This window comes from Bradyrhizobium genosp. P (assembly GCF_049949265.1).
In the GTDB taxonomy this organism is placed as follows: domain Bacteria; phylum Pseudomonadota; class Alphaproteobacteria; order Rhizobiales; family Xanthobacteraceae; genus Bradyrhizobium.
The window spans coordinates 9,007,605-9,062,534 of the sequence record NZ_CP188195.1; the positions used below are offsets into that span (position 1 = coordinate 9,007,605).

General features: G+C 60.6%; 57 protein-coding genes and 4 pseudogenes (2 of these 61 running past the window's edge). 31 read left to right on the plus strand and 30 right to left on the minus strand.

The window, feature by feature from the left end:
* Positions 1-868: the end of an ATP-binding protein gene (locus ACP2YO_RS43200; RefSeq protein ID WP_426437253.1), read on the plus strand. Its footprint begins 2,009 nt before the window's first position; 868 of the gene's 2,877 nt are visible here — the last part of the coding sequence; its start codon lies off the left edge, out of view; its stop codon occupies positions 866-868.
* 77 nt (positions 869-945) lie between these two features.
* Here ACP2YO_RS43200 and ACP2YO_RS43205 read toward each other — a convergent pair whose 3' ends face one another.
* The 3 genes from ACP2YO_RS43205 to ACP2YO_RS43215 all read right to left on the minus strand — a co-directional run bounded on the left by ACP2YO_RS43205 (position 946) and on the right by ACP2YO_RS43215 (position 4,686).
* Complete coding sequence (locus ACP2YO_RS43205) at positions 946-1,947, minus strand: alpha/beta fold hydrolase (protein ID WP_426437254.1); 1,002 nt, start codon at positions 1,945-1,947, stop codon at positions 946-948.
* A 31-nt stretch (positions 1,948-1,978) separates the two neighbouring features.
* Entirely contained in the window at positions 1,979-4,315 is a 2,337-nt protein-coding gene (locus ACP2YO_RS43210) for a membrane-bound PQQ-dependent dehydrogenase, glucose/quinate/shikimate family (RefSeq protein WP_426443463.1), read from the minus strand.
* 182 nt (positions 4,316-4,497) lie between these two features.
* A complete protein-coding gene (locus ACP2YO_RS43215) occupies positions 4,498-4,686 on the minus strand; it encodes a hypothetical protein (RefSeq protein WP_426437255.1) in 189 nt (62 codons plus the stop codon).
* A 686-nt stretch (positions 4,687-5,372) separates the two neighbouring features.
* Between ACP2YO_RS43215 and ACP2YO_RS43220 the strand changes: the two genes are divergently transcribed.
* Positions 5,373-6,197: an alpha/beta fold hydrolase gene (locus tag ACP2YO_RS43220; RefSeq protein ID WP_426443464.1), complete on the plus strand. Its 825-nt coding sequence runs from the start codon at positions 5,373-5,375 to the stop codon at positions 6,195-6,197.
* Between the two features lie 248 nt (positions 6,198-6,445).
* Here the strand turns inward: ACP2YO_RS43220 and ACP2YO_RS43225 are convergent, their stop codons facing one another.
* Positions 6,446-6,838 carry a hypothetical protein gene (locus ACP2YO_RS43225; protein WP_426437256.1) on the minus strand — a complete coding sequence of 131 codons (393 nt, stop codon included), beginning with the start codon at positions 6,836-6,838 and terminating at the stop codon, positions 6,446-6,448.
* A gap of 75 nt (positions 6,839-6,913) precedes the next feature.
* Between ACP2YO_RS43225 and ACP2YO_RS43230 the strand changes: the two genes are divergently transcribed.
* The 3 genes from ACP2YO_RS43230 to tnpC all read left to right on the plus strand — a co-directional run bounded on the left by ACP2YO_RS43230 (position 6,914) and on the right by tnpC (position 9,319).
* A complete protein-coding gene (locus ACP2YO_RS43230; protein WP_426433795.1) occupies positions 6,914-7,300 on the plus strand; it encodes a transposase in 387 nt (128 codons plus the stop codon).
* Complete coding sequence (gene tnpB / locus ACP2YO_RS43235; protein ID WP_426433797.1) at positions 7,297-7,641, plus strand: IS66 family insertion sequence element accessory protein TnpB; 345 nt, start codon at positions 7,297-7,299, stop codon at positions 7,639-7,641. The genes ACP2YO_RS43230 and tnpB overlap by 4 nt, the downstream gene beginning before the upstream one ends.
* Before the next feature lie 73 nt (positions 7,642-7,714).
* Positions 7,715-9,319, plus strand: a complete 1,605-nt coding sequence (gene tnpC, locus ACP2YO_RS43240; RefSeq protein ID WP_426443210.1) for an IS66 family transposase — start codon at positions 7,715-7,717, stop codon at positions 9,317-9,319.
* On the opposite strand, the gene ACP2YO_RS43245 is transcribed toward tnpC, so the two are convergent.
* Together ACP2YO_RS43245 and ACP2YO_RS43250 are read right to left on the minus strand one after the other, a co-directional pair.
* Positions 9,280-10,302, minus strand: coding sequence for a transposase (locus tag ACP2YO_RS43245; protein ID WP_426437257.1), 1,023 nt, complete (start codon positions 10,300-10,302; stop codon positions 9,280-9,282). The genes tnpC and ACP2YO_RS43245 overlap by 40 nt on opposite strands.
* A complete protein-coding gene (locus tag ACP2YO_RS43250) occupies positions 10,275-10,475 on the minus strand; it encodes an ATP-binding cassette domain-containing protein (protein WP_426437258.1) in 201 nt (66 codons plus the stop codon). The genes ACP2YO_RS43245 and ACP2YO_RS43250 overlap by 28 nt, the downstream gene beginning before the upstream one ends.
* A gap of 660 nt (positions 10,476-11,135) precedes the next feature.
* On the opposite strand from ACP2YO_RS43250, the pseudogene ACP2YO_RS43255 reads away from it, so the two are divergent.
* From ACP2YO_RS43255 to ACP2YO_RS43270, 4 genes and pseudogenes are all read left to right on the plus strand, one after another.
* Positions 11,136-11,373, plus strand: a pseudogene (locus ACP2YO_RS43255) (DUF3606 domain-containing protein).
* Between the two features lie 340 nt (positions 11,374-11,713).
* Positions 11,714-12,142 (plus strand): annotated as a pseudogene (locus ACP2YO_RS43260) (hypothetical protein).
* Complete coding sequence (locus ACP2YO_RS43265) at positions 12,139-12,327, plus strand: hypothetical protein (protein WP_426437259.1); 189 nt, start codon at positions 12,139-12,141, stop codon at positions 12,325-12,327. Before ACP2YO_RS43260 ends, ACP2YO_RS43265 begins: the two are co-directional and overlap by 4 nt.
* A 474-nt stretch (positions 12,328-12,801) precedes the next feature.
* Positions 12,802-13,086: a hypothetical protein gene (locus ACP2YO_RS43270; RefSeq protein WP_426437260.1), complete on the plus strand. Its 285-nt coding sequence runs from the start codon at positions 12,802-12,804 to the stop codon at positions 13,084-13,086.
* 149 nt (positions 13,087-13,235) lie between these two features.
* Here ACP2YO_RS43270 and ACP2YO_RS43275 read toward each other — a convergent pair whose 3' ends face one another.
* Complete coding sequence (locus tag ACP2YO_RS43275) at positions 13,236-13,451, minus strand: hypothetical protein (protein ID WP_426437261.1); 216 nt, start codon at positions 13,449-13,451, stop codon at positions 13,236-13,238.
* A gap of 228 nt (positions 13,452-13,679) precedes the next feature.
* On the opposite strand from ACP2YO_RS43275, the gene ACP2YO_RS43280 reads away from it, so the two are divergent.
* Together ACP2YO_RS43280 and ACP2YO_RS43285 are read left to right on the plus strand one after the other, a co-directional pair.
* Positions 13,680-13,967 (plus strand): response regulator transcription factor, encoded by a 288-nt coding sequence (locus tag ACP2YO_RS43280; protein ID WP_426437262.1) that lies wholly within the window; start codon positions 13,680-13,682, stop codon positions 13,965-13,967.
* 322 nt (positions 13,968-14,289) lie between these two features.
* Entirely contained in the window at positions 14,290-15,846 is a 1,557-nt protein-coding gene (locus ACP2YO_RS43285; protein WP_426437263.1) for an ISL3 family transposase, read from the plus strand.
* Positions 15,847-16,157: 311 nt separating this feature from the next.
* On the opposite strand, the gene ACP2YO_RS43290 is transcribed toward ACP2YO_RS43285, so the two are convergent.
* A complete protein-coding gene (locus ACP2YO_RS43290; RefSeq protein ID WP_426437264.1) occupies positions 16,158-16,454 on the minus strand; it encodes a DUF1127 domain-containing protein in 297 nt (98 codons plus the stop codon).
* Between the two features lie 162 nt (positions 16,455-16,616).
* On the opposite strand from ACP2YO_RS43290, the gene ACP2YO_RS43295 reads away from it, so the two are divergent.
* The 6 genes from ACP2YO_RS43295 (at position 16,617) to ACP2YO_RS43320 (ending at position 22,249) form a co-directional block, all read left to right on the plus strand.
* Entirely contained in the window at positions 16,617-18,161 is a 1,545-nt protein-coding gene (locus ACP2YO_RS43295) for a winged helix-turn-helix domain-containing tetratricopeptide repeat protein (RefSeq protein WP_426437265.1), read from the plus strand.
* 369 nt (positions 18,162-18,530) lie between these two features.
* A complete protein-coding gene (locus tag ACP2YO_RS43300; RefSeq protein ID WP_426437266.1) occupies positions 18,531-18,899 on the plus strand; it encodes a hypothetical protein in 369 nt (122 codons plus the stop codon).
* The gene (locus ACP2YO_RS43305; RefSeq protein WP_426437267.1) at positions 18,859-19,641 is read left to right on the plus strand and encodes a tetratricopeptide repeat protein; all 783 of its coding nucleotides are present in this window, start codon (positions 18,859-18,861) and stop codon (positions 19,639-19,641) included. The genes ACP2YO_RS43300 and ACP2YO_RS43305 overlap by 41 nt, the downstream gene beginning before the upstream one ends.
* Before the next feature lie 249 nt (positions 19,642-19,890).
* Positions 19,891-20,139, plus strand: coding sequence for a hypothetical protein (locus tag ACP2YO_RS43310; protein ID WP_426437268.1), 249 nt, complete (start codon positions 19,891-19,893; stop codon positions 20,137-20,139).
* A 69-nt stretch (positions 20,140-20,208) separates the two neighbouring features.
* On the plus strand, positions 20,209-20,433 hold the full coding sequence (locus ACP2YO_RS43315) for a hypothetical protein (RefSeq protein WP_426437269.1): 225 nt from the start codon (positions 20,209-20,211) through the stop codon (positions 20,431-20,433).
* 361 nt (positions 20,434-20,794) lie between these two features.
* Positions 20,795-22,249: an IS1182 family transposase gene (locus ACP2YO_RS43320; RefSeq protein WP_426435524.1), complete on the plus strand. Its 1,455-nt coding sequence runs from the start codon at positions 20,795-20,797 to the stop codon at positions 22,247-22,249.
* Positions 22,250-22,703: 454 nt separating this feature from the next.
* On the opposite strand, the gene ACP2YO_RS43325 is transcribed toward ACP2YO_RS43320, so the two are convergent.
* Entirely contained in the window at positions 22,704-22,997 is a 294-nt protein-coding gene (locus ACP2YO_RS43325) for a hypothetical protein (protein ID WP_426437270.1), read from the minus strand.
* Between the two features lie 468 nt (positions 22,998-23,465).
* Positions 23,466-24,704: a group II intron reverse transcriptase/maturase gene (ltrA, locus tag ACP2YO_RS43330; RefSeq protein WP_426434049.1), complete on the minus strand. Its 1,239-nt coding sequence runs from the start codon at positions 24,702-24,704 to the stop codon at positions 23,466-23,468.
* 1,261 nt (positions 24,705-25,965) lie between these two features.
* Here ltrA (ACP2YO_RS43330) and ACP2YO_RS43335 point away from each other — a divergent pair.
* The 4 genes from ACP2YO_RS43335 to copD are packed head-to-tail and all read left to right on the plus strand — an operon-like array spanning position 25,966 to position 28,588.
* Positions 25,966-26,250, plus strand: a complete 285-nt coding sequence (locus ACP2YO_RS43335) for a DUF2946 family protein (RefSeq protein WP_426443465.1) — start codon at positions 25,966-25,968, stop codon at positions 26,248-26,250.
* Positions 26,251-26,309: 59 nt separating this feature from the next.
* Positions 26,310-27,269 (plus strand): hypothetical protein, encoded by a 960-nt coding sequence (locus ACP2YO_RS43340; RefSeq protein WP_426437271.1) that lies wholly within the window; start codon positions 26,310-26,312, stop codon positions 27,267-27,269.
* A gap of 9 nt (positions 27,270-27,278) precedes the next feature.
* Positions 27,279-27,635: a copper resistance CopC family protein gene (locus ACP2YO_RS43345; RefSeq protein WP_426437272.1), complete on the plus strand. Its 357-nt coding sequence runs from the start codon at positions 27,279-27,281 to the stop codon at positions 27,633-27,635.
* Positions 27,635-28,588 (plus strand): copper homeostasis membrane protein CopD, encoded by a 954-nt coding sequence (gene copD, locus ACP2YO_RS43350; protein WP_426437273.1) that lies wholly within the window; start codon positions 27,635-27,637, stop codon positions 28,586-28,588. The genes ACP2YO_RS43345 and copD overlap by 1 nt, the downstream gene beginning before the upstream one ends.
* Before the next feature lie 324 nt (positions 28,589-28,912).
* On the opposite strand, the gene ltrA (ACP2YO_RS43355) is transcribed toward copD, so the two are convergent.
* A complete protein-coding gene (gene ltrA / locus ACP2YO_RS43355) occupies positions 28,913-30,151 on the minus strand; it encodes a group II intron reverse transcriptase/maturase (RefSeq protein WP_426434049.1) in 1,239 nt (412 codons plus the stop codon).
* A gap of 651 nt (positions 30,152-30,802) precedes the next feature.
* Here ltrA (ACP2YO_RS43355) and ACP2YO_RS43360 point away from each other — a divergent pair.
* Positions 30,803-31,315 (plus strand): lipocalin-like domain-containing protein, encoded by a 513-nt coding sequence (locus ACP2YO_RS43360; protein ID WP_426437274.1) that lies wholly within the window; start codon positions 30,803-30,805, stop codon positions 31,313-31,315.
* Between the two features lie 761 nt (positions 31,316-32,076).
* Here ACP2YO_RS43360 and ACP2YO_RS43365 read toward each other — a convergent pair.
* From ACP2YO_RS43365 to ACP2YO_RS43380, 4 genes are all read right to left on the minus strand, one after another.
* Positions 32,077-32,541, minus strand: a complete 465-nt coding sequence (locus ACP2YO_RS43365; RefSeq protein WP_426437275.1) for a group II intron maturase-specific domain-containing protein — start codon at positions 32,539-32,541, stop codon at positions 32,077-32,079.
* A 285-nt stretch (positions 32,542-32,826) separates the two neighbouring features.
* Positions 32,827-33,570: an IS21-like element helper ATPase IstB gene (gene istB, locus ACP2YO_RS43370; RefSeq protein WP_426433809.1), complete on the minus strand. Its 744-nt coding sequence runs from the start codon at positions 33,568-33,570 to the stop codon at positions 32,827-32,829.
* 11 nt (positions 33,571-33,581) lie between these two features.
* The gene (gene istA / locus ACP2YO_RS43375; RefSeq protein WP_426443134.1) at positions 33,582-35,120 is read right to left on the minus strand and encodes an IS21 family transposase; all 1,539 of its coding nucleotides are present in this window, start codon (positions 35,118-35,120) and stop codon (positions 33,582-33,584) included.
* Between the two features lie 216 nt (positions 35,121-35,336).
* Positions 35,337-35,618 carry a LexA family protein gene (locus ACP2YO_RS43380; protein ID WP_283039996.1) on the minus strand — a complete coding sequence of 94 codons (282 nt, stop codon included), beginning with the start codon at positions 35,616-35,618 and terminating at the stop codon, positions 35,337-35,339.
* Between the two features lie 38 nt (positions 35,619-35,656).
* Between ACP2YO_RS43380 and ACP2YO_RS43385 the strand changes: the two genes are divergently transcribed.
* Positions 35,657-36,790, plus strand: a complete 1,134-nt coding sequence (locus tag ACP2YO_RS43385; protein WP_426434275.1) for an IS630 family transposase — start codon at positions 35,657-35,659, stop codon at positions 36,788-36,790.
* Here ACP2YO_RS43385 and ACP2YO_RS43390 read toward each other — a convergent pair.
* From ACP2YO_RS43390 to ACP2YO_RS43400, 3 genes and pseudogenes are all read right to left on the minus strand, one after another.
* A complete protein-coding gene (locus ACP2YO_RS43390; protein WP_426437276.1) occupies positions 36,751-37,635 on the minus strand; it encodes a reverse transcriptase domain-containing protein in 885 nt (294 codons plus the stop codon). The genes ACP2YO_RS43385 and ACP2YO_RS43390 overlap by 40 nt on opposite strands.
* Before the next feature lie 633 nt (positions 37,636-38,268).
* A pseudogene (locus ACP2YO_RS43395) lies at positions 38,269-38,361 on the minus strand (transporter); the annotation flags it as partial.
* A gap of 60 nt (positions 38,362-38,421) precedes the next feature.
* The gene (locus ACP2YO_RS43400) at positions 38,422-38,802 is read right to left on the minus strand and encodes a hypothetical protein (protein ID WP_426437277.1); all 381 of its coding nucleotides are present in this window, start codon (positions 38,800-38,802) and stop codon (positions 38,422-38,424) included.
* A gap of 149 nt (positions 38,803-38,951) precedes the next feature.
* Here ACP2YO_RS43400 and ACP2YO_RS43405 point away from each other — a divergent pair, with 149 nt between their 5' ends.
* Both ACP2YO_RS43405 and ACP2YO_RS43410 read left to right on the plus strand, forming a co-directional pair.
* A complete protein-coding gene (locus ACP2YO_RS43405; RefSeq protein ID WP_426443466.1) occupies positions 38,952-39,146 on the plus strand; it encodes a hypothetical protein in 195 nt (64 codons plus the stop codon).
* On the plus strand, positions 39,143-39,352 hold the full coding sequence (locus ACP2YO_RS43410; protein ID WP_426437278.1) for a hypothetical protein: 210 nt from the start codon (positions 39,143-39,145) through the stop codon (positions 39,350-39,352). The genes ACP2YO_RS43405 and ACP2YO_RS43410 overlap by 4 nt, the downstream gene beginning before the upstream one ends.
* 647 nt (positions 39,353-39,999) lie before the next feature.
* On the opposite strand, the gene ACP2YO_RS43415 is transcribed toward ACP2YO_RS43410, so the two are convergent.
* Complete coding sequence (locus tag ACP2YO_RS43415) at positions 40,000-42,918, minus strand: EAL domain-containing protein (protein ID WP_426437279.1); 2,919 nt, start codon at positions 42,916-42,918, stop codon at positions 40,000-40,002.
* A 207-nt stretch (positions 42,919-43,125) separates the two neighbouring features.
* Between ACP2YO_RS43415 and ACP2YO_RS43420 the strand changes: the two genes are divergently transcribed.
* Positions 43,126-43,491 (plus strand): methylamine utilization protein, encoded by a 366-nt coding sequence (locus tag ACP2YO_RS43420; RefSeq protein WP_426437280.1) that lies wholly within the window; start codon positions 43,126-43,128, stop codon positions 43,489-43,491.
* Positions 43,492-43,520: 29 nt separating this feature from the next.
* Here the strand turns inward: ACP2YO_RS43420 and ACP2YO_RS43425 are convergent, their stop codons facing one another.
* Positions 43,521-44,582, minus strand: coding sequence for a hypothetical protein (locus ACP2YO_RS43425; RefSeq protein WP_426437281.1), 1,062 nt, complete (start codon positions 44,580-44,582; stop codon positions 43,521-43,523).
* Positions 44,583-44,802: 220 nt separating this feature from the next.
* Between ACP2YO_RS43425 and ACP2YO_RS43430 the strand changes: the two genes are divergently transcribed.
* Positions 44,803-44,964 (plus strand): hypothetical protein, encoded by a 162-nt coding sequence (locus ACP2YO_RS43430; RefSeq protein ID WP_426437282.1) that lies wholly within the window; start codon positions 44,803-44,805, stop codon positions 44,962-44,964.
* A gap of 36 nt (positions 44,965-45,000) precedes the next feature.
* Here ACP2YO_RS43430 and ACP2YO_RS43435 read toward each other — a convergent pair whose 3' ends face one another.
* Entirely contained in the window at positions 45,001-46,026 is a 1,026-nt protein-coding gene (locus ACP2YO_RS43435) for a cytochrome-c peroxidase (protein WP_426437283.1), read from the minus strand.
* Between the two features lie 353 nt (positions 46,027-46,379).
* Here ACP2YO_RS43435 and ACP2YO_RS43440 point away from each other — a divergent pair, with 353 nt between their 5' ends.
* The gene (locus ACP2YO_RS43440; RefSeq protein WP_426437284.1) at positions 46,380-46,697 is read left to right on the plus strand and encodes a co-chaperone GroES; all 318 of its coding nucleotides are present in this window, start codon (positions 46,380-46,382) and stop codon (positions 46,695-46,697) included.
* Between the two features lie 40 nt (positions 46,698-46,737).
* The gene (gene groL, locus ACP2YO_RS43445; protein WP_426437285.1) at positions 46,738-48,381 is read left to right on the plus strand and encodes a chaperonin GroEL; all 1,644 of its coding nucleotides are present in this window, start codon (positions 46,738-46,740) and stop codon (positions 48,379-48,381) included.
* 115 nt (positions 48,382-48,496) lie between these two features.
* Here the strand turns inward: groL and ACP2YO_RS43450 are convergent, their stop codons facing one another.
* Positions 48,497-48,736, minus strand: a complete 240-nt coding sequence (locus ACP2YO_RS43450) for a hypothetical protein (RefSeq protein ID WP_426437286.1) — start codon at positions 48,734-48,736, stop codon at positions 48,497-48,499.
* Positions 48,737-48,824: 88 nt separating this feature from the next.
* Positions 48,825-49,957, minus strand: a protein-coding gene (locus ACP2YO_RS43455) for an IS630 family transposase (protein ID WP_426437287.1) whose coding sequence is annotated in 2 segments (ribosomal slippage) — positions 48,825-49,399 and positions 49,399-49,957 — 1,134 coding nt in all. Because the reading frame shifts where the segments join, the coding sequence is not laid out codon by codon here.
* 38 nt (positions 49,958-49,995) lie between these two features.
* On the opposite strand from ACP2YO_RS43455, the gene ACP2YO_RS43460 reads away from it, so the two are divergent.
* On the plus strand, positions 49,996-50,277 hold the full coding sequence (locus tag ACP2YO_RS43460) for a LexA family protein (protein WP_283039996.1): 282 nt from the start codon (positions 49,996-49,998) through the stop codon (positions 50,275-50,277).
* Between the two features lie 221 nt (positions 50,278-50,498).
* Here ACP2YO_RS43460 and ACP2YO_RS43465 read toward each other — a convergent pair whose 3' ends face one another.
* From ACP2YO_RS43465 to ACP2YO_RS43480, 4 genes are read right to left on the minus strand one after another with little or no spacing between them, the layout of a single operon-like run.
* Positions 50,499-50,690: a tautomerase family protein gene (locus tag ACP2YO_RS43465; protein WP_426437288.1), complete on the minus strand. Its 192-nt coding sequence runs from the start codon at positions 50,688-50,690 to the stop codon at positions 50,499-50,501.
* Positions 50,678-50,893, minus strand: a complete 216-nt coding sequence (locus tag ACP2YO_RS43470) for a hypothetical protein (protein ID WP_426437289.1) — start codon at positions 50,891-50,893, stop codon at positions 50,678-50,680. Before ACP2YO_RS43470 ends, ACP2YO_RS43465 begins: the two co-directional genes overlap by 13 nt.
* A 1-nt stretch (position 50,894) precedes the next feature.
* Positions 50,895-51,581 carry an organomercurial lyase gene (gene merB, locus ACP2YO_RS43475; protein WP_426437290.1) on the minus strand — a complete coding sequence of 229 codons (687 nt, stop codon included), beginning with the start codon at positions 51,579-51,581 and terminating at the stop codon, positions 50,895-50,897.
* Positions 51,582-51,591: 10 nt separating this feature from the next.
* Positions 51,592-52,233, minus strand: coding sequence for a cysteine hydrolase family protein (locus ACP2YO_RS43480; RefSeq protein WP_426437291.1), 642 nt, complete (start codon positions 52,231-52,233; stop codon positions 51,592-51,594).
* 169 nt (positions 52,234-52,402) lie between these two features.
* Between ACP2YO_RS43480 and ACP2YO_RS43485 the strand changes: the two genes are divergently transcribed.
* Positions 52,403-53,002: a TetR/AcrR family transcriptional regulator gene (locus ACP2YO_RS43485; protein ID WP_426437292.1), complete on the plus strand. Its 600-nt coding sequence runs from the start codon at positions 52,403-52,405 to the stop codon at positions 53,000-53,002.
* Between the two features lie 118 nt (positions 53,003-53,120).
* Here ACP2YO_RS43485 and ACP2YO_RS43490 read toward each other — a convergent pair.
* From ACP2YO_RS43490 to ruvB, 3 genes and pseudogenes are all read right to left on the minus strand, one after another.
* A pseudogene (locus ACP2YO_RS43490) lies at positions 53,121-53,219 on the minus strand (acyl-CoA thioester hydrolase); the annotation flags it as partial.
* A 67-nt stretch (positions 53,220-53,286) separates the two neighbouring features.
* The gene (locus ACP2YO_RS43495) at positions 53,287-54,204 is read right to left on the minus strand and encodes a metallophosphoesterase (protein ID WP_426437293.1); all 918 of its coding nucleotides are present in this window, start codon (positions 54,202-54,204) and stop codon (positions 53,287-53,289) included.
* 172 nt (positions 54,205-54,376) lie between these two features.
* A protein-coding gene (gene ruvB, locus ACP2YO_RS43500) for a Holliday junction branch migration DNA helicase RuvB (RefSeq protein ID WP_426437294.1) crosses the window boundary here: on the minus strand, positions 54,377-54,930 show its 3' portion. It continues 496 nt past the right edge of the window; only the last 554 of its 1,050 coding nucleotides appear in the window; the start codon falls outside the window, past its right edge; its stop codon occupies positions 54,377-54,379.

Genomic DNA, 54,930 nt, shown 5'->3' on the forward strand with positions numbered 1-54,930 from the left:
CAGAGCGTTGACGCATTCCCAGCAGGCCTACGACCAAAATACGCCCACCATTCGGCGCGCGCAAATTGTCCGCTATGGAATGGCATATTCATTTGTGGTGGCCCGCATCGTACTGGCGCAGGCGCAATGGCTCCTGGGCACGCTCGATCGATCGGTACAAACCATGCGCGGTGTCGTGACCGATACAGGCAGCGGGGACCATCCCCTCTCCCTTAATTTTGCGCTGACCTGGTGCCTCAACACCCTTTCGTACGGGCAACTCGAGACCGCCGAACCCTGGATTACCTGGCTCAAAGATCATGCCGGGAAGCATGCCATGAGCAGCTACTATGCTTGTGCGCTTGGATTCGACGGTTTGTTGCATACCCGACGGGGGGATATTGCGGCTGGAGAGCAGTTGCTGCGAGCCTGTCTCAACGGCCTGCGACAAGCTCAATTTGAAGTCCTTTATCGCCGATTCCTCGGCGGCCTCGCGGAGGTCCTGCTGGCGGCCGGCCGCCTTGAGGAAAGCCTTGCTGCAATCGATGAGGCCCTGGAGCTCGACCAGGTTCCGCTTTCAAACTGGACACCCGAAGCGCTGCGTATCAAAGGCGACGTGCTCGTGTTGTTGAACAGTGCAGACACAAAACCGGCGGAGGATCTTTTCCACCAGTCCTTGGTTGTGGCGCGCCGCCATGGCGCCTTGTTCTGGGAGCTGCGTACCACCATGAGCCTCGGACGGCTGCACCATTCGCAAGGTCGCGTTCACGAAGCACGCGATCTGCTTCAATCCGTATACGCACGATTTACGGAAGGACTTGCGACACCCGAGCTTCAATCCGCGAGGCGGCTTCTCGACGAATGGGATAGGGGCGAGGCCTGCAACTGAGATTCCTGATGCAGTGCCGAAATTCAACCAAACGGCACTGCCATTGGGTCACGTTGCCGTAGAGCTTCGCCCTGCTCTCAAAGGCCCCGAAGAAACTCGATCAGCAGATCGCTCACCTTCGAAGGTTGCTCCTCGGCTGGGGCATGGCCGACACCCGGCAGCATCACCTTGTTCCGAAGATTGATCATGTGCGTTTCGAGTTTTTCATAGGCAGCCTTGACGGCCGGAAAGGCCGGATCGTTGCCCCCCACGATGCAAATGCCGGGCTGCCGTAGGACCGCTCCATCGAGAAATGACGTAACTTCCCAGCTCATATCTCGGCAGCGATAATGGTTCAGGGCACCGGTGAAGCCCGTGCGGGTGAATTCGCTAACGTAGTAATCTTGAGCCTGTTGACTCAGCCACGAAGGAAAATGTTCGGGCAATGTCGCGGTGTCGAGAATGGTTTCACCCTTCTCGACGAACAGACGCCAGCGATCGGCGCCAGCCACGCTGCCGGAAACCGAATACATCGCGCCAAGCAAAAATTTGCGGATGTCGCCGGCCATTTCACGATCAGCTTTGCTGTCCTGAAAATAATGCTGGTAAAAAAGGTTGTCTTTTTCCATCGCCTTCCAGGTGACACTCGGCTTGACCGGGCCCCGCGTTCCCGGGGCAGTGCACAGCACGCCGACAGCCCGGAACAAATCGGGTCGCAGAAGGGCGGCGGCGTTGACGATGCCGGCGCCTACGTCATGGCCCACGATTGCCGCAGAAGTCTCGCCCAGGGTTTTCATGAGGCCGACCAAATCGCCGGCGACATGCGTGTGGTCATAGGCGTCAACAGATGCCGGCTTTTCGGTCTGGCCATAGCCACGCAAATCGAGGGCTACGGCCCTGTAGCCGGCAGCAGCCAAAGCGCGGATCTGGGACCGCCACGCGTACCATAGATAGGGGAAGCCGTGGACCAGAATGACCAGCGGGCCCTGCCCTTCGTCCACGTAATGCAGACGGATACCGTTGACGTCAGCGAATTTGTGGTTGAACCCCTGTGGATCGTCGGTGTTCACGGGCGCATCCTGAACTCTCGGGTCAGCCATTTTAGTTCTCCTGAATCGTTGCGCTGAAATCTCAGTGAGCGGCCTTGGCAGGCAATGCGAAGGCGATGACCAAATCCGCCGTGTCGTTCGAATGAGAGGCTCCGCCAACCGACAGCACGATATATTGCCGCCCTGTCTTCGGGGAGACGTAGCTCATCGGAGTGGCGCTCGATCCTACCGGCAGTGTATACTTCCAGACTTCCTTGCCGGTTTGCGCGTCGTAGGCGCGGATGTAGTAATCCTGGAAGCCGGCAAAGAACACCAGGCCGCCCGCGGTCGTCATCGTTCCTGCGTAGGTCGGCATTCCGATGGGCATCGGCATGTGTGAAGCGATGCCGAATGGGCCCAGTTTCTCCGCGGTCCCCGCCGGCACTTGCCAGGCGATCTTGTGCGTATCGAGGTCTATCGCCGTGATCGTTCCGAATGGAGGCTCAGTACATGGCACGCCAATCGGTGACATCCAGAAGTACGTGGCTTCGCCGTAAGGCAGTCCTGCCATCGCGGCGGGGCCGTGGCCGTCATGGGGAGACGGATGAGCTTTGGCCCATGCCACATACTCGTCCCTCGGTATCAGCCAGAACTCGCTCGGCACGCGGATGTCGTTGATGAACGCGAGGTGGTTCGCCGGGTCGTAGGAGACGCTGCCCCAGTTCATGCCACCGCCGTTGCCAGGCTGCTGAATGGTCGGCTTCAGTCCGGGCGGGCTGAAGTCGCCATCATAGTTGTGCTGGAGAAAGGAGATGCGACAGTAGAGCTGGTCCAGCATGGTGGCACCCCACATCTTCTTTTCGCTGAGCCTCTCAGCACCGATGGTGGGCATGCCGACCGAATAGGGCTGGGTCGGCGACAGCCGTTCTCCCGGCGCCGCGTCTTTCTGGGTCACCGGCTTCTCGGCGATCTCGGCGAGCGCCGCGCCGGTTTCCCGGTTGACCAGGAAGATCTGGCCGCGCTTGGTGGTCTGCATCAGGGCCGGCACCGTGCCGCCCTTGTTGTCGGGCAGATCGACCAGGGCCGGCTGCGATGGAAGGTCATAGTCCCAGATGTCGTGATGGACGGTCTGGACCTTCCAGCGCTCTCGTCCCGTCAGCACGTCGACCGCGACAATCGACGAGTTGTAGTCGTCGGAGGTTTTCATGCGCGACCCGCCAAAATAGTCCGGGGTTTCGTTGCCCAGCGGGAGGTAGACCAGGCCGAGGCGGTCGTCGTATGCCGCGGTCGTCCACATGTTGGGGGTTCCGCGCGTATAGGTTTGTCCCGGAGGCGGCTCGCGGGTGATCGCGGGATTGCCGAGGTCCCACGCCCAGACCAGCACGCCCGTGCGGGCGTCGAACGCGCGGACGACACCCGACGGCTCGCCTACTTTCTGATTGTCGAGGACATATCCTCCGACCACGATATTGTTGCGCGCCACCAGCGGCGCAGAGGTCTCGAACGCAAAGCCTGGATCCACCGTCCCCATGCCTTGCTTGAGATCGACCTGGCCATGATCGCCAAAATCGGGACAAAGCTCTCCGGTCTTTGCGTCCAATGCAATCAGGCGCGCATCCGTCGTCCCGTTGATGATTCGTTGCGCGCAAATGCCCGATGCCGAGGCGCCTGCCGTAGCCGGCATCGCGTAATAGCCCAATCCGCGGCAGCGCTGCCAGGTCGGCCCTGTCGCATGCGGGTCATGTCGCCAGCGCAGCGCGCCGGTGTCAGCATCGACCGCCGCCACGATGTCGTTCGGGGAACAGGTGTAGAGCGTATCGCCAATCAACAGCGGTATGTTCTGGTCGACACCGGGTCCGGTGTCGCCGTGGTGAAACTGCCACGCGACTTCAAGCTGCGCGACGTTGCTGCGGTTGATCTGATCGAACGGCGCGTAGCGCGTGCCGGCCGTCGTTCGTCCATAAGCGGTCCAGTCCGAAGGAGCGTTGTCCACTTTCGCATGGTTGAAGGGCGCGCCGGGGACAGCCTGAATGGTCCCGTGCACAGTGAAAGCCAATGCGACTTGGCCGACGGCGAAAAGCAAAGCGAGCGTGCCTGCAGCCGACATCGCAAGCCGCTTTTCCTTGGCCAACAGCGGCGCGGTCAGCAGCAATGCCGCCGCCGCCAGGCCGAGAGGCATCAGCAGCCGGGGAAACAGCGCCCAGTAATTTATCCCGCATTCCCATATTGCCCACGCCAGCGTCACAAGGGCAACGCCTGCAACCAACCATGCTCCCTGCGGTCGCAACCGCCATAGCTGTATGCCGGCAAACAGATAGGCGGCACCGGCCAAAAGGTAGTAGAGCGATCCCCCCAACGTCACCAACCAGGCTCCGCCGCACGACAGCGCCAAACCGATCAGGCCGATCAAGCCGCCGAGCGCCCGGCTCAGAAATCGCAGGCTGCGCGATGGGCCGGTCTCGATTTCAACGATTGTTGTTCTGTTGTGCATGATCAATCCAATCGATTTGAGTCATGGGTACCAGTTTGATTCATGGGTACCAGTAGCTCGCCTCGGGACTCGGGCCCAATAAAACGCGGCAAATCGCTGCTAATTTCGCGAAAAGGCGTATCTGGTTTGCTTTAGTCGGCTTGTTCAGAGCGGAGCTGTTTCGGAGCGGGGCCGGCGCCGGTAACGAAAGCAATGCTTGCCTGAAGGAGTGCGGCATAATTTCGATTTGAAATCAGCAGCCCAAGCTCGATCAGTTGAAAACGCAAGCATCCAGGAGTTTGTCCCCAGACCGGTTGTCCTGCGGCCTCGATCGCAACCATCGGAAGCGATCGCCGAGCCTCTTCGCCATCGCTTTTGGACGAAGCATGTTCGAACGAGAGATCAATGGCGGACGCGGCAGGGGCATGTGCGCCTCCGATTTTTCGGATCGATTCGCGATCTGGCGTGATCGCACATCGTTTGACAATAACGACTGAGATCGGCTTCGATTGCCGTCGCCTGAATCGCTACAATGTATGGGGAGCCATGCCAGTGAAGCGTTCCAAATCGCCCCAAATGGTCGTTAACCGTGAGATTGGTGTTCACGGTGCTCCGAAAGCCGTTCGCCAAAATTAGCTGTAATTTGTCACGCTTTGCTGGGCTCGCGTGTTGAGGAGCGTTAGACAGGCAACAAATGACTTGGCAGCAATGCATGGGTTCGCAAGGTCCAAAAGCCTCAGCGAGGCGCCACATGCCATTTCCAATGGCGATATCAGAAGCATGTCCATTTCAATGGACGGTGGCTGAACTGATCTCTCCGATAACTGGACCCGTGGCAAAAAGTGGGACGCCGGTGACCAAGCTACCTAAGCCCGATTTAGACGCGACAACCACCAGAAGAAACGTCCTGTTGGGTGCCGCAGCACTCGGCAGTTCCTTGGTCAGCAGCCAACTGGCTTGCTCCGCGACGGCTTTGGCCTCGGATGCTCCAACCCAGCGAACCATTGAAACCCATGGAGTCGAAACGATGAGCTTCATCAAAACAAAGGACGGCACAGACATTTTCTTCAAGGATTGGGGCAAGGGTCAGCCGATTGTGTTCAGCCATGGCTGGCCGCTATCGGCCGACGACTGGGACACCCAGATGCTGTTCTTCCTCAATAACGGCTACCGGGTGATCGCCCATGACCGCCGTGGCCACGGACGTTCCGGCCAGACGGCGGACGGTCATGATATGGATCACTACGCGGATGACCTTGCGGCTTTGACGGCGCATCTCGATCTGAAAAACGTCATTCACGTCGGTCATTCCACCGGTGGCGGCGAGGTGGTGCACTATCTGGCGCGGCACGGCGAGAGCCGCGTGGCGAAGGCGGTTCTCATCAGCGCAGTACCACCGCTCATGGTAAAGACGCTGGCCAATCCCCGCGGCCTGCCCAAGGAAGTCTTCGATGGACTGCAGGCGCAGGTTGCGACCAATCGGACCCAGTTTTACCGCGACCTTCCGGCTGGTCCCTTCTATGGCTACAACCGGTCGGGCGCCAAGGTTTCCGAGGGCATTATCCAGAATTGGTGGCGCCAGGGCATGATGGGCGGCGCCAAGGCGCATTACGACGGCATCGTCGCGTTCTCACAGACTGACTTCACGGCCGACCTCAAGAAGATAACGGTGCCCGTCCTGGTCATGCATGGGGATGATGACCAAATCGTCCCTTATGCGGATTCCGGGCCGCTGTCGGCCAAGCTGCTGAGGAATTCGACCTTGAAGACCTACCCTGGATTTCCGCACGGCATGCCGACCTCCAACGCCGACGTCATCAACGCCGACCTACTGGCCTTCTTTAAAGCGTAAGCGAAGGCTGAGAGCAGCACCATTGGAAGGTTAGTCTAGTTTCTGTCGCGAAACGGCTGTTTTTGGTGTCGAGGCATGCCATTTCGCCAATAAAACCGGAGTGAACTGACGTCGGATGCCGGCATTTTCCAGGGTAATTTGACGTCGATTTTTGTCGCGGTGCCATCAAGCGCCCATTGGGGGCGGGTCGGTTGCAAGAGAGTACGGCGGATGTCGTGCCGCACAAACGATGGACTTGAGGGATGTTGTCAGGCGGCTTTTCGTCTGCGCGACGATCGTTCGGCCAACAGAGCTGCGATCTTCATGAGGTTGTTGGTGAGCACGGCGGCTGCGACCCACAGCTCAAAGCGCTCGCGACCTTCGGCGAGACAACGCTTCATGCCACGGCCGCGGAACAACACCGAGATGCGCCCCTCGATGCCGGCGCGAAAGCGCTGGCCGTCCTTGAACTCCCGGCTCTTCTCATAGGCTTCGCGCTCGGGCGCTTTGATGCCGCCCCGTTGTGGGATGCAGACCACCTTGACGCCTTGCTGCTTGCACGACATCACGTTCTTCTCGCTGAAGAAGCCGCGATCCGATCCATATAATTTGGGGACGTCGCCGAAGGTCTGTCTGTGACGTTCCGTAAGCGTGTAGGTCATCCCACGTAGCGGATGATGTTCGATTGTCAGAGAATCTCCTGGTGATTTGTCCCAGGAGTTCATGAGAGCGAACATATGTCTGATACGAAGAATTTCGAAGTTATCACAGCGGCGGCCGAGCGGCTTTCGGTGAGTCCCGGGCGGAGCTACCGCACCTGGTCGCGGGAGGAGAAGGATCGCATCGTCGGGGAAACGTTTGCGCCGGGGGCGAACGTGTCGGCGATAGCGCGCTGTCATGGGATCGATCCATCGCAGTTGTTTGCGTGGCGACGCAAGGCGCTGGCCTCGGGAATGGTGGCGCCGCTCTCTGGGGCGCGAGACCGAGCGGTTAAGTTCGCGCGCTTTGAGACCATGGCGGGGGAGATGGTGGAAATCGTCATCGGCGATGTCGTGGTGCGCGTTGGTGGAGATGTGGAGGCGGGGCGGCTTGCTGCTGTGATCCGGGCGGTTCGGCAGGCATGATCCCGGCGGGTGTTCAGGTTTACGTGGCCAGCACGCCGGTCGACTTCCGCAAGGGAGCCACGGGTTTGATGGCGCTGGTTCGAGATGGTGGGGCCGACCCCTTCAGCGGAGCACTGTACGTGTTCCGTTCGAAAAGGGCGGATCGGATCAAGGCGGTTTGGTGGGACGGCAGCGGGGTATGCCTGTTTGCCAAGACTCTCGAGGAGTCAAAGTTCTGCTGGCCGAGGATTGCGCCGACCCGGGTGCAGCTGAACCATGCGCAGTTGCTCGCGCTGATTGACGGGCTGGACTGGACGAAGGTGCGTCCGGTGGTTGTGAAGCGCCCAGAAACGGTAGGCTGACAAGCTGCGGCGAATTGAATCAGGGTGCTGAAAAGTTTGGAAGAGTGGCGGCGACTCTGCTGTGATGGCGACGATGACGACGCCCGTTACAGAGCTCCCGACGACGCTTGCCGAAGCCCACGCGCTGATCGTCGCCTTGGCGGAAGAGCGGGCGGCGATCGAGGCCGAGAACAGCCGCATTGCCGCTGCAAACACCGATCTTACGGCGATCAACAAGGCCGCCGATGCGCGGATCGTGGAGCTGACGGCGATCGTCAAAATGCTGGAGCGCACGCTTTACGGCACGCGCTCGGAACGCTTGCGCAGCGACAAGCTGAGCACGGAGCAGATCGCCTTCGTGTTCGAGGAGATTGAGACCGGCGTGTCGGCGGTTGAAGCCGAACTGGCCAAGGCTGGCGGCAAGGACATGCCGAAACGCGTGCCGCGGCCGCGCAAGGAGTTCGGGGCGCATCTGGAGCGGGTGGAGATCGTCATCGAGCCGGAGGTTCCTGCCGGGTGCGAGGGGCTGGAGAAGGTGCTGATCGGCGAGGACGTGTCGAAGCGGCTGGATGTGACGCCGGCGAAGTTCCGCGTGATCGTCACGCGCCGCCCGAAATACGCCTATCGCAACCGCGACGGCGTGGTACAGGCGCCAGCGCCTGCCCATTTGATCGAGAGCGGCCTTCCGACTGAAGCGCTTCTGGCCCAGATTGCCGTCTCCAAATATGCGGACGGGCTGCCGCTTTACCGGCAGGAAGCGATCTACGCCCGCGATCGGGTCGAGCTGGACCGCTCGTTGATGGCGCAGTGGATGGGCAAGGTCGGCTTCGAATTGCAGCCGCTGGCCGACTATGTGCTGGAAAAGGTCAAGCAAGGCGAACGGATCTTCGCCGATGAGACGACCCTGCCAACGCTCGCTCCCGGATCCGGCAAGACGCAAAAGGCCTGGCTGTGGGCTTATGCCCGTGACGACCGGCCGTTTGGCGGCATCGGTCCACCGATGGTCGCTTATCGCTTCGAGGACAGCCGTGGCGGCGAATGCGTCGAGCGCCATCTGGCAGGCTTTGCTGGCATCCTCCAGGTCGATGGCTATGCCGCCTATAATCGGCTCGCCAGGTCGGCGGGCGCCAACGAGGGAGTGCGGCTTGCAGCGTGCTTTGCCCACGTCAGGAGACGGTTCTACGAGCTTCACGTCAACGAGAGCTCGCGCCTGGCGACACAGACCGTCACCACCATGGTCGAGCTGTGGGAGATCGAGGCCGATATCCGCGGCCAGGATCCTGAGACGCGGCTGAATGCGCGCCAGCAAAGGTCCGCCCCCATCGTTGCGGCGCTGTTCGATCTGTGGGAGAAGGAGCTGCCGCGTCTGTCCGGCAAATCCAAGCTCGCCGAGGCGATCCGCTATGCCACATCCAGACGCGCCGCACTCGAGCGCTTTCTGAGCGACGGTCGTATCGAGATCGACTCCAATATCGTCGAGCGGACCATCAGACCCCAGGCAATCACAAGAAAAAATGCGCTCTTCGCGGGTAGCCCTGGTGGCGGCCGCTCCTGGGCGACCATCGCTACGCTTCTGCAGACCGCCAAAATGAACGACGTCGATCCACTCGCCTGGCTCACGCAAACGCTCGAGCGCATCGCGAACCGGTGGCCGATCACTCAGATCGATGCCCTCATGCCGTGGAACTTCAGAGCCTGAACGGCTTCGGCTACACGCTTACGACGTTCCAGCGAGATGACCACATGCTGTTCGTCGATGGGATTTCCGTCCAGCACGTCATACTGCGTGATCAAGCCGCGCGCGCTTTCGGCAAGGAACACCTTGTGGCCGAACTCGATCGGCGTCTGCACCTTGCCGCGCTTGATGAGGTCGGTATGGGGCTCAAAAATCGAATAGAGCTTCTCGGCAGTCGGAACTTGCTCGCCATCGAGCACACGGCGGCGCGACTGATTGACCACACAGGTCCCAAGATCACAAAAGTGCTCGATCTCTTTGCGCGTCTCCGCGATGGCCAGTTCGCTGATCATATCTGTGCCGCGCGCTTGGCGGGTCTGCCGGAGCGTGGTTCGAGCGCTTGCGATAACCTCCTCGGTGATGCCGATGAGTTCGCGGTATCTCGCGGTCTGCTGCTGCTGGCGCTGCCTTGAGGTCATCCGCTGAATCTCTTGCATCCGGCGCCGCGCCGATCGCGTCCGATCCCGAAAACCCTTGATACGCCGGCGTCCCAGCGCCGCGGCAAGGCGGCCGATCAGGCGCGTCACGACGCGAACAACATCCCACAACAGCGTGTTGTCGGTCGGATGGTGAATGTCGGTTTGCACCACCGTGGTGTCGACACGCAGCTTTTTGCCGTCCTCCAGACCGAGCCCGACTGCCGCCTGCACCACCAGATCATTGATCGCCTTGAGCGTCGCGGGCGTCAGCCGATTGAAGCCACGGTTGAATGCGTCATGTCGAGGCACCGGCAGACAATAGAAGTCGGTGAACTGGCGCAGTGTGCATCCGTCGGCAATCCGCTCGCGCAATTCGCGATAGTTCCAGTTCTTGACGCGCATCAGAACCAGCGAGCGCAACACCTGTTGTGGGGTCAGGCCGTTGCGACCGGTCTCGGCCTTCTTCAAACCCCGCGTCAGATCGCGGCGGACCTGCTCGATCATGTCCTGCTGGTCAAGGCCAGCCACGGCGAGCCAGCCAGCCGATTGCTCCAAAGCGACGTCGGCTCGTCGAGCAGGACCAGATCTTGCTTCGCGAGCAATACACGCGCGAGCGGTAGACGTTGTTTCTCCCCCTCGGATAGGTACAGAAAATTGCTTTCACATGAACCGCTCGTTTTACCGATGGATGTCTCGCTCACGAGCGAGGGAGCGCATTATGGCCCGGAGATCTATGCGATCTCTGATAGTTTGAATTATATCACTCGCGCGATCCGCGATCTCTCGCCTGATATACCCTCCCCTATCGATCAACCGCCATCCCAGAAGGCTGATAGAGTTTCTTTCGGATATCTCGCGTACAGCTACGCGGACTCGTTGTGCCGCGAGCGCAACGCAGCGCACATTAGGCGTCTCGGTACCCGGTAGTGGAGTCCGGCATCAGCAATCCGGGCAGGTATCGCCGATGCCGTGAGCGAACTCATCGAGTGCGGCAATGCAGTCCTCCGGCGATGCCCCGGGATATGGGTTGCGCCACGCCTCCGCCCTCGCCCGGTTCCAAGCCTCAGGGTCCGCGCGGTCAATCCGGTGGCCGTGGTCCGGGCATTCGATCACCGCGCCCTCCTCGATCAAGGTCCCGAGCGCCCAGCCTGCGAGCGTCCTGTAGGGTGGCCGGGCGGTGTTTAAAGGAAGTTTGCGTTGCGGGTTGCTTGGCATGGTGTCGGCCTTCGACTCAGTGTGGCACGCTGAATATAGCACCCTCGTCAAGACGCCACTGCCAGCCCTAGAGTTTTGCCCGCTATCCGCTTGGAACTCGCCGGAGCCACCGGGCGTTTGTAAGTTCCAACACCGAGGGAGAGGCCATCACGGCGGCAAAGAAGAAACAAACCAGTCGCGGTCGCAAACAGGATGGCGCCCGCGTCGCGGGCGGGCAAGTATCTAAGGTGGAGTACGAGAGGAAGAAGAAAGACCGGCCGGTCGGCATTGACGATCAAGAAGGCCATCAAGAAAGTCGGCGACCTCCGCAAACGCATTGAAGCAAGTCTCCGCCTCCCTCCTCCCAAGGGGAAAACTAAGGCCCGGCGCTCACCTGCGCGTTAGGAACGACCCCAGACGCACATAGTTGAGTCGCCGCTCAGGTCGAGCGGACTGAGCGTGCACTAACGTGGAAGCCCCTAGCCCTACCCCCGGTGGGCTGTCGGTGGGCTGGGGGCTATTCCGCGGCGGGGGCAAAGAGGCTCGGGTGACCGATCATCAAAACGAAGGCTTTCGCGGTCCCGTCGAACTGTGGCGCGTCCTTCTCGCGATAGCGGCCACAGCGGCGGTTGGCTTTAGCGCTTACTTCGTCCTTCGGTTTATCGTTGCGAGCGTCTGAGTGACCGCGGGCCGCACCCCGACTGGGCAATTGCGCAAGACGGCCCGTGCGCCCAGAATGGCTTCCATGGCCGCAAACCATCACCCCACCCCGCTGAGTGGCGGCGACCGCAAGGCGCTGGCGAAGGAGCTGCGCAACCCGGGCGATGACGACGATCCTCGCCGAGCGGTCGGCGGAGAAACGTGCGGCGGGTGAGTCTCTGATCCGCGAGGCCGACAACCTCGCCTGTCAGAGCTGGAATGAGAAGATGTGGAGTGACGGCGGTCCGCTCGATCCCAGTCCAACGATCGATCAGGCGATCAACGGCGGCTTCCCGTGGCTCCAAATAGCCTGCAGCCGGTGCAAGGCGAAGCGTGACGCACGACGCGCGTCCACGACCTCGCCAGCCGCCTTGTGTGCGCGAAGTGCCGAGCCGCTGGGAAGCGCCTGCCGGCCACGCTGTTGCAGCTATGGGGCAAACCGCAGCACCAACCGGGCGGGAGTAGCACAAGATGAAAGATATGCTCGCGAGCTTGGAGAAGCTGCGCGGCGATGCAGCCGAGGCCGCACTCGTTCGCGATCTCGCAACCGACCCCGACAAGCGCGAATTGTATACGCGCCTCGCCGATCATCTCTCAGCGCTCGCCGACGAGGTCGAGAAGGCGATTAACGCCGGACAGGCCGACGGCGGTAGCGCTTGAGGCGTTCGCTCTGGAAACGCCACTTCGACGACCCGGTTAGTCGGCCCGTCCATAATGCGAGCCTCGCCCCCGGAAGACCTTGAGGACCTCCGGAAAAGCCGCCCCGATGAAGGCGAGACCGAAAATCAGGAGCGCGCGTGCGCACGTCTCCACTATCTCAGCCTTCGAACCACGCTGGTGTGCGTAACAAACAAGCGCAAAGCCCGCGGCCGCACTCGGACAGCTTTTACTGAGTTGTCTGTCGTGTCCAACCGGCAACACCCTGGTAGGAACAATGCGAATTCCAGTCGGTTGCCAAACGTGTTCAAACCCGCAGAAGCACGCTGAATGCCGTATTGTTTCCGACCATCGCAAGCCCTTTGGGGCGTTCCCTTCCTGATCTTTCTCGCAGGCTGCAATGCCAAACCCGATTGCGACTCATTCGAAACCCGCAGCGCCGTCCTGAAGACCATTTCAGACGACCACGGCAATCGGTTGGGCACCTACGCGGCGGAGAACTCAAGCGCGGGAAAAAGCAATTCGAGCGGCACAGGGGCGGGAACCGATCAATCGGCGAATTCGGAGAGCACAAAACCGCTGTATCGTCTCGGCGAGAAAATAGTCACGACCTCGACAAGCAAGGACAAGCGAACGCTGGAATGCAGCGGCGCCATTTCCGCGACCGTCGGCGACACGAAAGCCTCCAAAGAGGTGAATTTCACCGTGCAACAAGCATCGGACGGCAAGATTTCCGTTTCGGTCGCTCCATTCCAGTTTTAAAGCCTCGGCCTGCTGACACGCGGTGCAAGCATCGTGGGAGGAGGCCATCACCGCATCATGACGGCATCGACGTCTCAACCTTGGGGAGCATTCTTCTCCCCAAGGGGATATTTGATCATCCTTCGAACGCCATCTAGCCGACAGTCGGCTCAGGTCTTATTACCATATTCCTTGCTGTGAGCGCGGCTGGCATGCTCGCCGTGCTCTCTTGCGTGCGAGCTGTGGCCCTGCGCTGCATGAGCATGGTGCGACGCTTTTTCGTGATTGCCGCCCTCATAGTGCTTGGCAGCTTCGCCGTGGTGCTTAGCGGCGTGCGTATGATGCTCCGACGCTTTGCGGTGATGTTCAGCCGCTTCTTTGGACATAGTGTTTCTCCCGTTTGTTGCATCCCTTATGCGGGGATGTACGCGACTACGCGGAGGTTCACGCGACGTTCCTAAGTAGGCGGATGACGAAGCCGATGGCGGGCGCGCGCCTGAGAGCTGCCCGCGCGGACGCCTGCCAAGGAACGAACGAGCTGCGCCCTCGCTTTAGCTCTCATTAATTCTACAGGTCTGCAAATCACAGCCGGGCAAGCACACACAATGACGCCCATGGTCGTCCTTATTGTCGAAGATGAGTTTCTGATCCGGATGAACGCGGTTGATATGATCGAGGCTTGCGGGTTCCACTCGGCCGATGCGAAGAATGCCGATGACGCGATTGCAATTCTCGAAGCGCGCGACGACGTCCGGGTGATCTTCACCGATATCCAGATGCCCGGTTCAATGGATGGTTTGAAGCTCGCTGCGGCGGTTCGCGACCGCTGGCCGTCCATTGCGATTATTGCCACTTCGGGGGCCGTGGACGTGCGGGACAAACTTCCGGCTGGCGGCGGTTAATTCCCAGGCCTTACAGCCTCACGGAAATTGCATTGCATCTTCGAGAGGTGACAGCGAGCCAACGCTGATCGGCCAACCGAGGAGCCGGAGTGATCTAGCCCCGTGGGTGCGCCTCAACGTCTCGCTATCGTTCGACCAACCCGCGCTCAACGGCCATGCGGCGGGCACCCACCTCCGACGCCACTCCTCGACGCGGCGCAGCCGAACGACAACCGCCTCCGCCGTTATCTCGGCTGTGGACAAGCACCGAAGTAGGGGTCTGACTCACATCTGATGATTTTGTCTGCCGAGCTTGCGGTTCTCCAACGGGGGAATCAGCGCCATGCGAGCCGGTATTCGAATCTCGTCGCTTGTGCCGAGTGGGTTGGTTATCGAGAGTGTAAGTGATTCATCTGACTCGATTATTTTAGCCGTCCGATCCGAGGGCGGCGTGGCCGGGTCCCCATTGTGCGGGGCGAGATCGCGCCGAATCCATAGCCGGTACGACAGACAGGTTGCGGATTTGCCCTGTGCCGGCAAGGAAATACGCCTCCGCGTGATCACGCGGCGGTTCGTTTGCGAGGTACCTCATTGTCGGCGGCGGATTTTCGCTGAACGGTTCGGGGACGACGTTCTCCTAGTCCGGTCGCGCCGGACGGCACGGCTGGAATGCATCGTCCACCATCTGGGGCTGGCACTCGGCGGCCGGCCCGCGGCGAGCTTTGCCAGGCGACTGATGCTGCCGGTGAGCAACGATACGTTACTTCGGGTTGTACGGCGGCGGACGGCGCCACGAGCCGACCCTCTGACCGTCGTTGGCGTCGACGATTGGGCCTTTCGACGCAATCGCCGCTACGGAACGATTGTGTGCGACCTTGAGCGGCGACGGATCGTGACGCTGTTGCCAGATCGCGAGGTCGCGACGGTTCGGGCCTGGCTCGCCGATCATCCGGGCATCAAGATCGTGTCCCGCGATCGCGGCGGCGGTTATGGCGAGGCGGCCACCAGTGCGCTGCCGGACGCCATCCAGGTCGCTGATCGCTGGCATCTGATGGAGAACGCCAGTTCGGCCTTCCTCGACGCGGTGCGCAAGTCCATGCGCGCAATCCGCAGCGCCATTGGCTCGACAACCATCACCCCAGAGTTGCTCACCTCGGCAGAAAAGCTGCGATACGAGAGCTATCTACGGCGCGAGGATACAAATGTGGCAATCATGGCGCTCGCCAGGGACGGCGTGTCGATCAAGCAGATTGTCCGCCGCCTGGGTCATAGTCGAAATCTCGTTCGGCAGACGTTGCGTGGCGGGCGAACCGACGTGTTCCAAACGCGACAGCGCTCGCTCGATGCGTACTATCTGTTCCTTGAGGGCCAGTGGAGCAGTGGCTGTCGCAATGGCGCCGAACTCTGGCGTCGCTTGCAGGCGCGTGGGTTCCGGGGATCGCTGCGTTCGGTTGGCGAGTGGACAACACGTCGACGTCGGTCGGAAACGGTCAGCAAACAGCAGCTGCAAAGGGTTCCTTCGGCCAGAACCATCGCCCGTCTCATGACGACTAACCGAAATTGCATGACCAAGGCTGATGCCGTGGTCATCGCCGCCATTGAGGCTGGTGTGCCGTCCCTTGTTGAGGCCCGCACGCTCGTCGACCAATTCCACGACATGATCCGAAAGAAGGACGAGGCCAAACTCGATGTCTGGATCGCGAACGCAAAGGCAAGCCTCCTATCATCCCTCGCGACGGGAGTCCTCAGGGACAAAGCCGCCGTGCGCGCTGCGATCACGCAGCCTTGGTCAAACGGCCAGGTCGAAGCGCAGATTACGAAACTCAAACTCGTCAAACGGCAAATGTACGGTCGCGCAAAACTTGACCTTCTCGAAGCACGATTGCTCGGCGCCGCGTGATCCGCAAAGCCGTCATCGAATATGCGTCAGAGCCGAAGTAGGACCCCGCCCTGATCAGCCTCAATGCATTGATACTTCGCGAGGAATTTCATTTGAGATGGGGTCCCGATCGGCGCCGATCGGGACCCCATCACGCTGCTGGCTTCCTTAGCTGATTCAATTGGTTGGCGCGGTTTCGGCAGGGGTCCCGCTTCGGAGCTTATTCACAGCCTGTTGGCCCGAATGCGAAGTCCGAACGGGCTCTGAGTTGGCCCGCTTATCGGAGTAGACCGGAAGTGACTGGCCGACCTCCCAAATGGCGCTGATGACCCCTATCGGAAGTCAGTGGGCCAAATTTGGCCGTCCACCGTTGGCAGGTATCGCAGCCATTCGCCGGATCGGATGCCTCGCGGGTCGATACCTCGGTGCGAGGCGACGTAGTCGATCTCGCCGCGCGTAGTGCCTATATCCATCAGCTCCCGGCCACTTAAATCGGACAAGGTAGCGCGCAATTTTTGGCGTTCGCGGCGCTCCCGAAAGGCATCCCAATATTTCCAGATGAAGTCGAAGACATGCCGGGTCGATACGGATGCCCGTTCCAGCCACGTTGTGCCGTGCGTCGTGCTCATTGCGGTGTCTCCGGTGTCTTTCACCGGCACGAGGGTGCCACGAGATCGGTGGGCACGCTTGATCGGCCGCTTACATTTTCCTCACCGGAAGCTTATTCTTGCCATGTCCAGATAGGCCAAAGCCCGGTTGTCGGGGGGCTCTCGTCCAAGGGGATTGGCACCTTGCGCTATCTCTTCGAGGAGTACGCATTCGACACCGACCGGCGCGAGCTGCGTCGCGGGGCTGACGTTGTTTCCATTGCACCACAGGTGTTCGACCTGCTGGACTACCTGATCCGCAACCGGGAGCGCGTCGTCGGTAAAGACGACCTCATCAACGCCGTTTGGAATGGACGCAGCGTGTCGGATGCTGCACTTACAACGCGCCTGAATTCCGCCAGGGCTGCCCTTGGCGATTCCGGCGAGCAGCAGCGCCTCATCAAGACACTGCCACGTAAAGGCCTCCGATTCATCGGTGCGGTCCGGGAAGAGCACGCGCCGGCAACCGCGCTGAAGCCAACCCTCGCGCTCCCCGACAAGCCGTCGATCGCCGTCGTGCCGTTCCAGAATTTGTCCGGCGACCCCGAGCAGGAATACTTCACCGATGGTATGGTGGAGGACATCATCACCGCGCTCTCGCGGTTCAAATCGCTGTTCGTCATCGCCCACAATTCGAGCTTCACCTACAAGGGCAAGGCTGTCGATATCAAGCAGGTCGGCCGTGAACTTGGTGTGCGTTACGTGCTCGAAGGCAGTATCAGAAAGGCTGGCGGCAAGGTCCGTATCAGCGGCCAGCTCATCGAGGCCACTACTGGTGCACATCTATGGGCTGATCGGTTTGACGGATCTCTGGATGACATCTTTGCGCTGCAGGATAAGGTCACCTCCAGCGTGGTCGGGGCAATCGCGCCGCGCTTGGAACTGGCGGAAATCGATCGGTCGGAGCGCAAACCAACCGAAAGCCTCGACGCCGTTGACTTGTACTACCGCGCTATCCACTCTCAAAGGCGTCTTACCCGCAAAGGACATGAAGATGCTGTGCGGCTTGCGCGGCAAGCGATTTCGCTCGATCCCAATTTTGCAGCCGCGTATGGCCTGACCTTGGACTGCTATATTGACCAGAAAGACCAAGGTTGGATCACAACCGATGACGCTGCCGCCGAAGGCAAGCAATATGCTTTGCGCGCAGTCGAAGTGGGAGCGGATGACGCGTTTGCGCTTGCGCGGGCAGCAAACTTTTTCGGCAACGTATTAAAGGACACCGGAACTGCCGATGTGATCGCGGATCAGGCAATTGCCGTAAACCCCAACTTGTCCGTAGCTTGGCGAATGCGCGGCTGGATTAGCATTTACCTCGGTCGACACGAGCCTGCCCTCGAGCAATTCCACTACGCCATGCGGCTAAATCCCCTCGATCCCGAAATCTATCTTGTGGAGGCCGGACTGGCGTGGGCCAATTTCTATCTTCGTCGTTTCGAGGTTGCGCTATCGTGGGCTACCAAATCGCTGGCCCGTAAAAAAAACTACAGCGCGGCCATAGGGATTGCTAGGGCGAGTTACGCCATGCTCGGCCGTATTAACGATGCGCAGATGATGGTGGCCCATCGACGTAAAGATGGCGCTCCTATGACGACGATTTCTCAAATTAGGAAACTGGTCGCAAATCATCGGCAAGAGGACGTTGAACTCTATATCGAAGCCTGCCGTATCGTTGGCGTGCCCGATTGAGATAACCGCGCCCGGCTCGCCGCCATTCGCGGTCGACCTTGAATGTCGCGTATTGGCCCATCAGCGAAGTGGCGACACCTCACATATGGAGGCGCCCTTAGTGACCCGCCTAAACGCTTCCCGAAGCGCGATCGGCGATTCCGGCGAAGAACAACGCCTCATCAAAACACCGCCGCGAAAGGGCTTTCGCTTCGTCGGCGCGGTGCACGAAACGAATCGGCCTACTGGCGCCGCGCTCCTCTCGGACAGCCACGTGGAATGTTCAGAGGTCGTGTTCGCCCTCCCGGACAAGCCCTCGATCGCCGTATTACCGTTCCAGAACATGAGCGGCGATCCCGAGCACCCGAGCAGGAGTATTTTGCGGACGGGGTGGTTGAGGAGATCACTACGGCGCTTTCCCGATTCAAATGGTTGTTCGTGATCGCTCGCAATTCGAGTTTCACCTTCAAGGGCAGAGCGATCGACATAAAGGAAGTCGGACGCAGGCTTGGCGTGCGCTATGTCCTTGAGGGGTCTGTGCGCAAGGCGTTGGGGAAAGTTCGCATCGCGGGGCAGTTGATTGATGCGGCGACGGGCGCGCACATCTGGGCGGACAGGTTCGAGCGTGACGTGACCGAGGTTTTTCGCTCTCCAGGACGAAGTGACGGCCGCCGTCGTCTCAGCCATTCAGCCAAAGTTGTTTCAAACAGAAATTGCAATGGCGACGCGGCGGCGACCAGAGAACCTCACTGCCTATGATTTTTTTCTCCGCGCCATCCAGCAGTTTTACCTATCGACCCGCGAAGCTTTCGCCGAGACGATAAGGCTGACCCATCGCGCTTTGGAGCTGGACCCGCGGTTCGGCGCGGCCGCTTCTCTGGCAGGTGTCTGCCACATGAACAGCGTCATTTGGGGGTATTCCACCGATCCTCAATTCGATCGCAAGAAAGCAGTTCGGCTCGCTCGGTTGGCTATGAGCATCGACGACGGTGATCCGGACATATTGGCAATGGCTGCACTAATCTCGGCGTTCATGGTCGGCGTCAGTGAAAGTGAGATCGAAATGGCAGACCGGGCGGTCACGCTCAACCCAAATTCATATAGCGCATGGCACTGCAGAGGCCATGTCTATAGACTTGTGGGCCTGCCAGAGGAAGCGCTCCGGAGCTTTGAACGTGCCATTCGCGTGAGCCCAGTAGACCCGGATCTGCACAACACGTTTCAGGGGATGGGGTTGGCCTTTATCGAGCTTGGTCGCTTTGACGAGGCCATCGCCGCACGAAGGAAAGCTCAGCGTCACAACCCTTCCCATCCGCCAACTTACCGCTGTCTCGCCGCTGGCTTCGCCCATCTCGGACGCGATGCTGAGGCCCGTGAGGCGGCGGCGCGTCTGCTTGAGGTTGATGCTGCCTTCACAATATCTGCGTGGATCGCCCGGGGCGGGCAATCAAACTCGAAGCTGCTGATTGAGGGACTTCGGAAAGCAGGGTTGCCGGAATGAACACGCGCACCCCGCGAGGTGATTGAACAAATGCCCTCTTTGCTGCGGTGCATGAGTCAGTTCATGACCCAAGTCGGACATGTGCCGTTCGAGTAACCGAAGCAACTAAATACGAATTTAGCTCTCTAAAATCTAATTTAATGGTGCGAGCCAATTTTGAACCTACGTCGTGAGGGATAGGCATCTGGCTTCAGCGCTTAAAACCGCGGATCGACTGTATTTTGTGGGTGCCCGCAATCGAGGAACCGAATGATGAAGATGAAATATCTTCTGGCAGCACTGCTGCTCGTACCGTCACTGGCGATGTCAGCTGCGGCTCAGGCGCGAACAAACAAAAGCAGCGGTCTGCCGCAGGCATACAGAATCGAGGGCCGCGAGGTCGCAGCTCCGCCCTGGAGCTTCGCCTGCATCAACGGCCAAGGCCCACAGCAATGTGACGAGCCCATGTGGGTCTATGGGAGCCCCGACTACCTCGCGCAATTTAAGAATGCATTCTGACATTGACCTTTGGGCGGCCGGCAACCGCGTTCCCGTTCAAGCTGATTGCTCCGCATAAGGAGGCGCCAAATGACAACTGGAAGATGGAATAGCCGCAACAGGATCACCAAAGAAATTCGCGAGCAAATCCTGCATGCTTATCTAGGCGATCCCGTCAAAGGAACTGAACTTGCGATGAGCAACGGACTAACGGCCGCATACGCCTATAAGCTCGCTTGTGAGCGAGGGTTAGTGCCGGCGCGCGATGAGAAGCTGCTTGGGCGCAGCCATTTAGCGAGATTGGCATCAACATGATTGTCCTCACTCCAAAAACAAAGGCAATGCTTTGAGGCAGTCAGAGCCGAGTTTGGTTCGGGGAATGTCCCAACGCTACGCAGGCTGGCGGATCGTCTTTCAGTGAAGGCGACTACCACGGTTCAGCGTAGCCTACGAAGCTGGGGCAGCGCGGAGCTATCCGCCGCGTGCCAGCAATCAGCGGCGAAATTGAAGTTCCACCGCAACGGATTTTCGCGCTTACATGGCTTGGTGGAACCATTCTTCACGGGTCGCACAATGCCGTGTCGCGACCTGTGCCACTTCGCTTCCGCGTATGGCCCAGGCTGTGTGAAAACCCAGTCGATGCTATGATTCTCTTGCTGAATCGGCGGGGGAAGAGATGCAGGGTTTCGTTCAAGGGGCGGATCGCCAGCAGACGACGCTGTTGCCGGGATGCCTCGATGATTGGGTCGACGAGGGCAATTCTATTCGGGCGGTCGATGTGTTCGTGGATGCGTTGGAACTGCGCGACCTCGGGTTCGATGGTGTTGATCCTGCAGCGACCGGCCGGCCGGCGTATCATCCTTCGCCGATGCTCAAGCTCTACATTTACGGCTACCTCAACCGGATCCAATCGAGCCGGCGGCTGGAGCGCGAGGCTGGCCGCAATATCGAGGTGATGTGGTTGACCGGACGGCTCGCGCCGGATCACAAAACGATCGCGGACTTCCGCAAGGACAATGGCCCAGCGATCAGGAAAGTTTGCGCGCAATTCGTTGCGTTGTGCCGCAAGATGGGCTTGCTGACGAAGGCCAGCGTTGCCATCGACGGCAGCAAGTTCAAGGCCGTGAACAGTCGCGACAACAACTTCACGCAGGGCAAGATCCAGCGCCGCCAGAAGCAGATCGAAGAGAGCGTGGCGCGCTACATGAACCAACTCGACACCGCCGACCGTCAGACTGCCGCAGGAGAAGAGCCGTCGGAAACGGTGCTTCTGACCAAGACGCGGCTTAAGGAAAAGCTGGCGAAGCTAGAAGAAGAGGTAAAACGGCTGGCCGCGATTGAGAAGGCATTGCTCGCCTCGCCCGACAAGCAGATATCGCTGACCGATCCCGATTGCCGCTCGATGGCAACGAGCGGACGCGGCTCAGGCATGGTCGCCTACAACGTACAAAGTGCGGTCGACACCACGAACCATCTGATTGTCGCGCACGAGGTCACCAACGTCGGCACCGATAGATCGCAACTGGCGACGATGGCGCAGGCGGCGAAAGCCGCGCTGTGCAGCGGTAACTTGGACGTCGTGGCGGATCGGGGCTACTTTAAAGGTGAAGAAATCCTGGCCTGCGAACGGGCCGGGGTCGCGGTCACTCTGCCCAAGCCGCAGACCTCGGGCGCCAAGTCGGCAGGCCGTTTTGGGAAATCTGATTTTGTTTATTTGGCCGAGGACGATGTCTACCGCTGCCCGGCCGGCGAGAAGCTGGCGCACCACTTCACCGCTGACGAAGATGGCCAGAAAATGCGGATTTACTTGACGAAGGCGTGCCGCATCTGCCCGTTCAAGGATCAATGCACAACGTCCAACGAGCGCCGCATCAAGCGCTGGGAACATGAACATGTCGTCGAGGCCGCGCAGACGCGGCTCGATCAGAACCCGCAAGCCATGCGTGTGCGCCGCGAAACCGTCGAGCACCCGTTCGCCACACTGAAGATGCGGATGGGTGCGACGCACTTTCTGATGAAGCGGTTGCCCAATGTAGCGACCGAAATGGCGCTGAACGTACTCGCCTACAACCTCACGCGCGTAATGAACATCGTCGGCATCAAGCCACTCCTGATGGCAATCCGGGCGTGAAGAGTTCGTGTTGTTATGCGTATCGTGTGACCGTTCAGGTAGCCAGCGTGGCCCGGGCTTGCGGCCGGGTTGACTCTGGACCCGACAAAGCAAAAATATGCTCAGACCGTCGTGTCTGACACGGATAGTCCCCGGTTGCGTGCAGTTTTTGGGGGAGGAAAGACGTTTTTACACAGCCTGGGCCCATCGCGACGAAGACCAGCCTTCGCCCAAATGCCCGCTGTGAGGGGTAGACCGGACACGGCCGACCGGCGGCTATATCGACGCCGATGACCCAAAGCGGTCCCTAGGCGCGTCATTTTCCCTGGACGATGATTGCACTCTGGTGGCTGAGTTAGGCTACGTCCTCGCGGAGATCGCAGGTCGTCAAAGACAGATCATCCGTCAAAGACCTATTGGGCCCTGTGGGTGCCGATAGTTATCGGCAAGACCGACGATCAGGCGCGGGAAGATATCAAAAAGAAGGGCTAGAAGGCCAAGCTTGATCGACGCCGCAGATTCGCACGCGGCGCTCCCGCCAGCCCTGCCCGTCCCAGAAGCGCTGGGTAATCCAGTGGCAGGGAGGGATCGCCTCTCCAACCGGGGCATCGACATAGCCCGACCAATACGGAGTGCCGCGTGGTGGTCCGGGATAAGTGCGCGGATACGGATTGCCGCCCGGTCCGTAATCATAGCGCGGTTGTGCAACCGAGGGTAATGAAGGCATTGCAAAGAAGAACGCGATGGCGACTGCGATGCTCTTCATCATCGATCTCTCCAATGCCCTATGCCAAAATACTACGTCTGACGATGTTGTATCGCAAGTGCTGGCCTAACTACCGAGTATTAGGTCAGCAAGTTCTTTGGTTTTGACTAACCAGAAGCGCGAAGCCGTGCCCGACCGCATTTCTACGTTTCGTTGAGCGGCGACTGACCGTGACGGTGTAGCCTCGAGACAAAAAACTGTAGGGTAATTTCTGCTCGTGGCCCGTATGCGAAGTCTAGACCGGCTCGGGGGTGGTCCGGTCGTTGGGGGCAAACCGGAAGCGGCTCTTCTAGCGCGCAAACGACGCGAATGGTAGAGTCGAGATGTGGCGCGGTGGCTTTAGGCTGAACATATCTGTTGCCGCCTCTTTCGTCTGGCGGTGCCTTAGTGGTTCAACCATGACTCCGTTTCCACATCCCGCTCATCGAACCGGACGGGCGAATCTCTCGCATCCGGCTCTCGGACAAGACTTCACGCCTTCACCCACGGCACGTCGCGCCCACGCGCAGTTAAGCGTACGAGCCCGAAGTGCCCGTAGAGGTGCGAGAGTGGATAAGTCCCGCCCTTGCGTCGCCTAACTTTGTGCTTGATGCGCAACCACCGGCGCAACCGCACAGCTGTGTAGTTGTCGATCGCTCGATACGCCTTGTTGACGGTGCCTACGTTGAAGTAGTTGGCCCATCCGCGTAGCGTGCGGTTCAACTTGCCCACTAGCTCTGTGGTTTCTTGCCATGTCCCCGATCGGTCGGTCAGCGCGTGGACGTTCTCGACCATGCGCTTAATGCTCTTCTTTGATGGCCGGTAACCCAGGCGTGCCTGGCCGGTCCTCGCTGAGTACATCCGCCCGAACGAGTAACCCAAGAAGTCGAACTCCCCTTCCGGGACCTTGCAGATTCGTGTCTTCTCCTCGTTGACCGTGAGCTTCAGCTTTCTCATAATCTCGCGCAGTCGCTGCAAGGCTTCTTCGGCTTTGCCTCTCCGGCACAGGATCACAAGGTCGTCGGCGTAGGTCACGATGCGAGAGCCGAGGCTTTGTTCCAGCCCGAGCATCTTCCATCCCAGCACGAACCGGCGCATGTAGAGATTTGCCAGCAATGGTGAGATCGGTGAACCTTGCGGGATGCCGCGCCGGTTGTCCCGGGCTTCGGTCGTACGTGTCTTCCTTCCTCGATCGTCGGTTTCTTCCACGGGGCATTCCAACCACATCTTGATCAGATGCAGCACGCGCCGATCAACAATCCGGCGCGCTACCGACTTTAGAAGTTCGGTATGCGGAATGCTCCCGAAGTAGTCCGCGAGGTCGGCGTCAACGACTTCCGGGTGGCTTCGGAACAGCCGCGCTTCCACTTCGACCACCGCCTGTTGGGCATTGCGCCCGGGACGGTAAGCGTACTGCTCTGGTGGAAGGTCGGCTTCAAAGATCGGTTCCAGCACCAGCATCACTGCTGTCATGCAGACCCGATCCCGCAGGGTTGAGATGCCCAGCGGCCTGAGTTTGCCGTTGGCCTTCGGGATGAACACTCTTCTGATGGGGTCCGGTCGGTAAGTCTCCTGCCTGAGCGCAAGCGCCAGTTCGCCAAGCCACCGCTGCACCCCATACGCGTCGATGCCCGCAAAATCTTGCCCATCCACGCCCGGTGCGCCCTTGTTGGAGCGGCACTGGGCATAGGCATGGGCCAGGATGTCCTCGCGGCTGATCTTGTCGTACAAGGCATAGAAGCGATAGCCGGCTTCTGCCTTCGCTTTCGCGTGCAACGCCGTCTGCAGCTTCTGAACACTTTTCGGAGTTGATAGGTTGCCCAATCTCCAGGTCCCTCACTACGTCTTGCGTTCGTCTTGAACTGAGGTCCCTTCCCTCCCCCGGCATTACCCGGCTTCAGCGGTACTGCGAACCTCTCCGTCTCCCCAGGGCGCCCGGCCTGTCCCTCACGGGCATCCGGTTGATCATCCCTGACCACGTCCTGGGGTCTCCCGTGTTGCGTACGCTTTCCTTGTGTACATGCTGTCGCCACTACCCCGGCGCAGCGGCTGGGCGTACTGCTTCGCTCATTCACCCAGCCGTATCAGCCTTCCCCGAAAGGGTTGTCGGGTCGGCCTGCGCATCGTCCTTTTCGAGGCTTGCTCGGCGTTTACTCGCGTTACGGCCTGCACACTCGCGCTGTCACCGTATATCGTGACACGCTAACCAGAGGCTTCAGCCATTTCGTTACCTCCATGACTGCTCCGGTTGCTTCCGGCTGGAGCGGTTGCCGGGTGGGACTTGCACCCACTGGAAAGCGCCGCCTTTTCACGGCGCACACCCGTAGCAGGCATTGCCGCGTTTGGAGACGATGTTGCCTGCAACCAGAGAAGGGCCGCCGATCAATCGATGCACGTTAAATTAGGCCAGCGGCTTAGTGCGCGATCCCGAATCTTTTCGTAGGATTAGCTTTGCAGGGTCGGGTTGGGCGTAAGCCGTAATGCCCAGACACATCATTGGGGATTACGCTGACTGCAATCCGCCGGACCACACTTCCACCATTGGCTGCACGACGTACCAAACGCATCCAAGATGCAATCCAGTCAGGCACACCTCCCCATCTCCTTCCGCCCGTTGCTTGCTATCGAGCCGCGTAAGCAATTCCTAGCCATAGAACGCAGAGCCCGGGTAGTTGCACATTTGGGAATTTGGAGCGCGCTATTGATGCTCGCCATCTTTCTTATATTTAAAAGGCCCGGTCTTTAGAGCTCGCGCATGCAAGGAGCCATGCGAGGAAATGGTGTTGCGATAGCCACGTTGAGTGACGAACCGGCTGCGCGAGGTATTCCTGGCTTGAATCTATTTCCAGCCGGTATAAGTTCCGCGATTATGGGCGACGAGCAGAACCGCGCAGTCAGGGGACCGCGGCCATTCTGGCGGAGGCTGGTTGGCACGGCGCTAATCTATGCGCTCATGATGCAACCGCTCTTGCTGGCGATGGCTGGCGCGCAGATGGCCAACGCTGCGGCCATCGATGATCTCGCGCTGTCTCAAATATGCCGGCACGCGACTGACGGCACCCCTCTTTCGCCCGCCGACCAGCACAAGCATGCCTGTGACCATTGTGCCCTTTGTTTTGCCGTAACAATTCACCTGCTGGATGCTCCGCCCCCGGTAGCGATCCAGCACGCCCGATCGGAAACCAGCACCATCAGACAATCGGCGCGGTCGCTGCGCCTATCCTTGTTCTCGCGATACTCGGTCGCACGTCCCAGGGGACCCCCGCTCGGCGCGTGATGCAACTCAGCCGCAGGCTGTCTGCAATTGCCCTCACGTGCCCCGACCGGAGAGTCCCGATGTCTCGATACACGCCGCTTTCATTTGCGCTCGCGAGTTTTTTCGCGTTGGCGTCCACTTCCGGTGCGTTCGCTCACTGTTTTGTCGGCCCTCGGTTCCTTCCAGCAACCCTGGCGACCGACGATCCCTGCGTCGCCGATGAGATGTCGTTGCCGACGGTGAGTTGGTCCAAGACAGCGGATATGCCGCCCGCCACGGAGTGGGACATTTCTGGCGAGATTTCCAAGCGGATTACTGAGAATTTCGGCGTATCGATAGGCTCAAGATGGACGCAAATCCGCCAAGCGGACGGTACTGTCACGGCCGGATTTCAGAACCTTGAGACGACCTTCCAGTACCAGTTACTGAAGGACCCTTCCCATGAGCTTGCCCTGCTGGCGGGGGTTATCGTCGATTGGGGAAATACCGGAGCGAACAATTCCGGGTTGGGCACTCCTTACAGCCTGGTCACGCCAACCTTCTATTTCGGAAAAGGGTTGGGCGATCTTCCGGACTCGATGTCCTGGGCGCGGCCGATCGCTGTCACCGGACAGATCGGCTATCAAATCCCCACGAGCAACTTTGACTTCACGCAGGGCGCCTTCATTCCGCAGCAACTGGTCTATGGGGCGTCGTTGCAGTACAGCCTCCCCTACCTGAAGTCCGAAGTCATCGACCTTCAGCTTCCGGACTTTTTCAACCATCTGATACCCATCGTGGAAGCGACCTTCACGACACCGGTTGGGAACAATTATGGCAATCCCTACACCACAACCGGCTCGATCAACCCCGGCGTGATCTGGGTCGGAAGCTATTTCCAGGTTGGTCTCGAAGCCACGATACCCATCAACCACGAAAGCGGCAGCGGAGTCGGCGTTCTCGGACAGCTGCATTTGTACCTTGACGACATGTTCCCGACAACCGTAGGACAGCCGCTGTTCGGCGGCACGTCGGCGGCTCCCCGCAAATTGACCTTCTGAGGCCGTATCATGCGAATTTCGACTTTTGCTATGGCGGCCATGCTCACTGTGAGCGCGAGCGCCGCGGCCGAGGCTCACGCCTTTCTCGAGCATGCGGACCCTCTCGTTGGGAGCACCGTGCCGACCGCACCCCGAGAGGTTTCTCTGACTTACACCCAGAATCTGGAGCCGGCGTTCAGTAGTGTGGAAGTGACCGATGCGAGCGGAAAGCGCGTCGATCTCGGCAAGCCGTCCTTCAACGGGCCCGTCATGCGTGTCGGGCTGAAACCCATGTCACCGGGAACGTACAGCGTCCGCTGGCATGTCCTGTCGGTCGACACTCATAAAACCGAGGGCCGCTTCACCTTTCACGTTGGCAAAGAGTGATGAGCTGGTTCGGGGCCGAGATTGACGGTCCAATGGTGGTGACGCGGACGGCCCACTTCGCTGCCTCGGCGACAACGGCCGGCGCCCTAATTTTCTCCGGCTTTGTCGCGGAACCGGCGTTGCGCGCCGCGCCGCAGGCGGGCGCGCTCGTTCGCAAGCAGGCCCGCGCTGTGGCCTGGATCGGGCTCGCCGTCGCCGTCATCTCCGGGCTGGCGTGGGTCATATTGCTGACCATGTCGTTGAGCGACGGGGGCGTTGGTGACGCGCTGGCGTCGGAGGCGCTGCTTGACGTACTCAACTTGACGCAATTTGGACTGGTGTCGAAGGTTCGCTTGGCGCTCGCGATTGTGCTGACGATTTGCCTGGCCTTCGAACGCTCGGCGTCGTGGCGCTGGCTCGCGCTGGCGGCAGCGGTGTCCCTGGTCTCTTCCATCGCCTGGATCGGACATGCCGGCTCCACGCCCAACGCGTTGGGGTATCTGCATCTCGCCAGCGATGTGCTCCACCTGATCGCCGCCTCGGCCTGGATCGGCGGTCTACTACCACTCGTGCTTTTGCTCGGTGCAATCAGGAGCCGTCCGGGCTGGAGTTCGCTGGAACTTGATGCGATCAGGCGGTTTTCGACGCTTGGTACTGCGAGCGTTGGGACACTGATCGTCTCGGGGTTCTTCAACGCCTGGATCCTGGTCGGTTCGCTCCGTGGACTGGTTGTTACGGATTATGGGCAGATCCTGATGCTCAAGCTTGCCGCCTTCATCGTGATGTTGGTCTTCGCCGCCTTCAACTGCTTCGTCCTGACGCCACGGCTTGCGTTGTCTTCCGGCCAGGCGCGGCAGGATGCGCTTCATGGGCTCTCGCGCAATACATGGATCGAGATCGCCTTGGGGCTCTCGATCTTAGCCATGGTCGGCGTGCTCGGCTCGCTGCATCCCGCAACTCACCTCGTGCATTGAAACTACAAAACACGAGGCAGCAGGTCCGCAGGGGGCGGCTATCAGCAAGAAGGAAATCAAAGTCACGTCACCGGGCACGAGGATGTGAGAAATTGGGCTGCGCGCGATACCCGTAACTAGCGCCGGGTTGGTCTGATCATGAAGGCCAATCACTTCCGCTATTGGGTAGAGTCGAGATGTGGCGCGGTGGCTTTAGGCTGAACATATCTGTTGCCGCCTCTTTCGTCTGGCGGTGCCTTAGTGGTTCAACCATGACTCCGTTTCCACATCCCGCTCATCGAACCAGACGGGCGAATCTCTCGCATCCGGCTCTCGGACAAGACTTCACGCCTTCACCCACGGCACGTCGCGCCCACGCGCAGTTAAGCGTACGAGCCCGAAGTGCCCGTAGAGGTGCGAGAGTGGATAAGTCCCGCCCTTGCGTCGCCTAACTTTGTGCTTGATGCGCAACCACCGGCGCAACCGCACAGCTGTGTAGTTGTCGATCGCTCGATACGCCTTGTTGACGGTGCCTACGTTGAAGTAGTTGGCCCATCCGCGTAGCGTGCGGTTCAACTTGCCCACTAGCTCTGTGGTTTCTTGCCATGTCCCCGATCGGTCGGTCAGCGCGTGGACGTTCTCGACCATGCGCTTAATGCTCTTCTTTGATGGCCGGTAACCCAGGCGTGCCTGGCCGGTCCTCGCTGAGTACATCCGCCCGAACGAGTAACCCAAGAAGTCGAACTCCCCTTCCGGGACCTTGCAGATTCGTGTCTTCTCCTCGTTGACCGTGAGCTTCAGCTTTCTCATAATCTCGCGCAGTCGCTGCAAGGCTTCTTCGGCTTTGCCTCTCCGGCACAGGATCACAAGGTCGTCGGCGTAGGTCACGATGCGAGAGCCGAGGCTTTGTTCCAGCCCGAGCATCTTCCATCCCAGCACGAACCGGCGCATGTAGAGATTTGCCAGCAATGGTGAGATCGGTGAACCTTGCGGGATGCCGCGCCGGTTGTCCCGGGCTTCGGTCGTACGTGTCTTCCTTCCTCGATCGTCGGTTTCTTCCACGGGGCATTCCAACCACATCTTGATCAGATGCAGCACGCGCCGATCAACAATCCGGCGCGCTACCGACTTTAGAAGTTCGGTATGCGGAATGCTCCCGAAGTAGTCCGCGAGGTCGGCGTCAACGACTTCCGGGTGGCTTCGGAACAGCCGCGCTTCCACTTCGACCACCGCCTGTTGGGCATTGCGCCCGGGACGGTAAGCGTACTGCTCTGGTGGAAGGTCGGCTTCAAAGATCGGTTCCAGCACCAGCATCACTGCTGTCATGCAGACCCGATCCCGCAGGGTTGAGATGCCCAGCGGCCTGAGTTTGCCGTTGGCCTTCGGGATGAACACTCTTCTGATGGGGTCCGGTCGGTAAGTCTCCTGCCTGAGCGCAAGCGCCAGTTCGCCAAGCCACCGCTGCACCCCATACGCGTCGATGCCCGCAAAATCTTGCCCATCCACGCCCGGTGCGCCCTTGTTGGAGCGGCACTGGGCATAGGCATGGGCCAGGATGTCCTCGCGGCTGATCTTGTCGTACAAGGCATAGAAGCGATAGCCGGCTTCTGCCTTCGCTTTCGCGTGCAACGCCGTCTGCAGCTTCTGAACACTTTTCGGAGTTGATAGGTTGCCCAATCTCCAGGTCCCTCACTACGTCTTGCGTTCGTCTTGAACTGAGGTCCCTTCCCTCCCCCGGCATTACCCGGCTTCAGCGGTACTGCGAACCTCTCCGTCTCCCCAGGGCGCCCGGCCTGTCCCTCACGGGCATCCGGTTGATCATCCCTGACCACGTCCTGGGGTCTCCCGTGTTGCGTACGCTTTCCTTGTGTACATGCTGTCGCCACTACCCCGGCGCAGCGGCTGGGCGTACTGCTTCGCTCATTCACCCAGCCGTATCAGCCTTCCCCGAAAGGGTTGTCGGGTCGGCCTGCGCATCGTCCTTTTCGAGGCTTGCTCGGCGTTTACTCGCGTTACGGCCTGCACACTCGCGCTGTCACCGTATATCGTGACACGCTAACCAGAGGCTTCAGCCATTTCGTTACCTCCATGACTGCTCCGGTTGCTTCCGGCTGGAGCGGTTGCCGGGTGGGACTTGCACCCACTGGAAAGCGCCGCCTTTTCACGGCGCACACCCATTGCTGACAACCAGAACGCTGAGTAGTCTTACCACGTTGCTAAAATCAGGGGCATCTCATGAACAGGCGTTATGCACTCGGGCTTTGTGCGACCGCGTTGATTTCGATTGTAGCATTCCCGAACAATAGCCTGGCGCAAGGAAAGTCTCTCAAGGATCAGCTGGTTGGTACTTGGATTTACGTGTCTAGCACCGGCACACGTGCGGATGGCAGTGCCGTTCAGCGGCCGAGCCTACAAGGCGGCGTCACCTACACCTCCGATGGCCGCTTCCATTTCATCACGGTACGCTCCGATGCGCCGAAGTATGCATCAGGCGATCCTGCACGTCCTTCCCCAGAGGAGGCCATGGCCATTGCGTCGGGCGTGGTGGCCTACACTGGGACATACACGGTGGACGAAAGCACCAAGACGATCCATGTCAACATCGAGACGAGCTCGTTTCCCAACCTGGTCGGAGCGCCTAATCAGCGCCGGATTGTGACGTCGATCACCGACGATGAATTGAAGTTTACAAATCCACGCACGCCGGCCGGCATCACGCTGGAGCTGACGTTCAAGCGGGCGATTTGATGGACGTTGCCTCAAAACAAACCCCGACGCTCTTGGGAGCGCAGGGGCGAGTTGTCTAGGCGCCTACTCATAAATTTCGGCCATGTTCACCTTGCTCCGATAACGCCCCCTTTTTGCAGATCCGCCAAATGCGGAAATCAGAATCCCGGTATGTGGTTGTAATATTCCAAGCGAAGCAAGTCTTGGTGGGGGAGAGCCTTGGACGGCGATTCGGGTGTAAAGACGTAGAAGCCGTAGCCCGGCGATGTCACGTGCGTCAGTTTTCACCAGCGCTCGCTTTTGGCCAACGCGCGAACGCCGTTGATTTGCATTTTACGCGCCGATCCACGTAGCACCGACCGAACCTACCAAACTTCTGCACTATTCGGAAGGAATGGTCCCACGCAAACCGGCTAGCGTCACCGCCTACTCCAGAGTTCCGCTTTGCTTCACGTCGTCTGTAAAACCCCTAAGAGACAGATGACCGGCCTCGCGACCTTTGGGGATCGCGATGGCAACGTGTTCGACCGCCCATCGGCAGGGAAGCACCTGAGAACCGGGCAGTTCATTGGCCAATTCGTAAGTCCAAGCTCTCACGCAAGATGCTTTATGGTCCGAGGAAGAGCGCCGTCCCAATGCTGGGCGCACGATTGGGTCAGCTTCGGGTCGGTAGAGTCGAGGATGGGCGCGGTAGCTTGGGGCCTATGGCCAACGCCCCGTTTCCCATCCCCGCTCATCAAACCGGACGGGCCGATTTCCGGCATCCGGCTTTCCGACCAGCTTCACCGCAAGGCACGCGACGGGACCGCTCGGGGCAGGCGTTGGAGGCACAGAACGCCGAGTTCTCGATGAATAACATCGAATGTGAATCGGCGATTGCCGCGCCCTTGCACCTTGTGCCTTCGCGCGAGGAACCTGCGCAATCGTTCAAAGACGTATTGGTCGACGCTGCGGTATGCCTTGCTCCGCGAGCCGTAGCCAAAGTAGTTGGACCAGCCTCGCAGAGACCTGTTCAGCTTGTCACATACTTCCGGCCATGGATCGATATTGCTCGGCACCAGAAGGTCGCCGATTCTTGTCTTGAGCCGTTGCACACTCTTCTTGGACGGGCTTGCACCCAGATACCAATTCCCGTTCGCCTCAAACCGATGCGCGCCGAACGAGTAGCCGAGGAAGTCGAAGCGTTCCTGTCGGGCGTTTCTCAACGAAGTTTTCGCCTCGTTGATCGTCAACCCGAGCTTGGTCATCACCACCTTCGTCCACGCTAGTGTGCAGATTCCGATGATCTCGCCCGGGTGTACCGATTTGATCTCGCCCAGGATTCCGAGATGATCTCGCCCACTATTCCAATTTGATGTCGCCCGGGGCGCGAGGCGTTCTGGCTGTCTGGTTTCTGGCATCGGCGAAGCCGCGAGGTCAACCTTGAATCACGGCTTGAAGTCTTCGTTGTCTGTTGCTGCATCTGCTGTGGGCATGTGGGCAACGCACTTCGCGTTGTCCAAGCGCAGCGGCATGTCCACAGCGCCACGGGTTCAGGCCTTCCGGCCGGGTTTGCGGGTTCGCCGCATGCTCTCGCCGTTGAGGTCGATGCGGTGGGCGTTGTGGACCAGGCGGTCGAGGACGGCGTCGGCGTAAGTGGGGTCGCCGATCAGCGCGTGCCATTGATCCACCGGGAGCTGGCTGGTGACGATGGTGGAGCGGCGACCGTAGCGGTCCTCGAGGATCTCCAGGAGGTCGTGGCGGGCCGTGGCATCGAGCGGTTCGAGGCCCCAGTCGTCGAGGATGAGCAGATCGACGCGGCCAAGCGCCCGCAGCAGACGGGAGTGGCGGCCGTCGCCGCGCGCCAAAGCGAGATCGGTGAACAGCCGGGGTGCGCGCTGATAGAGCACAGAGCGATTGTCGCGGCAGGCCTTGTTGCCGAGCGCCGAGGCGAGCCAGCTCTTGCCGACGCCGGAGGGCCCGCAGATCAAAAGGTTGACGTGGTCGTCGATCCATCCGCCTTCGACCAGCATCGTCAAGAGACTGCGGTCGAGGCCGCGCGGGGTGCGATAGTCGATGTCCTCGATGCAGGCCTGCTGGCGCAGCTTGGCGTATTGCAGCCGCTTCGACAGTCGCTTGTCGCGCCGCAATGACGCTTCGCGTTCGAGCAGGAGGGCAAGCCATTCGGCGTGGCCGAGGCTTGCGGCCTCGCCGCCGGCTTCGATGTCGGCAAAGGCCTTGGCCATGCCGTGAAGGCCGAGCGTGTGGAGTTGATCGAGAGTCGGATGATTGAGCAAGACGTGATCTCCTAGTTGTAGTAGCGCGGCCCGCGGATGTTGGGATGAAGGATCGGCGCGTCGTCCGCGGAGCGCTTGGGTGAAGGACGCCGATCGAGATTGTTGGCGAGGATCGACTTGACCGAGCCGTAGGTGCGTGCGCCGATGTCGATCGCCCGCGCGGCGGCGGCATCGAGCCGCTCGTGCCCGTAGGATCGGGCAAGCCGGATGATGCCGAGACAGGCGCGGAAACCCTGTTCCGGATGCGCGCGCTCGTCGAGGATCAGGTCGCAGAGCGCGGCGGTGGCCGGCCCGATCGAGGCTGCGTCCTTGCGGATACGCTCGATGGTCCAGCCGGCGTAGCGCCGATGACTGGAGGCCATGTGCTCCGGCACGGTCGTATGCTTGTGGTTGCCGCTCATGCGCTGATGCGCGGCGATCCGCTCGCCCTTGTGGAAAATCTCGACGGTGCGGGCGGTGAAGCGAACCTCGACCTCGACGCGGACGAAGCGATGCGGAACGCTGTAGTAATGCGCCTCGACCTCGACGTGATAATCGATGCTGACCCGGCAGATCCGCCACTCGGCGAACACGTAAGGGCTCTGCGGCAAGGCCTTTAGCGCGGGCCGGTCGATCTCCTCCAACAGCTTGCGGCGGGTGATGCCGAGCCGTCGGATCGGCCGCTCCTCGTTGAGCCGTATGAGCAGTTCGGCGATCGCCGCGTTGACCTCGGCGAGGCTGTGGAAGATGCGGTGGCGCAGCCGCCCAAGCAGCCAGCGCTCGACCATGAGGACCGCCTGCTCGACCTTCGCCTTGTCCCTCGGCCGTCGCGGTCTGGCCGGCAGAATGGCGATGCCGTAATGCGCCGCCATGTCGGCGTAGCTGCGGTTGATCTGCGGATCGTAGAGGCAGGCCTTGATCACTGCGGTTTTGGTGTTGTCCGGCACCAGCAGCGCCGGCACGCCACCGATCGCCTCGAAGGCGCCGACGTGGCCGCCGATCCAGTCGGCGAGCCCCTGCGTCCAGGTCGCCTGCGCGTAGGTGAAGCTCGATGCGCCGAGCACCGCGACGAAAATTTGCGCGGTGCGCCGCTCGCCGGTCAGCCGGTCGATCACGACCGGCACGCCGTCGCCGGCATAGTCGACGAACAGCTTGTCGCCGGCTGCATGCGACTGGCGCATCGTGACCGACAGCCGGCCTTCCCAGGTGCGGTAGAGTTCGCAGAAACGCGAATAGCGATACCCGCCGGGTTCGCCCGCGATGTACTCCTCCCACAGGATCGACAGCGTCACGTGCTTGCGCCGCAGCTCGCGGTGCACCGCCGCCCAGTCCGGCTCGGATTGCCGGCGATGGCCCCGCCGGGTGCCAGAACCGGCGCCGCCCCCCGCGAACAGCCGGGCCTCCAGGACAGGATCCGTCAGGTCATCGCTCAACGGCCAGGTCAAGCCCGCCGCCTCGAACCGGCGGATCGTCAAACGCACCGTCGACGGCGCCGTTCCCAACCGCCGCGCAATCTCACGGGTCGGCATCCCGGCCGACTTCAATCTGATCACATCGCGCACATGGCGCATCGCAAACCTCTCCGTCGGCATCCAGGTCCCCTTCGCAAAGCCGAAAGGCGGGACCGTAGCGGAGCCAGAAGAGGCCTCGTCACCCCCGGGCGACATCATCCCGGAATGGTGGGCGAGATCATCTCGGAATGGCGGGCGAGATCAAATCGGAACGGTGGGCGACATCATTCCGGAATGGTGGGCGACATCGAGCGGAATCAGCACGCTAGTGGTTCATCACAGTGATTTTGACGTTTTGATACCGAGCCATTCGAGGATCGGCAAGTTTTCGGGTGGCAGGAGAATCTCGATGCTTCGGGGAACGCCGGGCTGACGGCGAATGAAACCGTTTCGTTCGAGGGTGACGATCATTTGGTGGACTGACGGCGGGCTGACGCGGAAATGGCGCTGAATGTCGGCTTCGGCGGGCGGCTGTCCGAACATGTACGAATAGGTATGGATGAAAGCGAGGTAGTGACCCTGCTTCTCGGTTAAGCGCGCGCCTGATTTTTGACTCATGGATCGATTCGTCCCGGCCTCCGACAAGGAGGCAAAGCATGAATGTACGTTATCGGGTCGAATTGAGCCAAGCCGAGCGCGACGAACTGACGGCGATGCTCGGCGGCGGCAAGCACGCCGCCCGCAAGCTCAAGCGGGCGCAGATTTTGCTGGCGGCCGATAGGGGCCGCAGCGACGAGGAGATTGCCCGGACCGTGAGTGTCAGCCTTTCCACCGTCAGCCGGACCAAGCGCCGCTTCGTGGAAGGCAATCTGGAGCGGGCCTTGAGTGAGGAGCCGCGTCCGGGCGCAGAGCGCAAGCTGACCGGAAAGGAGGAGGCCCTGCTGGTGGCGACGGCATGCGCCAAGCCGCCTGCCGGCCGCAAACGCTGGACGCTGACGCTGCTGGCCGACACGATGGTCAAGCTCACCGATCACGACAGCCTGTCGGGCGAGACCGTGCGTCGCCGGCTGGCCGAGAACGACCTCAAACCATGGCGCAGGGACATGTGGTGCATTCCCCATGTCGACGGCGAATACGTCGCCCGCATGGAGGACGTGCTCGATCTCTACGCCGAGACGCCGGATCCCGCCCGGCCGCTGGTCTGCTTCGACGAGACCCCCGTCCAGCTGATCGGCGAGGTGCGCCAGCCGGTTCCGGCCCAACCGGGACAGCGCGAGCGCTACGATTACGAGTATCGCCGCAACGGCACCGTCAATCTCTTCGTCACCTTCGATCCGTATCGGGGCTGGCGCAACGTCAAGCTCACCGACCGCCGCGCCGCCGTGGACTACGCCCACTGCATGCGTGAGCTCGTCGACGTCCATTATCCCGACGCCGCCTGCATCCGTGTCGTGCAGGACAATTTGTCGATCCATAAGCCTGGGGCGCTGTATGAGGCCTTCGCGCCCGCCGAGGCCCGACGCATCCTGTGCCGCCTCGAATTCCACTACACCCCGAAGCACGCCAGTTGGCTCAACATGGTTGAGTGCGAGATCAGCGTGCTTCAGCGCCAGTGTCTCGGCCGCCGCATCGACGACCCCAAAAGGCTCCGAAATGAGATCACAGCATGGCAACGGCGGCGAAATAAAACCCGAGCCCGAATCAAATGGATGTTCACAACCGACAAAGCCCGCGCCAAACTCGGCCGCGCCTATCCAGCCACCGCCAAAGAGTCAAAATCACTGTGGTAGACCACTAGTGCCTCCGCCGCACGACCGCGGCTGAGGATAACGAAGTCGTCGGCATAGGAGACGACGTGAGCCTGGAAGCTCTCGCCGCAGCCAGTCAAACGCCAATGCTTCAGGAACCGGTTCATGTAGATGTTGGCCAGCAGTGGACTTGCGACACCGCCTTGCGGCGTGCCACGCGTGTTTCGCTTGCCGCCACTCATACTCCGGGCTCCGTCCGCGTCCCGTTCCTCGATCGGCGCCCTCAGCCACATCTTGATGAGGCACAGGACGTTTCGATCCACCACACGCCGGGCTACTGACTTCATCAGCTCGGAATGCGGTATCGTATCGAAGTACTTGGACAAATCAGCATCAACTACGTCGGCATAGCCCCGGCATAAATGCCGGTGCACTTCCTTGACCGCGTCCACCGCCCCGCGAGCGGGCCGGTAGCCGTAGGCATTGTCCTCGAAGTCAGCCTCGAAGATCGGTTCGATCACGATCTTGGCGGCAGTCTGAATCACACGATCACGAATGGTCGGAATGCCGAGCGGACGCTCGCCACCATTCGCTTTCGGGATCATCACCCGCCGCACCGGATCAGGTCGGTACGTCTTCGAGACCAGTTCCGCGCGCAAGCCCGCCAACCATGCTTCCAGGCCCTGCTTCTCGATCTGAGCAAACGTCATCCCGTCCACACCTGGTGCACCCGCATTAACGCGGGCAAGCCGATAGGCGTGGTCTAGGATGTCCTCGCGACAGATCTTGTCGTAGAGCAGATAGAAGCGGAAGGTGGGCTCCGCCTTCGCTTTGCAGTAGAGCTTTCTCTGAAGGCTCCGGATCTTATCAGGCGTTGTCAGGCTCATCACCAATCACCTTCACCTCACCATCTTCAAAAGCGCACCAGAAGTCGGGGCCCTTTGCTCCACCGGCATTACCCGGCATCAACGCTCCTATGGCCCCGTCCGACTCCCGCCGTGACCACCGCCTGATGCGATGCTGAGGCCGCTACCCTCGTCCGCGACGGGTCTCCCCCTGTAACTGCGAACTACCCTTCCGACGTGCCGTGCCCACTACCCCGGCGGATCGCGTGGGTGCGCGTGTCGATTGCTTCCCCACACGTGCGGCCTTCCCCAAATGACCGGAGGGTCGGCATCCGCATTAGAACTTTCGAGGCCTGCTCGGGCTTCACTTTTGTTACGGCCCATCAGATCGCTCAGCAGCCCACGGCTGCCTTCGTCGCAGGGCTCCGACCCAGCCAGTTACCCGGCCGAGCCGCCTGCCAGCTTCCGGACCAATCGACAATTATCCGGGTGAGTTCCTCCCTCACTGGTAGTTCGCGCCCTCGGGGCGCACGGTCATTAGCGTCGGATTTACCGCTGCTACCATGACTTCCGGTTAGCTCCCGTGAGCAGCAGCAGGCGGATCATGCCGTTCATGTTGCCTGCCGCGACCTAGAAGCACGCCTCGCCCCTAAAGCGGGGCGAGGCGGCTTGAACTCATGTACCTTCGAATTTGAACGACACGTTCAGTTTTGCGCGATAGGCCTCGACTTTGCCTTTGGCGTCCAGCTGGATGTCGAGTTTGACGACCTCTGCAACACGAAGATCCCGGACGGATTTTGCTGCTTGCTCGACCGCGTTAGCAGCGGCCTATTCCGAGGATTCGCTGCTTGTACCGATCAGCTCAATGACCTTGTAGACGCTCTCAGGCATGTCGCCCTCCTGTTCGGCATGAAGCAGGGTGCAGGTGCTCCCTGCTGCGATCGAGCCTAGCACCATGATTTCGGTGCTGAAAGGATGCAGCGCAGCAGCCGGCGGCGGGCCGCAGAGCTGGCTCGCACGGCGCCGCCTCGCTGCCGGTTGCGGGAACGAAGAATCGAGAAGGCCAAGTCGCTGCTTGCGGACGCGAAACTGTACCTGACGGAAATCGCGACAACGGCCGATTTTGGCGACCAGAGCCACTTCTCCCGCGCGTTTGTGTAAGACGAGCAGCTCGCGCAGCCCATCCTGCGGAAGAAATGCCAGCGACATCGGGATGCCCGCGCGCGGCCCACCCGATCACGAGCTTTTTAATCCGTCGTTACCGCTCGTACAGCTTCAAAGTCGGAGTCGAAAACACCAGGTAAAAATGACATGATTATCGTCATCTCATGACGGACCGGCAGCGTTTCGAGCTTGGCATGGGCGAAGTTATTCGATTTGTCTCAAAGTCTGAGCGCGAGCCCGTTCGCCTGATTCGAGAGGCGCGTGCGATCTATGAGAGCATCTTCCCGCCGGCTGATCCCCTTGGCGAGCTACAGGACAAGACATCGACAAGTCATACGGTCGGCGACGGCAACGTCCATCGCACCGACGGGGGGGGGGGCCTGTCGTGATCACAATTATCGCCGTGCTCTGCAGTCTCGCCTCTCCGGCAAATTGCCACGAGCAGACCGTCACCACCTCTGACTTCGCTGACGTCTCGATGCGGTCCTGCCTGATGGGCGCGCCGCAAATCGCCGAGTGGATGAACCAGCATCCGGCTGAGCGCCTGGCGGCATGGCGTTGCGTGATTGGTAAACAGAACGGCAAGGGAGCTTAGGAAAGGAGCTTTTCCGGGCGCTTGGAACTGTCCGATAGGAATGGCGGCGAGCGTTGACGAAGAGGGTTCGACGGCACCCAAGCCGAAGCTATCGTCCGCGGATCGATCGCTTCGGGACATACAGTGTCGATGAAGCGGCCAAGACGGTCAACATGCAGCCCGATGGCACGACGCTGACAAGCCTCCTTGGAGGGAGCCACATCGACTCAATCAGCACGGACGAAATGCACTACGGCAATCCAACTGCCGTGGGAGGAGGTAGCGCAGGTAAGATAGAGGTGGCGTGGAAGCGCGCACAAACACTCGAACCAATAGGCTATCTCGGGGGTCGCGCGTCCGACGCCTCAGCTTCGCGATACAGGAAGCGTTCCCGATGTCCGTGTTGGGTCAATCGCGCCATTCTAACGAGGGCTGACCACTTCCGGTTCACCTCTGACAACAGACTGTGAATCGGCGTGGGGTCCGGGCACCGATATGCGTGTTAAGCCGCTGACATCGTTGGTGTGAGCGGGGTCACTCGATGGCGCCGATCCACATCCTGTGTCACGGACCTGGACAAAACGCGACCAAATCGGCGCGAATGACCGACGCCGGAAGTCTCAGCTCCGCCGGTCGGCTGGATACGTCGAAATCGATTCTGGGTGGGGCTAGCTGGCCATCGCGTTCTTGAAGCCTTCTTTCTTGAAGCCGTTCCTCAGCGCGAGGATCGTTGATGCAATCTCGCTCTCGGGGACCGGACGACTGAACAGGAATCCCTGGGCCTCGTTGCAGCCCTCGGCCCTCATGTGGTTCAACTGTTCAATCGTCTCGACTCCCTCGGCTATTGTTGTCATGCCGAGGTTTCTTCCGAGATTGATCACGGCGCGGACAATTGATTTCGATCCATGGGTCGCCGTTGCGTCGCGGACGAACGATTGATCAATCTTGAGCTTGTCAAACGGGAAGCTCCGCAGATAGCTCAGGGAGGAATATCCGGTGCCGAAATCGTCCAATGCGATACGCACGCCTTGTGCCTTCAGCTGGTGTAGCATTGCGATCGTTTCGGTGCTGTTTGCAAGAAGAACCGATTCGGTGATCTCGAGCTCAAGGCGATGCGGGGACAATTTTGATGCCGCGAGCGCGCGGCCAACGACTTCGACGAGCCCTTGGTCGCGGAATTGGACCGCGGAGACATTGACCGCAATCTTCATCTCGCCCGGCCACAAGGCAGCCTGCTCGCAGGCACGATTGAGCACCCACTCTCCCAGTGGAGTAATGAGACCGATTTCCTCCGTGATCGGAATGAACTGATCGGGTGGAACCAGTCCGCGCTTTGGATGATTCCAGCGCAGCAGGGCTTCGAAGCCGCAGATACGGTCCCGATGCAGGTCATAAAGCGGCTGGTAGAACAGCGCAAACTCGTCCCTGCTCATTGCCTCGCGAAGGTCAAGCTCGAGCGACCGCCGGGTTTGCAGGGTCACATCCATTGCGGGCTCGAAGAACCGCCAGGTCCCCCTGCCTTCCATCTTGGCTTGGTACAACGCTACGTCGGCATTTTTCAGCAGCTTTTCTCCCGTCATGCCATCGCCCGGCGCCAGCGAGATTCCGACGCTGCATCCGACGACGACGCGATGCCCACTCAGTTCATAGGGGGCTCCGATGCGCTCCACGATGCGGCGAGCGAGACGTTCGCTGTCTTCGCTACTGTCGATGCCACATTGCACCACCGCAAATTCATCGCCACCCAGACGAGCGACCGTATCAACCTCCCGAATGCACGCGTTCAGCCGATCGGCGACTGCGCATAGCAGTTCATCGCCCACCGGATGCCCAAGCGTATCGTTCACCTGCTTGAAGTTATCGAGGTCCATACAGAGTACCGCAAAGCCACAGCCCCGGCCGGCCTGAGCAACCGCCTGTTCGATGCGTTCCGCCAGCACTGTTCGATTGGCTAGCCTGGTGAGGGCATCATGCCGGGCCATGAACGCGATTTGCGATTCGGCGCGTTGCTGCTCGGTCACGTCTTCGCAGGTGACGAGCCAACCGCCGTCGGAAGTCGATCGTTGGGCGATCGAGATGATTCGCCCGTCGTTGAGGTGCTGGAGATATGTGCCGTCCTTCTGCTGGGACATCGGCCGCTCCCGCTCTGCCAGCAGATCGGCCACGGTCCGGTTGCCGTGATTTCCGGCGGCAACGCTCAATTTGAGGATGTCTTCCGACGTCATCCCCGGCACAACAAGCTCGGGCGAAATATCGAATATCTCACAGAAACGGCGGTTGACGACCTGCAGCCGCCCTTCCGTGTCGTAAAGGCAGAGCCCCTGGGACATGTGCGTGAGCGCCGCATCAAGCCTCAGATTGGTGGCATGCAGCTCCGCTTTCTGCTGCTTCAGGGCGGTGATGTCGCTGTAGACGAGGATGACGCCGCCCTCCTGCGTCTGACTCCGGCTGACGCGCAACCATCGTCCGTCGGAAAGCCGGGCTTCGCTGGCGAATCCATCGATCTCACCAGGGGCGTCCGCCGCTGCCGGTTCTGCCCCTTCGAGCCGAGAACCCGAGTACACGAGCTGCGGGGAATGGCGCATGAATTCGCTCGCTCGCGAGTTGGCCAAGGCGATCCGACCGTCCGCATCCAGCAGCACGACGCCTTCACGCGAGCTTTCGAGCGCGTCGGAAAGCCTTGCTTGCGCCGACCGCCGCTGCGAGACCTCCCGATTGACCATCGTCCTGATGTTGTCTCGCATGGTTTCCATAGCGGTCAGAAGCGTTCCCAGTTCGTCGCCGCCGCCCTCGGGAATGTTTGCGTTCAAGTCACCGTCGGCGATCCTCCTCGCCGCCTTGGACGCGATGGCGACGGGTCCGATGATGCGGCGCGCCAGCAACCAGGAAAACACCGCGGACAGAAGCAGAGCAATGGTCAGCCCCGCGATGTTGAGCTGCAAATCCCTCCTTATCGTCGAGAGCGCACGCTGTCGGAACAGAAAGCCGTCACCCGCCGTATAGTTGACGAGCAGTTCAACCTGCTGGCTGACGATCTTGGCGTACCGATCGACGTTGCCGGCCAAGGAGCTCGGTACCTGCGGCTGGAACCCGGCGTTGTTCTCCAGGGACGATCCGACGGCGCGACGATGAAGCTCCATCCAGGCGTCGGCGGCCTCCTGGACCTTGGCGGCAGCGTTGGCCGCTCGAGACGATTGCGATCGCTGAGCCGCGATCGTCAGGTCTTCCGAGAGCGCCTTCGCAAGCCCTTCAATCTGGCTATCGAGATTGGCCCAGGTTGCTGGATCCGTGGTCATCAGGCGTTGTGACGATGACACGCGCATTGCGGCGAAGTCGGCGCCGGCCGCACGAGCGTAGTTGATCGACATCAGCGATTCGTCGAAGGTTTTGGCGACCAGATCACCCGCATGGTGGATTCCAAGAATGGAATACCCCCCGAGGGCCACCGCAATGGCGCTCATCGCGAGGCAGAAGATCAGAATCTGGGTGCGAATTGATCCCTTTGTCAGGGCGAGGCGCGATAAACGTCCCGACACAAGCCGAAACGCAGCGACACTTCCCATTTTCGGGTTGATGAGAAGGCCCATGTCCGCGTTTCGCCGTGGTACATATACTCAAGCCGCGCGGAACGCCTGGCGCGTCGGCAATACTTTCTGTTTAAATTGCTTTAGTAGTGACCGGAACTCATGCTGAAATCGTTAAGATCAACCGGCGATAATCACTGTGGCGGGTAATCCAGGAAACACCATTTGGGCTGTAGAATGTCCGATGTTCGGCGTTGAAGCAGGGTAAAGATGCAATTGGGCTTGTTACGCGCCAAGCGCCTTGGCCGGTTCGGCCGTGTGCAGATTGCGGCTGCGATCGTCGCGGGAGCGCTTGCAGGAGCCGCCCTCGGCGCAAGTCCGTATTCCATTTCGCAGAAGGATCAGGCATTCAGGCCGGCGGAGATTTCGATCAAGCGCGGCGAAGCTTTACGATTTGTTAACGATGACGGCGAACTTCTGCATCACGCCTATTTGAGCTCGGACACGTTCAGTTTCGATTCCGGGGATCAGCAACCGGGCAGCAAGTTTGACGTCGTCTTTTCCGTGCCCGGCGACTACACGGTGTTGTGCGGCATTCATCCGAAGATGAAGCTGGCGGTCCACGTTGCCAAGTAGCGCGCTTCAAGTGACGGTTTCGAGCGGCGCTACAATATCGACGTCGTGAAAATCACGGCGTGGCCAACATAGTAGGCGAACAGCGTCGCGGTCAGCGCTGCGCAGAGCCCAATGGGCGCGAGCCAGGCCGCACGACGATCTCGCTCATAAACCTTGTTGTCGCAGACGATCGCGAACAGGACAGCGATGATCGCTGAGTGTCCGATGGTGTCAATCTTTCCGAATTCGAAGCAGGCACTGATGAACATCCCGGCAAGCACCACAGCCGCGCAGCGCCGGATCAGCGGCGTCCAGAGCAGGGCAAAGGCGAGCGTGAACTCCACCATGCCCGCGGCGCGCATGTAGAACTCATTGTCGAAGCCGAGGGTGATGGCGGCGTGCTCGATGAGAAGCGGGAAGCTCCATTCCGGGTAGGCCCATTTTTCGATCGAGGCCCACATCAATGTCACGGCGGCTGTATACCGAACGACGTCGAGTGGCCGAATTCCGAGGAGATCCTTCCGCAGTCCCACCAGCCCAAGGTAGGCGGCTATGCCAAGAAAAATCGGGTAGTCGGCCAAGTGAAAGGCGCCGTAACTGTACACGGCAATCCCGAACAACACCGCCATCCCCGCCGCCGACACCGGCAGCGTCCGTCGCCACAACATGCCTGCGACGACCGCGAGCTGCAACGCGCCCACCAGGGCCGACGTCGTCTTCAGCTCAGGGGTCAGCAGGATCCCGCCAACGGCCCAGATCGAGATGAAGAAGAATCCGCAGGCGGCGCGGATCATCTCCTCGGTGCGCAGCCGCAACGGGTTGGTGACGCGGTCGAGGGTGCGGATCGTCGCCTCACCCAGAGAGGTATGCTCGATCACGCAACCTGCAAAAAGCCAGAAAACGGCAATGCCGAGAAGCAGTTCGAAATCCAGACACAGAACGTTTTCAAGTCCCCGGGGTTGCCCGGCCACATCATAGGCACAGAACCATTTGACATGCGCCTCGGCATCCCGTGCCGCCACGACGCAAAACAGGATGCCCGCGATGCACTTAGCGAAGAAGGAGCTTCCAAGGGATGCCGAAATAGCGTTACGCCCCCGCCCACTGAACATCGCACAACCGTCCACCTTAACGATTTGTTCATCTTACCTTAAATTTTAGTGTTTTTCGCTAGCCAACGTCCCCTGGTTGCTTCGTGGTTAACGTCAGCGGGGCGCGGGCGGGCACCATCTTTTCCGCCGATTGGGTCAGATTTTAGCTAATTCCGGCACGGAGGCTCAATTCCACCTGTCGTAGTGAAATCCCGGACAGGGTCGGATTGGGAGCCGGTAGATGTTCGGAGCGTTGAGCGTCGTGTGTGTCGGGATGGGCTCGGTGCTTGCCTATGGAGCCAGGTGGTGCCGGTCGCGGACCGAGATCCTGGAGACCGGCGCGGGGTGGCTTCTGGTCGCCGGTCTTGGCCTTTTGGGATCGGCACTGCCCCACGTGTCCTGACAGGCGTCCGAGCGCGAGCCGATCAGGTACGCCCGATTATCGCGGCAACCTCGGTGCAACGGAAGTCGGCGAAGATGCGGTGAGGGTTTGAAGGAAGGCAATCAGGTCCTTCTTCTCGCTCGCGGTCAGAGACAAAGGCTTAATCTGCGGCGATCGGCTCGGACGGTCAATTCCGCCCGTGTTGTAAAGCTCGATGACATCTTCCAGGGTCGCGACCGATCCGTCGTGCATGTAGGGCCCGCGGCGCGCGACGTCCCGCAATGTCGGCGTCTTGAATGCGTAGCGCAGCTTCGCCGAGGTCGGAAACAATCGACCACGCCCAATATCATTGTCCTTGGCGGTTCCAATGTCCTGAAAGGACCCGTCCGAGAAGGAAGGTCCGCTGTGGCACGACGAGCACCGCGCCTTGCCGTTGAAGAGCTGAAAGCCGTGCTTTGCCGCCGCGCTGATCGCGGCGTCGTCTCCCCCGATCCACCGGTCGAACGGCGCCTCGCCCGCAACGATAGAGCGCTCGAAGGTCGCCAGGGCCGCTTCGATTCTGGGCCGCGTGATCGCGCCCTCTCCAAATGCATGGGCGAACGCATCAACGTAAGCCGGGATTGCCGAGAGACGTGCGATTAATTCCGGCTCGGAAAGATTCATGTTCGCCGGATTCTTGATCGGCCCGAATGCTACGGATTCGAGGTCCCTGAACTTCCCGTCCCACCCAAGCGGCTGGGTGAAAGCCACGTCGATTAGCGTCGGTGCACGGATCGGCAGGCCCTTCGGATCCTCACCGATTGCGCGCGGAAGCCCGTCAGCCCATGACAGGGATGGATTGTGGCAGCTGGCGCAGGAGCGGGTCTTGGATCCCGAAAGCAGCGGATCGAAAAACAAACTCGCTCCGAGCGCGGATTTTGCTTCGGAGTGAGGGTTGCTGCTTGGGAAAGGAATGACGGCCGACCGACGATAGCCGGCGCGGATCGTCTCCAGGCCGTCGGGCGCTTTCGTCGCGTTCAAGGCAAGCGGCAACCCTACGAGCAAAAATGCCGCGAGCACGGTCAGACTGACCCAAATCCTCATCGGGGTCCTCGAACGATATCCTGCCCGGTATATGCCCCAAGCATGTTCAAGGAAGGTTTAACAAAGGGTTGCGGGCAACTACGGATACCCGCGGCGTCCGCCTCGGTCACGCTCATCGACGTCTTCAGGATCGATAGCGGGAAGATGCAAAGACAACGAGGCGAAACAATAATTCGCCGCAATTTCAGCAAGACCATGCTAGCCGGAGAAATTGCAGAGGCACAATTGCGCAGGTCTCAGGACCTAAAATCTTGCCGCCCCTTGTAACTTGTTCTTATGGGCGTATACGCATGATTAGCACTCGCATATTGTGACTGCCAATCCAAAAACAACACGCAAACAAGGAGGATCGCATGAAATTCCGTCCGCTTCACGACCGCGTCGTGGTCAAGCGTATCGACGCCGAAGAGAAGACTACTGGCGGCATCATCATTCCGGACAGTGCCAAGGAAAAGCCCTCGCAGGGCGAAATCACCGCCGTTGGCCCGGGTGGCCGCGACGAAGCTGGCAAGCTGATCCCGATCGACCTCAAGGTCGGTGACCGCGTGCTGTTCGGCAAGTGGTCCGGCACCGAGGTCAAGATCGACAATGAAGACCTGTTGATCATGAAGGAAAGCGACATCATGGGTGTCCTCACTGACATCCCCGCCGCGAAGAAGAAGGCCGCTTAAGCGCCGTCTCCCTAAAATGATCTCACAAGGATAAGCAAGCATGGCTAGTAAAGAAGTTAAATTCGGCGTTGAAGCGCGGGACAAAATGTTGCGCGGCGTCGACATTCTGAACAACGCGGTAAAAGTCACGCTCGGCCCCAAGGGCCGCAACGTCGTGCTCGAAAAGTCGTTCGGCGCTCCCCGCATCACCAAGGACGGCGTCACCGTCGCCAAGGAAATCGAGCTTGAGGACAAGTTCGAAAACATGGGCGCCCAGATGGTGCGCGAAGTCGCCTCCAAGTCGGCCGACGCTGCCGGCGACGGCACCACCACCGCGACCGTGCTGGCTGCGGCCATCATTAGGGAGGGTGCCAAGTCGGTTGCCGCCGGGATGAACCCGATGGATCTGAAGCGCGGTATCGACCTGGCAGTGGATGCCGTGGTCGCGGATCTCGTCAAGAACTCCAAGAAGGTCACCTCGAACGAGGAAATCGCCCAGGTTGGCACCATTTCCGCCAACGGCGACGCCGAAATCGGGAAGTTCCTCGCAGACGCGATGAAAAAGGTCGGCAACGAGGGCGTCATCACTGTTGAAGAAGCTAAGTCGCTCGAAACCGAGCTTGAAGTCGTCGAAGGCATGCAATTCGACCGCGGCTATATCTCGCCTTACTTCGTCACTAACGCCGACAAGATGCGCGTGGAAATGGAAGATGCCTACGTTCTCATCAACGAGAAGAAGCTCTCCTCGCTGAATGAGCTGCTCCCGCTGCTCGAAGCTGTCGTGCAGAGCGGCAAGCCGCTGGTCATCATCGCAGAAGACGTCGAAGGCGAGGCGCTTGCCACCCTCGTCGTCAACCGCCTGCGCGGCGGCCTGAAGGTTGCAGCCGTCAAGGCGCCCGGCTTCGGCGATCGCCGCAAAGCGATGCTGCAAGACATCGCGGTTCTGACCGGCGGTCAGGCGATCTCGGAAGATCTCGGCATCAAGATGGAGAACGTAACGCTCGCCATGCTCGGTCGCGCCAAGAAGGTGATGATCGACAAGGAAAATACCACGATCGTCAGCGGCGCCGGCAAGAAGACCGACATCGAAGCACGCGTCAATCAGATCAAGGCGCAGATCGAGGAAACCACCTCGGACTACGACCGTGAGAAGCTGCAGGAGCGTCTCGCCAAGCTCGCAGGCGGCGTCGCGGTGATCCGCGTCGGCGGCGCTACCGAGGTTGAGGTGAAGGAGCGCAAGGATCGCGTGGATGATGCGATGCATGCGACCCGTGCGGCTGTCGAGGAAGGCATCGTCCCGGGCGGCGGCGTCGCCCTGCTCCGTGCCTCCGAGCAGCTCAAGGGCCTGCGTACCAAGAACGACGACCAGAAGACCGGCGTCGAGATCGTGCGCAAGGCGTTGTCGGCTCCCGCGCGCCAGATCGCGATCAACGCTGGTGAAGACGGTTCGGTGATCGTCGGCAAGATCCTGGAGAACAAGGCCTACGCTTACGGCTTCGACTCGCAGACCGGCGAATACGTCAACCTTATCTCCAAGGGCATCATCGATCCGACCAAGGTGGTTCGTGCGGCGATTCAAAACGCGGCTTCTGTGGCAGCGCTCCTGATCACCACCGAAGCCATGGTAGCTGAACTGCCGAAGAAGAACGCTGGCGGCGGCGGCATGCCTCCGGGTGGCGGCGGCATGGGCGGTATGGACTTCTAAGTCCAAGCCTTGAGGCTCGATCAAAACAACAAAGGCTCGGCAACAATGCCGGGCCTTTACGTTGCGTTCGACCGTTTGGAAATAACTCGATCTCCCTGCAGTAGACGACCAGGTGCTATCGCTTTTTCTTTTTCGCAAAAATGTCGTTCCAGTTATCCTTGTATGCTTTAGATACTGCCTTCTGACCCTCGCCCATACCTTGGTTGCGTGCCGGAGCGTCCGGTGAGCTTTCAGTCTTAGAGGACGAATCTGGCTTGTTCTCAATCTTGCTAGTGGAATCTTTTTTCGCTTCTACAGCCTTATTCTCGGCGATCGTTTTTTTGGCCGGAGGGTCTTTGGCCTTATCAACTGACATTCGATTTCCTTATGGGCGCATTTTGCTCACTTGCGGGACAGTTTGACAAAGTCGGACAGTGTCCACTCGTCAGCATTCCCCTAGTGGTCTACCACAGTGATTTTGACTCTTTGGCGGTGGCTGGATAGGCGCGGCCGAGTTTGGCGCGGGCTTTGTCGGTTGTGAACATCCATTTGATTCGGGCTCGGGTTTTATTTCGCCGCCGTTGCCATGCTGTGATCTCATTTCGGAGCCTTTTGGGGTCGTCGATGCGGCGGCCGAGACACTGGCGCTGAAGCACGCTGATCTCGCACTCAACCATGTTGAGCCAACTGGCGTGCTTCGGGGTGTAGTGGAATTCGAGGCGGCACAGGATGCGTCGGGCCTCGGCGGGCGCGAAGGCCTCATACAGCGCCCCAGGCTTATGGATCGACAAATTGTCCTGCACGACACGGATGCAGGCGGCGTCGGGATAATGGACGTCGACGAGCTCACGCATGCAGTGGGCGTAGTCCACGGCGGCGCGGCGGTCGGTGAGCTTGACGTTGCGCCAGCCCCGATACGGATCGAAGGTGACGAAGAGATTGACGGTGCCGTTGCGGCGATACTCGTAATCGTAGCGCTCGCGCTGTCCCGGTTGGGCCGGAACCGGCTGGCGCACCTCGCCGATCAGCTGGACGGGGTCTCGTCGAAGCAGACCAGCGGCCGGGCGGGATCCGGCGTCTCGGCGTAGAGATCGAGCACGTCCTCCATGCGGGCGACGTATTCGCCGTCGACATGGGGAATGCACCACATGTCCCTGCGCCATGGTTTGAGGTCGTTCTCGGCCAGCCGGCGACGCACGGTCTCGCCCGACAGGCTGTCGTGATCGGTGAGCTTGACCATCGTGTCGGCCAGCAGCGTCAGCGTCCAGCGTTTGCGGCCGGCAGGCGGCTTGGCGCATGCCGTCGCCACCAGCAGGGCCTCCTCCTTTCCGGTCAGCTTGCGCTCTGCGCCCGGACGCGGCTCCTCACTCAAGGCCCGCTCCAGATTGCCTTCCACGAAGCGGCGCTTGGTCCGGCTGACGGTGGAAAGGCTGACACTCACGGTCCGGGCAATCTCCTCGTCGCTGCGGCCCCTATCGGCCGCCAGCAAAATCTGCGCCCGCTTGAGCTTGCGGGCGGCGTGCTTGCCGCCGCCGAGCATCGCCGTCAGTTCGTCGCGCTCGGCTTGGCTCAATTCGACCCGATAACGTACATTCATGCTTTGCCTCCTTGTCGGAGGCCGGGACGAATCGATCCATGAGTCAAAAATCAGGCGCGCGCTTAACCGAGAAGCAGGGTCACTACCTCGCTTTCATCCATACCTATTCGTACATGTTCGGACAGCCGCCCGCCGAAGCCGACATTCAGCGCCATTTCCGCGTCAGCCCGCCGTCAGTCCACCAAATGATCGTCACCCTCGAACGAAACGGTTTCATTCGCCGTCAGCCCGGCGTTCCCCGAAGCATCGAGATTCTCCTGCCACCCGAAAACTTGCCGATCCTCGAATGGCTCGGTATCAAAACGTCAAAATCACTGTGATGAACCACTAGTGTAGGATATATTCAAATCAAAGTCGCTCAACGTTACCCCAGTCGGCGAAATGAAGCCTTAGCCCCTGGGAGTGGTAATAGCGCGATTGCGGCGCGTCGGTTGCGGCGTCCATGGAGGCTACTTAAAGGCCGCTATCCGGCAGGTCCAGGACTGTGCTCACGCTATGACGACGGGCGGGGCGGTTGGAGTCGGATCGGGCGCGGAGCCCCTCAGACCGAGATGTGCGCCCGCTGCGCGAGACCGTGGCCGAAGGAGATGCTCTCGCCCGGCAATTCGTAGATCACGACGAGAAGATCGTCCGGCCGCAGGCCGACCTTCTCCACGGCCAGCCGGTTGAGCGCAGCGAGCAGCGCCAGGCGCTTCTCCTTCGGACGACCCGAGATGAAGGTCAGTTCGAGCAAGACGAGCCGCTCGCTGTAGGTGCAGCCGACGAAGGCGGGGTGTGCACGAACCGTCCCTTGGGGGGCACATATGTGACGCGGAAGTAATCCTCGGGTGGAACCGAAAGGACTTCCGCCAGGGCGGCCTGCACGGCCAATCCGATCGCGGAAAGCTCGCGATCGTCAAACGCACCTTCGTGAACATGAATCTTGGCTACCGGCATTTCAAAACCCTCCTTCGGTTACGGGAATGTCCCAGAATTTGCCGACGAGACCGACTCTGCGGAAGATCTCGCCGGCTTCGCGCACGGTCCACTTTCGCCAGTCCGGATCGGCATGACGCGCGTACCACTCCCTTCCGAGATCCATGACCTGCGCTATCGGCGCCACGGCCCCCATCGGAATGCCGTGGCGGTCGCTCCAGGTCTGGACGTCGTCGGGACTGCGGAAAGGCAGGACGGTCGCGCAGAAATGGTGGACGCAGGCCCAGGCGTTCCGCGGCGGCACCGCGAAATGGACCCACAGATCGGATTCGCGCACCCTGCCCTTCTCGACATGGATGTCTACGTCCTCGCCCTCGCCGCCGATCCGCGTGTGAATGGTGCTGTCGCCGCCGACGAGCGTGGCAACCCCGCAGGCGCACCACATGCATGTCGCCCACCATCCCCGGTCGCCACTCTCGACCCACGTCGCGGTCGGAGAGGCGGAGAATGGATGGATCACCCATGGCTCGCAGACATGCGTGTGCAGGACGACGCCGTGCGAGCCGGCGAGGCTTCGCAGAGCGCACCGGACGTCTTCGACCGCAACGCCGAGCCGCTCAGCGACCTCGCCCGAATTCGGAATGCGCCCGGTCGCCAGCAGCGGCTCCACGTATCGATAGTGGACTGCAGTTTCGATATCGGCAGTCACCCTTCTTCTCTCACGCCGCAACGACAGTCGGGGAAGCCTTGATCGCCTTGACCAACTCGGCGGTCGTCAGGATCTCATGCGCATAGGTCGGGCCGTCGATATTGAGGGCGGCGTGATAGGCTTCCGGCGACCTCGCCGCGGTGCCATCGCGCACGAGCGTGACGTGGAAGCCGAGCTCCATTCCGATGCGCGCGGTCGCCTCGATGCACGTGTTGGCGAGCAGACCCACGCAGATGATCTTTTCCTTGCCGTAGCGCTTGAGCCGGTGCTCGAGGTCGGTGTTCGGAAAGCCGCTCGACGCCCAATGCTCCGTGACGACGATGTCGCCCTCCTGGACTTGGAAATCATCGTGAAAGGTACCGCCCCATGTGCCCTTCGCAAAAGCCTGACGCTCGCCGGCGCCGAGTTGATAGGGCGACGGATACTTCCAGTTCACGTAATCGCCTGGTTCCCAGCGGTGATGCGGTACGTGATAGACCTTGATGCCGGCCTCGCGGGCCGTCCGCACGATGGTGCGCAGGTTGTCGAGTAGATTGACCTCCTCCGCCATGTCCTTGACCCAGGGCCAGAGTTTGCCGCCTTCGCTCAAGAAATCGTTGTAGAAATCGATGCAAAGAAGCGCCGTGATCTTTGGGTCGTAGGTCGCCGTCATAGTATGTTCCTTCGTTGAACGGAGACGTCTAAGGCTTCCAAACCAATAGATAACGTATATAATCTATTTCGACCAGTCATGATTGTTTGCAAGGCGGAGGGTTTCTTCGACCACCGGCGCCTACGTACGGGTCACGAATCTCGATAGAGTTGGGAAAGGAACATCGACCATGGGTCGCTCATCGCAGGAGCAGGCGCAGAAGAACCGGCAGAAGATCGTGGAGTGCGCCGCTCGCCTCTTCCGCGAGTTCGGCGTCGACAACGTCTCTGTAGCCGAGGTCATGAGCGCCGCGGACATGACGATCGGCGGCTTCTACAAGCATTTCGAATCGAAGGACGCCCTGGTCGAGGAGGTCTTCTCTCTGACCTTCGATCAATCCTCGACGACTTGGCGCCAGGTTTCCGAACGCAAGTACGACGATCCAAGTCTGCGATCGGCCGCCATCGTCGACCACTATCTGAAGAAGAAAGGGACCGATCAGGCTTGTCCGATGATTGCCTTCGCACCCCACGTCACGACCGAGGCCGCCGACGAGTCCTCACGCGAATCCTACAGGCATGGTACGAAAGCCCTGTACTCGCAATTTCTCGATCACATGGCGAGGTCCAGCGCGGCGAACGGTGTGTCGTCCGATCAGGAAGCCAAGGTCCTGTTCGCGGCGATGATCGGGGCGCGACTCCTCGCCCAATCGGTGGGGGACGCGGAATGGATTCGTTCGGTGAAGAGCGCCGTGAAGGCTGAGGCCGCCCGGGGGCGCGACATCATCTAGCTAGCCGGCCCCGCTCGCCGAGACCTGGCCTTGCGGGCGGCGCCTTTCCCTTCAGGTTGAAGCGGCATTGCTTCGCGCGTCGGCGAGCGTACATGATCGTGTCCTGGGGCGCGGTGTCGTATGAAAGCGCGGGAAAATCGGTGTCCTCGTAATAGACGCGGACCTGCATATGGTGGCGTCCGTCGCGGATCGCGCCGTCGATATGGGGTAAGGTCAATGGCGGCCCTCGATTGCCCTGAACTGGCAACCGTTTTGCGCAAAATCGCCTGACCGTGCAAGCGCAGTCAGGACACCGCTGGCCCCTTGGAGCCCAGCGTGACCTGCACGATTTCGGGCGGCACGCCGAGGCGGAACGGCATGATGCTGCAGCCGAGGCCACCGGAGACGATGACATCGGTCTTCAGCTTGAGGTGGCCATAGGCGAGCCGCATGCCGTGTTTCACGGGCACGGCCGGCGACCAGCCGAGCAGGCGGATCTGGCCGCCATGGGTGTGGCCGGACAGTTGCAACGCGACGCGCGAGGGCACGCGGAGCGCGATGTCCGGTTCGTGCGCGAGCAGGATCACCGGCGCGTCGTCGGTGACCTTGGCCAATGTCGCGCCGAGATCGTCGACGCCGACATGGGCAACCTGCCGAACCCGCCACGCCGGCAGATAGGCGAGTTGATCGCCGAGGCCGGCGAGCCAGAACGGACGGCCGTCCTTGGTCAGCCGCACCGCATCGTTCTCGTAAACGGGGATGCCGACCCGCTCCAGCGCACGGCGGGCCAGCGGCGTGCCCTGCCCCAGACGCTGCACGGCCTTGTCTTCCCAATAGTCATGATTGCCGAGGATCGCATGCACGCCGAGCGGCGCCTTCAGGTCCTTAAGCACCGCGGCCCATTCGGAGGCCGGAATGAAGCGCGTGACGTGGCGGAGCCCCGCGACATAGTCGCCGAGCAGAACGATGATATCGGCACTCAGCGCATTGGTGCGCTCGACGATCTCCGAGATGCGATCGAGCGACATCCAGGGATCGCAGGCATGAATGTCGGCGAGCGCCGCGATCTTCAGCGGAAAATCCGCCGGCCATTGCCGCGGCGACAAATCGTACTTCGTGAGCGCCAGCCGGACGACCGGCTCGCTGACGCCATAGGCTGCGGTCGACGCACTGGCGGCGGTCAATCCGCCAACGGAACGGAGAAAATTGCGACGCGAAATCATGGAAACCCGATCGGTGATGCCCGATCGAGCTAGCCCCGGGATTGAAGCGGAATTGGGCCGCGTTTGTGCAGAAGGCCTGCAGGGTGTCGCAATGGTTACCGGCTGACGGCGCCGTGCGCCGCATCAACACGCATTCTCACGTCTTCGCTCACGTCTTCGAGAGCGGCACGTTTTAGTCGTCGTCGCCATCGCCGCCGAACAGGCCGAACTGCGCCGGATCGCGGTTCGGCTCGGCGAGACCGAGATGGCGGAAGGCGTGCGAGGTCAACAGCCGTCCGCGCGGGGTGCGCTGCAGGTAGCCGCACTGGATCAGATAGGGCTCGATGATGTCCTCGATCGCGTCACGCGGCTCCGACAGCGCCGCCGCCATCGTCTCGACGCCGACCGGGCCGCCGCCATAGTTCATCGCGATGGTGGTGAGGTAGCGGCGATCCATCGCATCGAGCCCGGCGCTGTCGACCTCGAGCGCGGAGAGCGCGCGATCGGCGATGCCGCGATCGATCGAATCGGCATCCGCCGCGGAGGCAAAATCTCTGACCCGGCGCAGCAGGCGCCCGGCGATGCGCGGCGTGCCGCGGGCGCGGCGCGCGATCTCGTTGGCGCCATCGGGTGTCATGCCGATTGTGAGCACGCGGGCGCCGCGGGTGACGATCTTCTCCAGTTCCTCGATGGTGTAGAAATTCAGCCGGATCGGGATGCCGAAGCGGTCGCGCAGCGGGTTGGTGA

Excerpts from the sequence above, each read along its gene's own strand:
- ACP2YO_RS43205 (WP_426437254.1), bottom strand. The coding sequence starts at position 1,947 with ATGGCTGACCCGAGAGTTCAGGATGCGCCCGTGAACACCGACGATCCA.
- ACP2YO_RS43215 (WP_426437255.1), bottom strand. The coding sequence starts at position 4,686 with ATGGTTGCGATCGAGGCCGCAGGACAACCGGTCTGGGGACAAACTCCT.
- ACP2YO_RS43220 (WP_426443464.1), top strand. The coding sequence starts at position 5,373 with ATGAGCTTCATCAAAACAAAGGACGGCACAGACATTTTCTTCAAGGAT.
- ACP2YO_RS43225 (WP_426437256.1), bottom strand. The coding sequence starts at position 6,838 with ATGACCTACACGCTTACGGAACGTCACAGACAGACCTTCGGCGACGTC.
- ACP2YO_RS43230 (WP_426433795.1), top strand. The coding sequence starts at position 6,914 with ATGTCTGATACGAAGAATTTCGAAGTTATCACAGCGGCGGCCGAGCGG.
- tnpB (WP_426433797.1), top strand. The coding sequence starts at position 7,297 with ATGATCCCGGCGGGTGTTCAGGTTTACGTGGCCAGCACGCCGGTCGAC.
- tnpC (WP_426443210.1), top strand. The coding sequence starts at position 7,715 with ATGACGACGCCCGTTACAGAGCTCCCGACGACGCTTGCCGAAGCCCAC.
- ACP2YO_RS43265 (WP_426437259.1), top strand. The coding sequence starts at position 12,139 with ATGAAAGATATGCTCGCGAGCTTGGAGAAGCTGCGCGGCGATGCAGCC.
- ACP2YO_RS43275 (WP_426437261.1), bottom strand. The coding sequence starts at position 13,451 with ATGTCCAAAGAAGCGGCTGAACATCACCGCAAAGCGTCGGAGCATCAT.
- ACP2YO_RS43280 (WP_426437262.1), top strand. The coding sequence starts at position 13,680 with ATGGTCGTCCTTATTGTCGAAGATGAGTTTCTGATCCGGATGAACGCG.
- ACP2YO_RS43285 (WP_426437263.1), top strand. The coding sequence starts at position 14,290 with ATGCGAGCCGGTATTCGAATCTCGTCGCTTGTGCCGAGTGGGTTGGTT.
- ACP2YO_RS43290 (WP_426437264.1), bottom strand. The coding sequence starts at position 16,454 with ATGAGCACGACGCACGGCACAACGTGGCTGGAACGGGCATCCGTATCG.
- ACP2YO_RS43305 (WP_426437267.1), top strand. The coding sequence starts at position 18,859 with ATGGCGACGCGGCGGCGACCAGAGAACCTCACTGCCTATGATTTTTTT.
- ACP2YO_RS43310 (WP_426437268.1), top strand. The coding sequence starts at position 19,891 with ATGATGAAGATGAAATATCTTCTGGCAGCACTGCTGCTCGTACCGTCA.
- ACP2YO_RS43315 (WP_426437269.1), top strand. The coding sequence starts at position 20,209 with ATGACAACTGGAAGATGGAATAGCCGCAACAGGATCACCAAAGAAATT.
- ACP2YO_RS43320 (WP_426435524.1), top strand. The coding sequence starts at position 20,795 with ATGCAGGGTTTCGTTCAAGGGGCGGATCGCCAGCAGACGACGCTGTTG.
- ACP2YO_RS43325 (WP_426437270.1), bottom strand. The coding sequence starts at position 22,997 with ATGATGAAGAGCATCGCAGTCGCCATCGCGTTCTTCTTTGCAATGCCT.
- ACP2YO_RS43335 (WP_426443465.1), top strand. The coding sequence starts at position 25,966 with ATGGCCAACGCTGCGGCCATCGATGATCTCGCGCTGTCTCAAATATGC.
- ACP2YO_RS43340 (WP_426437271.1), top strand. The coding sequence starts at position 26,310 with ATGTCTCGATACACGCCGCTTTCATTTGCGCTCGCGAGTTTTTTCGCG.
- ACP2YO_RS43345 (WP_426437272.1), top strand. The coding sequence starts at position 27,279 with ATGCGAATTTCGACTTTTGCTATGGCGGCCATGCTCACTGTGAGCGCG.
- copD (WP_426437273.1), top strand. The coding sequence starts at position 27,635 with ATGAGCTGGTTCGGGGCCGAGATTGACGGTCCAATGGTGGTGACGCGG.
- ACP2YO_RS43360 (WP_426437274.1), top strand. The coding sequence starts at position 30,803 with ATGAACAGGCGTTATGCACTCGGGCTTTGTGCGACCGCGTTGATTTCG.
- ACP2YO_RS43365 (WP_426437275.1), bottom strand. The coding sequence starts at position 32,541 with ATGACCAAGCTCGGGTTGACGATCAACGAGGCGAAAACTTCGTTGAGA.
- istA (WP_426443134.1), bottom strand. The coding sequence starts at position 35,120 with ATGCGCCATGTGCGCGATGTGATCAGATTGAAGTCGGCCGGGATGCCG.
- ACP2YO_RS43380 (WP_283039996.1), bottom strand. The coding sequence starts at position 35,618 with ATGAGTCAAAAATCAGGCGCGCGCTTAACCGAGAAGCAGGGTCACTAC.
- ACP2YO_RS43385 (WP_426434275.1), top strand. The coding sequence starts at position 35,657 with ATGAATGTACGTTATCGGGTCGAATTGAGCCAAGCCGAGCGCGACGAA.
- ACP2YO_RS43390 (WP_426437276.1), bottom strand. The coding sequence starts at position 37,635 with ATGAGCCTGACAACGCCTGATAAGATCCGGAGCCTTCAGAGAAAGCTC.
- ACP2YO_RS43400 (WP_426437277.1), bottom strand. The coding sequence starts at position 38,802 with ATGTCGCTGGCATTTCTTCCGCAGGATGGGCTGCGCGAGCTGCTCGTC.
- ACP2YO_RS43405 (WP_426443466.1), top strand. The coding sequence starts at position 38,952 with ATGGGCGAAGTTATTCGATTTGTCTCAAAGTCTGAGCGCGAGCCCGTT.
- ACP2YO_RS43415 (WP_426437279.1), bottom strand. The coding sequence starts at position 42,918 with ATGGGCCTTCTCATCAACCCGAAAATGGGAAGTGTCGCTGCGTTTCGG.
- ACP2YO_RS43420 (WP_426437280.1), top strand. The coding sequence starts at position 43,126 with ATGCAATTGGGCTTGTTACGCGCCAAGCGCCTTGGCCGGTTCGGCCGT.
- ACP2YO_RS43425 (WP_426437281.1), bottom strand. The coding sequence starts at position 44,582 with ATGTTCAGTGGGCGGGGGCGTAACGCTATTTCGGCATCCCTTGGAAGC.
- ACP2YO_RS43430 (WP_426437282.1), top strand. The coding sequence starts at position 44,803 with ATGTTCGGAGCGTTGAGCGTCGTGTGTGTCGGGATGGGCTCGGTGCTT.
- ACP2YO_RS43435 (WP_426437283.1), bottom strand. The coding sequence starts at position 46,026 with ATGAGGATTTGGGTCAGTCTGACCGTGCTCGCGGCATTTTTGCTCGTA.
- ACP2YO_RS43440 (WP_426437284.1), top strand. The coding sequence starts at position 46,380 with ATGAAATTCCGTCCGCTTCACGACCGCGTCGTGGTCAAGCGTATCGAC.
- groL (WP_426437285.1), top strand. The coding sequence starts at position 46,738 with ATGGCTAGTAAAGAAGTTAAATTCGGCGTTGAAGCGCGGGACAAAATG.
- ACP2YO_RS43450 (WP_426437286.1), bottom strand. The coding sequence starts at position 48,736 with ATGTCAGTTGATAAGGCCAAAGACCCTCCGGCCAAAAAAACGATCGCC.
- ACP2YO_RS43460 (WP_283039996.1), top strand. The coding sequence starts at position 49,996 with ATGAGTCAAAAATCAGGCGCGCGCTTAACCGAGAAGCAGGGTCACTAC.
- ACP2YO_RS43470 (WP_426437289.1), bottom strand. The coding sequence starts at position 50,893 with ATGCCGGTAGCCAAGATTCATGTTCACGAAGGTGCGTTTGACGATCGC.
- ACP2YO_RS43480 (WP_426437291.1), bottom strand. The coding sequence starts at position 52,233 with ATGACGGCGACCTACGACCCAAAGATCACGGCGCTTCTTTGCATCGAT.
- ACP2YO_RS43485 (WP_426437292.1), top strand. The coding sequence starts at position 52,403 with ATGGGTCGCTCATCGCAGGAGCAGGCGCAGAAGAACCGGCAGAAGATC.
- ACP2YO_RS43495 (WP_426437293.1), bottom strand. The coding sequence starts at position 54,204 with ATGATTTCGCGTCGCAATTTTCTCCGTTCCGTTGGCGGATTGACCGCC.